51 protein-coding genes and 1 pseudogene (2 of these 52 only partly in view) are annotated in these 55,901 nt (G+C 72.7%); 30 read left to right on the top strand and 22 right to left on the bottom strand.

The annotated features are described in order from the left end of the window. Nucleotides 1-699: the 3' portion of an NAD-dependent epimerase/dehydratase family protein gene (locus tag ACZ4TO_RS24385; RefSeq protein ID WP_468025194.1), read on the top strand. The gene continues 294 nt to the left of window position 1, outside the view; the window shows 699 of its 993 coding nt (coding positions 295-993); its start codon lies beyond the left edge, outside the window; its stop codon occupies nt 697-699. Between the two features lie 103 nt (nt 700-802). Here ACZ4TO_RS24385 and ACZ4TO_RS24380 read toward each other — a convergent pair whose 3' ends face one another. Together ACZ4TO_RS24380 and ACZ4TO_RS24375 are read right to left on the bottom strand one after the other, a co-directional pair. Continuing rightward, a complete protein-coding gene (locus ACZ4TO_RS24380; protein ID WP_468025314.1) occupies nt 803-1,897 on the bottom strand; it encodes a sensor histidine kinase in 1,095 nt (364 codons plus the stop codon). Between the two features lie 14 nt (nt 1,898-1,911). Further along, nucleotides 1,912-2,763 carry a response regulator transcription factor gene (locus ACZ4TO_RS24375; protein WP_468025193.1) on the bottom strand — a complete coding sequence of 284 codons (852 nt, stop codon included), beginning with the start codon at nt 2,761-2,763 and terminating at the stop codon, nt 1,912-1,914. A 103-nt stretch (nt 2,764-2,866) separates the two neighbouring features. On the opposite strand from ACZ4TO_RS24375, the gene ACZ4TO_RS24370 reads away from it, so the two are divergent. From ACZ4TO_RS24370 to ACZ4TO_RS24360, 3 genes and pseudogenes are all read left to right on the top strand, one after another. Then, complete coding sequence (locus ACZ4TO_RS24370; RefSeq protein ID WP_385042699.1) at nt 2,867-3,649, top strand: glycosyltransferase family 2 protein; 783 nt, start codon at nt 2,867-2,869, stop codon at nt 3,647-3,649. Further along, nucleotides 3,646-4,245 (top strand): annotated as a pseudogene (locus tag ACZ4TO_RS24365) (TIGR04282 family arsenosugar biosynthesis glycosyltransferase); the annotation flags it as partial. The gene ACZ4TO_RS24370 and the pseudogene ACZ4TO_RS24365, both read left to right, overlap by 4 nt. Before the next feature lie 539 nt (nt 4,246-4,784). Further along, nucleotides 4,785-5,687 (top strand): methyltransferase domain-containing protein, encoded by a 903-nt coding sequence (locus tag ACZ4TO_RS24360; RefSeq protein WP_468025192.1) that lies wholly within the window; start codon nt 4,785-4,787, stop codon nt 5,685-5,687. A gap of 397 nt (nt 5,688-6,084) precedes the next feature. On the opposite strand, the gene ACZ4TO_RS24355 is transcribed toward ACZ4TO_RS24360, so the two are convergent. Further along, entirely contained in the window at nt 6,085-7,365 is a 1,281-nt protein-coding gene (locus ACZ4TO_RS24355) for a molybdopterin-dependent oxidoreductase (protein ID WP_468025191.1), read from the bottom strand. A 243-nt stretch (nt 7,366-7,608) separates the two neighbouring features. Here ACZ4TO_RS24355 and ACZ4TO_RS24350 point away from each other — a divergent pair, with 243 nt between their 5' ends. Continuing rightward, nucleotides 7,609-9,036 carry a hypothetical protein gene (locus ACZ4TO_RS24350; protein WP_468025313.1) on the top strand — a complete coding sequence of 476 codons (1,428 nt, stop codon included), beginning with the start codon at nt 7,609-7,611 and terminating at the stop codon, nt 9,034-9,036. Here ACZ4TO_RS24350 and ACZ4TO_RS24345 read toward each other — a convergent pair. Next, the gene (locus tag ACZ4TO_RS24345; RefSeq protein ID WP_468025190.1) at nt 9,008-10,261 is read right to left on the bottom strand and encodes a threonine/serine exporter family protein; all 1,254 of its coding nucleotides are present in this window, start codon (nt 10,259-10,261) and stop codon (nt 9,008-9,010) included. The genes ACZ4TO_RS24350 and ACZ4TO_RS24345 overlap by 29 nt on opposite strands. Before the next feature lie 273 nt (nt 10,262-10,534). Here ACZ4TO_RS24345 and ACZ4TO_RS24340 point away from each other — a divergent pair, with 273 nt between their 5' ends. The 5 genes from ACZ4TO_RS24340 to ACZ4TO_RS24320 all read left to right on the top strand — a co-directional run bounded on the left by ACZ4TO_RS24340 (nt 10,535) and on the right by ACZ4TO_RS24320 (nt 14,963). Continuing rightward, nucleotides 10,535-12,010 carry an APC family permease gene (locus tag ACZ4TO_RS24340; RefSeq protein ID WP_468025189.1) on the top strand — a complete coding sequence of 492 codons (1,476 nt, stop codon included), beginning with the start codon at nt 10,535-10,537 and terminating at the stop codon, nt 12,008-12,010. Further along, nucleotides 12,007-12,444, top strand: coding sequence for a hypothetical protein (locus ACZ4TO_RS24335; RefSeq protein WP_385042710.1), 438 nt, complete (start codon nt 12,007-12,009; stop codon nt 12,442-12,444). Before ACZ4TO_RS24340 ends, ACZ4TO_RS24335 begins: the two co-directional genes overlap by 4 nt. Continuing rightward, nucleotides 12,441-13,805: a M20/M25/M40 family metallo-hydrolase gene (locus ACZ4TO_RS24330; protein WP_468025188.1), complete on the top strand. Its 1,365-nt coding sequence runs from the start codon at nt 12,441-12,443 to the stop codon at nt 13,803-13,805. Before ACZ4TO_RS24335 ends, ACZ4TO_RS24330 begins: the two co-directional genes overlap by 4 nt. Nucleotides 13,806-13,868: 63 nt before the next feature. Then, nucleotides 13,869-14,459 carry a hypothetical protein gene (locus ACZ4TO_RS24325; RefSeq protein WP_385042712.1) on the top strand — a complete coding sequence of 197 codons (591 nt, stop codon included), beginning with the start codon at nt 13,869-13,871 and terminating at the stop codon, nt 14,457-14,459. Between the two features lie 108 nt (nt 14,460-14,567). After that, complete coding sequence (locus tag ACZ4TO_RS24320; RefSeq protein WP_382783599.1) at nt 14,568-14,963, top strand: TOBE domain-containing protein; 396 nt, start codon at nt 14,568-14,570, stop codon at nt 14,961-14,963. A 21-nt stretch (nt 14,964-14,984) separates the two neighbouring features. On the opposite strand, the gene ACZ4TO_RS24315 is transcribed toward ACZ4TO_RS24320, so the two are convergent. After that, nucleotides 14,985-15,482: a molybdopterin-dependent oxidoreductase gene (locus tag ACZ4TO_RS24315; protein WP_382783597.1), complete on the bottom strand. Its 498-nt coding sequence runs from the start codon at nt 15,480-15,482 to the stop codon at nt 14,985-14,987. Between the two features lie 220 nt (nt 15,483-15,702). On the opposite strand from ACZ4TO_RS24315, the gene modA reads away from it, so the two are divergent. Genes modA through ACZ4TO_RS24295 form a run of 4 tightly spaced genes read left to right on the top strand, consistent with a single transcriptional unit; the run spans nt 15,703 to nt 18,660 of the window. Beyond that, nucleotides 15,703-16,542 carry a molybdate ABC transporter substrate-binding protein gene (gene modA, locus ACZ4TO_RS24310; protein WP_468025187.1) on the top strand — a complete coding sequence of 280 codons (840 nt, stop codon included), beginning with the start codon at nt 15,703-15,705 and terminating at the stop codon, nt 16,540-16,542. Continuing rightward, nucleotides 16,539-17,423, top strand: a complete 885-nt coding sequence (gene modB / locus ACZ4TO_RS24305; protein ID WP_382783591.1) for a molybdate ABC transporter permease subunit — start codon at nt 16,539-16,541, stop codon at nt 17,421-17,423. Before modA ends, modB begins: the two co-directional genes overlap by 4 nt. After that, a complete protein-coding gene (locus ACZ4TO_RS24300; RefSeq protein ID WP_385042717.1) occupies nt 17,420-17,581 on the top strand; it encodes a hypothetical protein in 162 nt (53 codons plus the stop codon). The genes modB and ACZ4TO_RS24300 overlap by 4 nt, the downstream gene beginning before the upstream one ends. Further along, nucleotides 17,578-18,660: an ABC transporter ATP-binding protein gene (locus tag ACZ4TO_RS24295; RefSeq protein WP_468025186.1), complete on the top strand. Its 1,083-nt coding sequence runs from the start codon at nt 17,578-17,580 to the stop codon at nt 18,658-18,660. The genes ACZ4TO_RS24300 and ACZ4TO_RS24295 overlap by 4 nt, the downstream gene beginning before the upstream one ends. An 8-nt stretch (nt 18,661-18,668) precedes the next feature. Here the strand turns inward: ACZ4TO_RS24295 and ACZ4TO_RS24290 are convergent, their stop codons facing one another. Next, nucleotides 18,669-19,613: an FkbM family methyltransferase gene (locus tag ACZ4TO_RS24290; RefSeq protein ID WP_468025185.1), complete on the bottom strand. Its 945-nt coding sequence runs from the start codon at nt 19,611-19,613 to the stop codon at nt 18,669-18,671. Nucleotides 19,614-19,694: 81 nt separating this feature from the next. On the opposite strand from ACZ4TO_RS24290, the gene ACZ4TO_RS24285 reads away from it, so the two are divergent. Next, entirely contained in the window at nt 19,695-20,153 is a 459-nt protein-coding gene (locus tag ACZ4TO_RS24285; protein ID WP_382783583.1) for a cupin domain-containing protein, read from the top strand. A gap of 255 nt (nt 20,154-20,408) precedes the next feature. Further along, the gene (locus ACZ4TO_RS24280; protein ID WP_468025184.1) at nt 20,409-20,831 is read left to right on the top strand and encodes an ATP-binding protein; all 423 of its coding nucleotides are present in this window, start codon (nt 20,409-20,411) and stop codon (nt 20,829-20,831) included. Nucleotides 20,832-20,973: 142 nt separating this feature from the next. On the opposite strand, the gene ACZ4TO_RS24275 is transcribed toward ACZ4TO_RS24280, so the two are convergent. Both ACZ4TO_RS24275 and ACZ4TO_RS24270 read right to left on the bottom strand, forming a co-directional pair. Next, complete coding sequence (locus ACZ4TO_RS24275) at nt 20,974-21,177, bottom strand: cold-shock protein (RefSeq protein ID WP_020871138.1); 204 nt, start codon at nt 21,175-21,177, stop codon at nt 20,974-20,976. A 303-nt stretch (nt 21,178-21,480) separates the two neighbouring features. Further along, complete coding sequence (locus ACZ4TO_RS24270) at nt 21,481-21,795, bottom strand: MerR family transcriptional regulator (RefSeq protein WP_382783576.1); 315 nt, start codon at nt 21,793-21,795, stop codon at nt 21,481-21,483. 200 nt (nt 21,796-21,995) lie between these two features. Between ACZ4TO_RS24270 and ACZ4TO_RS24265 the strand changes: the two genes are divergently transcribed. Next, the gene (locus ACZ4TO_RS24265) at nt 21,996-22,844 is read left to right on the top strand and encodes a hypothetical protein (protein WP_468025183.1); all 849 of its coding nucleotides are present in this window, start codon (nt 21,996-21,998) and stop codon (nt 22,842-22,844) included. An 83-nt stretch (nt 22,845-22,927) separates the two neighbouring features. Here the strand turns inward: ACZ4TO_RS24265 and ACZ4TO_RS24260 are convergent, their stop codons facing one another. From ACZ4TO_RS24260 to ACZ4TO_RS24245, 4 genes are all read right to left on the bottom strand, one after another. Continuing rightward, the gene (locus tag ACZ4TO_RS24260; protein ID WP_037614735.1) at nt 22,928-23,149 is read right to left on the bottom strand and encodes a hypothetical protein; all 222 of its coding nucleotides are present in this window, start codon (nt 23,147-23,149) and stop codon (nt 22,928-22,930) included. A 308-nt stretch (nt 23,150-23,457) separates the two neighbouring features. Then, entirely contained in the window at nt 23,458-24,528 is a 1,071-nt protein-coding gene (locus tag ACZ4TO_RS24255; RefSeq protein WP_468025182.1) for a tyrosine-protein phosphatase, read from the bottom strand. Nucleotides 24,529-24,738: 210 nt separating this feature from the next. Then, the gene (locus tag ACZ4TO_RS24250) at nt 24,739-25,335 is read right to left on the bottom strand and encodes a hypothetical protein (protein WP_468025181.1); all 597 of its coding nucleotides are present in this window, start codon (nt 25,333-25,335) and stop codon (nt 24,739-24,741) included. Nucleotides 25,336-25,457: 122 nt separating this feature from the next. Continuing rightward, on the bottom strand, nt 25,458-26,408 hold the full coding sequence (locus ACZ4TO_RS24245; protein WP_382783564.1) for a L,D-transpeptidase: 951 nt from the start codon (nt 26,406-26,408) through the stop codon (nt 25,458-25,460). A gap of 111 nt (nt 26,409-26,519) precedes the next feature. Here ACZ4TO_RS24245 and ACZ4TO_RS24240 point away from each other — a divergent pair, with 111 nt between their 5' ends. Next, a complete protein-coding gene (locus tag ACZ4TO_RS24240) occupies nt 26,520-27,077 on the top strand; it encodes a SigE family RNA polymerase sigma factor (RefSeq protein WP_468025180.1) in 558 nt (185 codons plus the stop codon). Further along, the gene (locus tag ACZ4TO_RS24235) at nt 27,067-27,789 is read left to right on the top strand and encodes a L,D-transpeptidase (RefSeq protein WP_385042729.1); all 723 of its coding nucleotides are present in this window, start codon (nt 27,067-27,069) and stop codon (nt 27,787-27,789) included. The genes ACZ4TO_RS24240 and ACZ4TO_RS24235 overlap by 11 nt, the downstream gene beginning before the upstream one ends. A gap of 55 nt (nt 27,790-27,844) precedes the next feature. Here ACZ4TO_RS24235 and ACZ4TO_RS24230 read toward each other — a convergent pair whose 3' ends face one another. Continuing rightward, complete coding sequence (locus tag ACZ4TO_RS24230) at nt 27,845-29,188, bottom strand: helix-turn-helix domain-containing protein (protein ID WP_382783555.1); 1,344 nt, start codon at nt 29,186-29,188, stop codon at nt 27,845-27,847. Between the two features lie 150 nt (nt 29,189-29,338). Between ACZ4TO_RS24230 and ACZ4TO_RS24225 the strand changes: the two genes are divergently transcribed. Both ACZ4TO_RS24225 and ACZ4TO_RS24220 read left to right on the top strand, forming a co-directional pair. Further along, on the top strand, nt 29,339-29,512 hold the full coding sequence (locus ACZ4TO_RS24225) for a hypothetical protein (protein WP_385042731.1): 174 nt from the start codon (nt 29,339-29,341) through the stop codon (nt 29,510-29,512). 73 nt (nt 29,513-29,585) lie between these two features. After that, the gene (locus tag ACZ4TO_RS24220) at nt 29,586-30,827 is read left to right on the top strand and encodes an amidohydrolase (protein WP_382783550.1); all 1,242 of its coding nucleotides are present in this window, start codon (nt 29,586-29,588) and stop codon (nt 30,825-30,827) included. A 71-nt stretch (nt 30,828-30,898) separates the two neighbouring features. Here the strand turns inward: ACZ4TO_RS24220 and ACZ4TO_RS24215 are convergent, their stop codons facing one another. The 3 genes from ACZ4TO_RS24215 to ACZ4TO_RS24205 form a co-directional block, all read right to left on the bottom strand. Beyond that, nucleotides 30,899-32,185 carry a hypothetical protein gene (locus ACZ4TO_RS24215; RefSeq protein WP_385042733.1) on the bottom strand — a complete coding sequence of 429 codons (1,287 nt, stop codon included), beginning with the start codon at nt 32,183-32,185 and terminating at the stop codon, nt 30,899-30,901. Between the two features lie 71 nt (nt 32,186-32,256). Further along, nucleotides 32,257-33,408: a PP2C family protein-serine/threonine phosphatase gene (locus ACZ4TO_RS24210; RefSeq protein WP_468025312.1), complete on the bottom strand. Its 1,152-nt coding sequence runs from the start codon at nt 33,406-33,408 to the stop codon at nt 32,257-32,259. 70 nt (nt 33,409-33,478) lie between these two features. Beyond that, complete coding sequence (locus tag ACZ4TO_RS24205; RefSeq protein ID WP_382783541.1) at nt 33,479-34,117, bottom strand: NAD(P)-dependent oxidoreductase; 639 nt, start codon at nt 34,115-34,117, stop codon at nt 33,479-33,481. A gap of 123 nt (nt 34,118-34,240) precedes the next feature. Here ACZ4TO_RS24205 and ACZ4TO_RS24200 point away from each other — a divergent pair, with 123 nt between their 5' ends. Then, a complete protein-coding gene (locus ACZ4TO_RS24200; protein WP_382783538.1) occupies nt 34,241-34,675 on the top strand; it encodes a hypothetical protein in 435 nt (144 codons plus the stop codon). Nucleotides 34,676-34,812: 137 nt separating this feature from the next. Here the strand turns inward: ACZ4TO_RS24200 and ACZ4TO_RS24195 are convergent, their stop codons facing one another. Further along, nucleotides 34,813-35,364: an SH3 domain-containing protein gene (locus ACZ4TO_RS24195; RefSeq protein WP_382783535.1), complete on the bottom strand. Its 552-nt coding sequence runs from the start codon at nt 35,362-35,364 to the stop codon at nt 34,813-34,815. A 189-nt stretch (nt 35,365-35,553) separates the two neighbouring features. On the opposite strand from ACZ4TO_RS24195, the gene ACZ4TO_RS24190 reads away from it, so the two are divergent. The 6 genes from ACZ4TO_RS24190 (at nt 35,554) to ACZ4TO_RS24165 (ending at nt 46,215) form a co-directional block, all read left to right on the top strand. Beyond that, nucleotides 35,554-36,453, top strand: coding sequence for a hypothetical protein (locus ACZ4TO_RS24190; protein WP_468025179.1), 900 nt, complete (start codon nt 35,554-35,556; stop codon nt 36,451-36,453). 77 nt (nt 36,454-36,530) lie between these two features. Further along, the gene (locus ACZ4TO_RS24185; protein WP_468025178.1) at nt 36,531-38,465 is read left to right on the top strand and encodes an FUSC family protein; all 1,935 of its coding nucleotides are present in this window, start codon (nt 36,531-36,533) and stop codon (nt 38,463-38,465) included. A gap of 244 nt (nt 38,466-38,709) precedes the next feature. Further along, the gene (locus tag ACZ4TO_RS24180) at nt 38,710-40,287 is read left to right on the top strand and encodes a VWA domain-containing protein (RefSeq protein WP_468025177.1); all 1,578 of its coding nucleotides are present in this window, start codon (nt 38,710-38,712) and stop codon (nt 40,285-40,287) included. Between the two features lie 164 nt (nt 40,288-40,451). Further along, on the top strand, nt 40,452-42,176 hold the full coding sequence (gene metG, locus ACZ4TO_RS24175; RefSeq protein WP_382783524.1) for a methionine--tRNA ligase: 1,725 nt from the start codon (nt 40,452-40,454) through the stop codon (nt 42,174-42,176). Nucleotides 42,177-42,371: 195 nt separating this feature from the next. Beyond that, the gene (locus ACZ4TO_RS24170) at nt 42,372-45,551 is read left to right on the top strand and encodes an FG-GAP-like repeat-containing protein (RefSeq protein WP_468025176.1); all 3,180 of its coding nucleotides are present in this window, start codon (nt 42,372-42,374) and stop codon (nt 45,549-45,551) included. Nucleotides 45,552-45,738: 187 nt separating this feature from the next. Continuing rightward, entirely contained in the window at nt 45,739-46,215 is a 477-nt protein-coding gene (locus tag ACZ4TO_RS24165; protein WP_382783519.1) for a hypothetical protein, read from the top strand. Nucleotides 46,216-46,330: 115 nt separating this feature from the next. Here the strand turns inward: ACZ4TO_RS24165 and ACZ4TO_RS24160 are convergent, their stop codons facing one another. Both ACZ4TO_RS24160 and aspS read right to left on the bottom strand, forming a co-directional pair. After that, nucleotides 46,331-47,263 carry an intradiol ring-cleavage dioxygenase gene (locus ACZ4TO_RS24160; RefSeq protein WP_468025175.1) on the bottom strand — a complete coding sequence of 311 codons (933 nt, stop codon included), beginning with the start codon at nt 47,261-47,263 and terminating at the stop codon, nt 46,331-46,333. A gap of 139 nt (nt 47,264-47,402) precedes the next feature. Then, the gene (gene aspS / locus ACZ4TO_RS24155; protein ID WP_382783513.1) at nt 47,403-49,166 is read right to left on the bottom strand and encodes an aspartate--tRNA ligase; all 1,764 of its coding nucleotides are present in this window, start codon (nt 49,164-49,166) and stop codon (nt 47,403-47,405) included. Between the two features lie 154 nt (nt 49,167-49,320). Here aspS and ACZ4TO_RS24150 point away from each other — a divergent pair, with 154 nt between their 5' ends. Further along, nucleotides 49,321-51,768: a SpoIIE family protein phosphatase gene (locus ACZ4TO_RS24150; protein ID WP_468025174.1), complete on the top strand. Its 2,448-nt coding sequence runs from the start codon at nt 49,321-49,323 to the stop codon at nt 51,766-51,768. Here ACZ4TO_RS24150 and ACZ4TO_RS24145 read toward each other — a convergent pair. The 3 genes from ACZ4TO_RS24145 to ACZ4TO_RS24135 all read right to left on the bottom strand — a co-directional run bounded on the left by ACZ4TO_RS24145 (nt 51,666) and on the right by ACZ4TO_RS24135 (nt 54,695). Next, nucleotides 51,666-52,784, bottom strand: a complete 1,119-nt coding sequence (locus ACZ4TO_RS24145) for an AI-2E family transporter (RefSeq protein ID WP_385042749.1) — start codon at nt 52,782-52,784, stop codon at nt 51,666-51,668. The genes ACZ4TO_RS24150 and ACZ4TO_RS24145 overlap by 103 nt on opposite strands. A 286-nt stretch (nt 52,785-53,070) precedes the next feature. Then, the gene (locus ACZ4TO_RS24140; protein WP_468025173.1) at nt 53,071-54,048 is read right to left on the bottom strand and encodes a pirin family protein; all 978 of its coding nucleotides are present in this window, start codon (nt 54,046-54,048) and stop codon (nt 53,071-53,073) included. A 155-nt stretch (nt 54,049-54,203) separates the two neighbouring features. Beyond that, nucleotides 54,204-54,695, bottom strand: a complete 492-nt coding sequence (locus tag ACZ4TO_RS24135; RefSeq protein ID WP_326786670.1) for an SseB family protein — start codon at nt 54,693-54,695, stop codon at nt 54,204-54,206. 142 nt (nt 54,696-54,837) lie between these two features. On the opposite strand from ACZ4TO_RS24135, the gene ACZ4TO_RS24130 reads away from it, so the two are divergent. Further along, nucleotides 54,838-55,901, top strand: partial view of an acyl-CoA dehydrogenase gene (locus ACZ4TO_RS24130; RefSeq protein WP_382783501.1) — the 5' portion only. Its footprint extends 763 nt past the window's final position; only the first 1,064 of its 1,827 coding nucleotides appear in the window; the start codon lies at nt 54,838-54,840; the stop codon falls past the right edge of the window.

Raw genomic sequence — 55,901 nt, 5'->3', positions numbered from 1 at the left:
GCCGGTTCGATGGTCGTGTACGGGGAGGGGCGCTACGTCTGCGGACGGCACGGTGTGGTCCGGCCCGGGCCGCGGGCCGTCGCCGATCTGGACGCGGGCCGCTTCGAGCCCGTATGCCCGCTCTGCGGCGCGGAGTTGGCGCCCGGTCTGGTGGGTGAGGACGCTCCGCTCGATCCGCGCAACGTGTACGCGACGACCAAGCTCGCCCAGGAACACCTCGCGGCGGCGTGGGCCCGCTCCACCGCCGGCACCGCGGTGTCACTGCGCTATCACAACGTCTACGGCCCCGGGATGCCCCGCGACACCCCGTACGCGGGCGTCGCGTCCTTCTTCCGTTCCGCGCTCGCCCGCGGTGAGGCCCCGCGCGTCTTCGAGGACGGCGGACAGCGGCGCGACTTCGTCCACGTGACCGACGTGGCCGCCGCCAACGTGGCCGCTCTTGAGGCGGGTTCGCCGGACGGGGCGCTCGCCGTCTACAACACCGGCAGCGGCGATCCCCGTACGGTCGGCGAGATGGCCCGGGCGCTGGCGGACGCGTACGGGGGCCCCGAGCCGGTCGTGACCGGGGAGTACCGGCTGGGCGACGTACGGCACATCACCGCGGACTCGGCCCGGCTGCGGGCGGAGCTGGGGTGGAACGCGGAGACCGGATTCGCCGAGGGGATGAAGGAGTTCGCGACCGCGCCGCTGGGCGGGTGAGCGGGACGGAGCCGGGCGGGGAGCGCCACGGGGACCAGGGCCGGGAACGACACGGGGACCAGGGCGCGGGGCGGGGCGGGGAGTGGGGCCGCGGGGGCGGTGCTCACACCCCCGCCATCGGCAAGGTGACCTCGAAACGGCAGCCGCCGGGGACGTTGTGGACGGCGGCCATGCCCCGGTGCGCCTCCACGATGCCGCGGACGATCGCGAGCCCGAGACCCGCCCCGGCGGGCGGCGTACGGGCATGGGTGCCGCGCCAGCCGGTGTCGAAGACCCGCGGGATGTCCTCCTCCGGGATGCCCCCGCAGCCGTCGGTGACGGACAGGACCACGCCCGCGGCCGAGCGTTCGGCGGCCACCGCGACCGTTCCGTCGGCGGGCGTGCGGCGGATCGCGTTGACGAGAAGGTTGCCGAGGACCCGGCTCATCTCCTTGCCGTCCACCTCGACCGGCACCTGCTCGATCCGGCTGCCGACCAGCCGCACACCGTGCTCGCGGGCCAGCGGGTCCGCGCCCGCGAGGGCATCGCCCACGAGGTCGTACACCGAGACGCGGGAGGGGGAGAGGACGAGCGCGCCGGCGTGGATCCGGGAGAGTTCGAAGAGGTCTCCGACCATGTCGTTGAGGCGTTCCACCTCGGTGCGCATCTGGCGCAGATAGCGGTTCGGGTCCGCCGCCACCCCGTCCTCCAGGGCCTCCGACATCGCGCGCAGACCGGCGAGCGGGGTGCGCAGGTCGTGCGAGATCCAGGCGACGAGTTCGCGGCGCGAGGTCTCCAGGGCCCGCTCGCGGTCACGGGACTCGGCCAGCCTGCGGCTGGTGTCCGCCAGTTCGCGGCTGAGCGCGGAGAGTTCGGCGGTCGTCCGGCCGGTGGGAGCCGCGAAGGCGCCGCCGTCGCCGAAGGACCGGGCGGCGAGGGTCAGCGCCCTGCTGCGGGCCACGACCCAGCGGCCCAGCAGCAGCGCGGTGACCAGGGAGACGACGGCCGCCATGGCGACCACCGTGGTGACCACGCTCAGGTCGTGCGGCGACAGGAACATCGCCCACGCCACCGCCAGGGTTCCCGCGAGCATCGCGCACACCGCGACGGCGACTATGACGGCGAGGGACGCGGTGAGCGAACGGTGCCGGAGGATCCGGAGGGCGCCCGCGCCCAGGAGGCCCGCCGCGGCGGCGCCCAGGAAGGCGTACAGAGCCATGACCGCTATGTCGTTCACGAGCCGCTCTCCCTCACGGTCGCGGGATGTCCCCGTCCGGGCCCGGCGGACCCGCCCTCCGATCCCGTGACGTCCGATCCCGTGGTGTCCGATCCCGCCTCGTCGAAGCGGTAGCCCACGCCCCACACCGTCTGGATCAGGCGGGGCCGGGCGGGATCGTCCTCGACCTTGCCGCGCAGTCGGCGTACGTGGACGGTGACCGTCGAGAGGTCGCCGAAGTCCCAGCCCCACACCTCGCGCATCAGGTCCTCACGCGCGTACGCGCGGCCGGGGTGGCGCAGGAAGAAGGCGAGGAGGTCGAACTCGCGCAGGGTGAGCGCGAGTTCGGTGCCGTTCTTGGTGGCGCGGCGGGCCGACGGGTCGACGGCGAGCCCGGCCGCGTGCAGCGGGCGGGCGGCGGCCACCGGCCGGGTCCTGCGGAGCACGGACTCGACCCGCAGGACCAGTTCCCGGGGGCTGAAGGGCTTGGTGACGTAGTCGTCGGCGCCGACCTCCAGGCCGAGGATCCGGTCGTCCTCGTCGCCGCGCGCGGTGAGCATGATGACCGGCACGGGCCCCTGGGCACGCAGCCGGCGGCACACCTCCAGGCCGTCCATGCCCGGCAGCATCAGGTCGAGCACCACCAGGTCGGGCCGGTGCGCGGCCGCACGGGCGAGCGCGGCGATGCCGTCCGCCGCCCGGTCCACGCGGTACCCGGCGCGTTCGAGGTACCCGGAGACGACCTCGGCGACGGTCGGATCGTCGTCCACGACGAGCACACGGGTGGACGGGGCGTCCTCGGGCCGGTCCGGAACGGTGGCCGTGCTCGGCGTCGGTGCGGGACCTGGGGATTCGGGCGGTCGATCCATGGATCCAGCGTCCCACCCGGACCGGTCCGGTGCGGCTCCTCCACTCCGACGTCCGAGTTTCGTAAGGACATGAAGTCCGCTATATCCCTTTCGCGTTCGTAAGGTGAAGGCCGTGACAACCCTTCCCGTACCGGACCCGGACGTCGACCTGGTCCTTCCCTGTCTGAACGAGGCCGGCGCCCTGCCCTGGGTGCTCTCCCGGATCCCGCCCGGCTGGCGCGCGCTGGTCGTGGACAACGGCTCCACGGACGGCTCCGCGGAACTGGCCCGCGCGCTGGGCGCCACCGTCGTGCGCGAGGAGCGCCGCGGGTTCGGTGCCGCCTGCCACGCCGGGCTGACCGCCGCCACCGCCGCCATCGTGTGTTTCTGCGACTGCGACGGTTCCCTCGACCCGGCCCTGCTCCTGCCGTTCGTCGCCGAGGTGCGGGCCGGGGAGTCCGACCTCGTGCTCGGGCGGCGCCGGCCGACGGAGCGCGGAGCCTGGCCCGCGCACGCCCGCGCGGGCAACATCGCGCTGGCCCGGATGCTCCGGCGCCGCACCGGCCTGCGCCTGCACGACCTCGGCCCGCTCCGCGCGGCCCGCCGCGAGGCGCTGCTCGGCCTCGGGCTCACCGACCGGCGCAGCGGCTATCCGCTCCAGATGGTGGTGCGCGCCGCCGACGCCGGCTGGCGCGTGGCCGAGCACGACGTGCCGTATCTGGCGCGTACCGGCGTCTCCAAGGTCACCGGCACCTGGCGCGGTACCTGGCAGGCGGTACGGGACATGCGGCGCGTCCTCGCCGAACCGCCCACGCCCGCCCCGGTGCCCGCCCGGACCGGAGTCCAGGTCCCGGCTCCGTCACCGGCCGCCGACCCCGCACCGTCCCGAGGAGGAACCGCCCAGTGAGCGTCACTCTGCTCGTCATCGCCAAGGAACCGCGTCCCGGACGGGTCAAGACCAGGCTCACCCCGCCGTTCACCCCCGAGGAGGCCGCGGCACTGGCCCAAGCGGCACTCGTGGACACCCTGCGCGCGGTGGCGGCGACACCGGCGCGGCGCCGGGTCCTCGTGCTCGACGGAGCGCCCGGCCCCTGGCTTCCGGCCGGCTTCGACGTCGTACGACAGTGCGCGGGCGGTCTGGACGAGCGGCTGGCCGCGGCGTTCGCCGGCTGCGACGGACCCGCGCTGCTCATCGGCATGGACACGCCCCAGGTGACGCCCGCCCTCCTCACGGTGGACTTCGCGGACTGCGACGCGTACTTCGGGCCGGCCGAGGACGGCGGCTTCTGGGCGCTGGGGCTCGCCGAGCCCGACCCGGAGCTCCTGCGGGGCGTACCGATGTCGACGAGCACGACGGGTGCCGTGCAGCGGCGGCGGCTGGTCGGGGCCGGGCTGCGGGTGCGGGACCTTCCCCGGCTGCGGGACGTCGACACGGCCGCGGACGCGACGGCGGTCGCGGCGGCCGCGCCCGGAGGCGCCTTCGCGGCGGAGCTGGACCGGCTCGGGGTACTGGTCGCCCCAGGCGCGGGACACGTTCCCCCGCCCCCCGGGAGCGAGGCGACCGCCACGGCCTCGGGCTTCGTCGCCGGGCTCAGAGCCGGACGGCCCGCCGATGCCCCGGCCGACATCCGAACGGGCCGGGACCTCGGCACGGTGGCCAGGCAACGAGGTGCCGACCGATGAGCGGCCCACGGACCAGCACGAAGACGGGCCCGGAAGCGGGCCCGGGGACGGTACCGGGCCCCGGGACAGGACCGGGGACGGAACCAGGACCGAGGACGGAGACGGGAAGGGCCTCGGAAGCGGGCGAGGCGAGGACCGGAAGCCGGGCCGGAGGCGCGGGCGTTGGCGACGACACAAGCGATGGCGGCAGCAGGAGCAGAAGCGTCGGCGGGAGCGAAGGTACCGGCGGCCGGAGCGCCGTCGACAGCGGCGGCCGGAGCGGAGCCGGGAACTGGAGCGGCAGCGCCGACGGCGGCAGTGGAGGCGCGGGCGGCGGCAGGAGCCGAGCGGCCGGCGGCGGGAGCCGAGGTTCTGGTTCTGTGGGTGGTGGTCCGTCCGGGCGGGCCGCGCGGTCCTGGGCCGCCGATCCCTACGCGGAGGCGCTGGGCGCCGGCCGGGGTCCGCTGTTCCTGCGCCGGACGGACGGCTGGCTCCTCCCCCTGGAGGTGGAGCGCTGGTGCGCCCGCGCCGACGCGGTGGACCTCCAGGTGCTCGCCTACTGCGAGGGTCCCGTCCTCGACGTGGGATGCGGGCCCGGACGCCTGGTCGCGGAACTCGCGGCACGCGGCCGGCCCTCGCTCGGCATCGACGTCAGCGAGGCGGCCGTGGCCCGCACGCTGCGGCTCGGCGGACGCGCGCTGCACCGGTCGGTCTTCGAGCCGTTGCCCGGCGAGGGCCGCTGGGGCACCGCCCTCCTCGTCGACGGCAACATCGGCATCGGCGGCGACCCGGCCGCCCTCCTGCGCCGCACGGCCGAACTCCTCGCCCCGGGCGGCCTGCTGATCGCCGAGACCGTGCCGGGCGCGGACATCGACGAACGCGTGGACGTCCGTATCGTCCGCGCCGCGCATCCCGGCGACCCCGACCACGCCCACCCCGGCGACCACGCCCACCCCGGCGACCGCACCGACCCCGCGGCCGGTGCGGCCGGGGGCGGGGACGCGGGCGAGGCCCAGGACGCGTCCGGGGACCGGACCGCCTTCCCCTGGGCCCGGCTCGGCACCCCCGCCCTGCTCCGGCACGCGGAGCGCGCCGGCTGGCGCGCCGACGCTCAGTGGTCGGCGGGCGGACGCTCCTTCGTGGCCCTGCGCAACGGGCCGCGGCCCGGGGCCCGGAGGGACCGCAGGACCAGCAGCAGCGCGGACCCGGCGAACAGCGCCGCCGTGATCAGCAGCCAGCGGGCGAGGAACCCGTCGGCCGGGAGGGCGGTCGCCGAGCGGTAGCGGTCGGCGACCTGCCCGCTGATCAGCGGGAACCACACGAGCAGCAGGAGAGCGGAGAGAGCCGCCGGAACCCGGACGTACATCGTCCGGTCCCGGTGGCCGCTCGCGTCCAGCGTCGTCGCGACGGCCCGGTCCGCACCGGCGTACAGCGGTACGAGCACGAGGTCGTGCAGCACGGCGGCGCCCACGAACCAGAGCGCCACCCGGGACCAGTCGGCCGAGAGCAGCCGCAGCCCGGCGTAGGCGGCGAGGGCGAACGCGCAGGCGAGAAGCAGCAGTTGGAAGGGGCTGCCGATCAGATCACGGACCCGGCGCGAACCCGCGGCCGGTCGTCGTGGCGCGGATCCTCCCGGTCCGGATCCTCGCGGTCCAGGGCGTCGCGCTCCAGGGCTTCGCATCACAGGTCTCCGAACGTCATACGGGCCACCCACTTGGTGTTGAGCACACCGGGCGCGGCCGGGACGATGACCCGCGCCGGGTAGCCGTGATCGGGGGTCAGGTCCTCGCCGTTGACGAACAGCGCGAGCAGGGAACGCGGGTCGCGCACCTGGTTGTCCCGCAGCGCGGCCACCCGGAACGCGCCGTGCCGCTGCAACGACTCCACGAGCACGTCGGGGGCCGCCTCCGTCTCGTAGCCGACGAGCCCCGCCAGGTCACGCAGCCGCACCCCCCGCCACCACTGGTCGGACGTCGACCAGCCCTCCACGCAGGCGATGGGCAGCGCGGCGCTGTGCAGGGGGAGCCGGAGAAGGTCGGCACGGCTCAGCCGGACCGTCCGTCCGTTCCCCGTGACGACCAGGCGCCAGGCCTCGTCGCTCGTCTCGGTGGCGGTGATGCCCCGTGAGGCGGCCGTCTTGTTGATCTGGAAGCCGCCCGGCCCCGAGCCCGGTTCGGCGCCTCCGTGCGGGGTCAGCAGTGCCGTCTCGCGCAGCGGCCCGTCGAAGCTGTGGCCCGCCGAGGTGGCGGCCAGCAGCAGCGATCCGCCCCCGACGAACCCGAGGGCCCCGCGCCGCGAGACGGTGGGCGGCAGCGGGTCCGGGGACACCAACGTGTCCTCGGGCCGCGCCGGTTCACCTGGTCCGGCGGGTGGACCCGCCGCCTCCGGCTCGTCCGGGTGACGCATCCGGCGCAGGTTGCGGAACGCCGCCGGCACCCGCAGGACCGCGTGCGCGACGAACGCCGCGATGAACACCCAGGCCCCGTAGAAGTGCAGCGTGTAGAAGGAGCCGGGGAAGACGTAGTCGAGCTGGATGTTCAGCACGCCGGTGGTGAACTCGAAGAGCGCGCCCCCGACCAGAAGCAGCAGCGAGAGCCGTTCCAGGGCGTGGGCGAGCGAGCGGGCCGGGGGCAGCTCGAACAGTTTCGGCACGACCGACCACAGCTTGGCCAGCAGGACGGGGATCAGCGCGAGGCCGAGCGTGACGTGGACGCCCTGGGTGAGGCGGTACAGCCAGACCGGACCGGTCGGCCAGGAGAAGAGGTAGAAGCCGAGGATCCCCTTGTCGGGGGTCTTGTCGTTCACGGGCGAGAGGTTCGGGTTGTAGGCCGCGTACGACAGGAGCCCGGTCACGAACAGCACTGTGATGCCGGCGAGGAGCACCACGCCGAGCACCGAGGTGAACCAGGGGCCGCGCAGCGGGCTGCGCCAGAACGCGGGGGACGAGGGAGACCGTGGCATGCCCCGACCGTAGGCCGCGGGCACCCCCCGAACGGGTTCTCAAACCATGACGAAACTCTGACGTCCACCTCAGTGGCCGCTGTCGCGGGCACCTCCCGGCCTAACGTGCGAGGAGTGAACCGCGACCTCCCCCGCGATCTGCCGCGCGATCTGCCGCGCTCCCGCCCCGAAGACCTCCCCGGGGCTCCTCCCCCACCCTCCGACGTCCTGGCGCGGGCCCGGGACCGGGCCCGGTCCCCCTGGCTGTCCCGGACGCTGCTGGGCGACCGGCCCCGCGACACCCGGCGCGACCTGGCCGCCGCCCTGGCCGCCGGGCTGCTCGTGCTGACGGCGGCCGTCGTCGGTCACGTCATCGAGCACCGCTACGGCACCCTGTTCGTGAGCGCGGCTCCGCTGCTCGGGCGCTGGGGGCCGCACGCCGGACCCGGCACCGCGGCCGCGATCGCCGTGGCCGTCGCGGTCGTGGCGTACGGACCCGTCCTCGCCGCCCGGCTGCCCTGGCGGGGGCTGCTGCCGGCCGTGTGGGGCACGACGACGGCGTGGACGTTCTCGCTCGCGCTGATCGACGGCTGGCAGCGGGGCGTGGCCGGTCGTCTCACCACGCGGTACGAATACCTCCAGGTCATCTCCCCGGTCGACCGCTTCCACGACATCCCGGCCGCCTTGCGGGACTTCACCCACCACATCCTGCTGCACTCCCCCGACCACTGGCCCCCGCACGTCGCCGGGCATCCGCCGGCCGCCACCCTCACCTTCGTCCTCCTCGACCGGGCCGGTCTGGGCGGCGGGGCCTGGGCCGGCGTCTGGTGCGTCGTCGTCGGCGCGACGGCCGGGGTGGCGGTGCTCGTCGCCGTGCGGGCGCTGGCCGGTGAGGCACTCGCCCGCCGTGCCGCGCCCTTCCTCTCCCTCGCCCCGGCGGCCGTGTGGATGGGCACCTCCGCCGACGGCTACTTCGCGGCCGTCGCCGCCTGGGCCCTGGCCCTGCTGGCCCTCGCGGTCACCGGACACCGGCCGCGGACGGCCGGCCTCGCCTCCGGTCTCCTGTTCGGCCTCACCGCGTATCTCTCGTACGGCCTGACGCTGATCTCGGTGATCGCGGGCGCCGTCCTGCTGCTCGGGCGCCGTTCCCGGCTCCGTCCGCTCCCGTACGTGCTGGCCGGACTCACCGTCGTACCCCTGGTGTTCACCCTGCTCGGCTTCGACTGGTGGGAGGCCTACCGCCTGCTGGTCACCCGCTACTACGAGGGGGCGGGCGGCATCCGGCCGTACGGCTACTGGGTCTGGGCGAATCTCGCCTGCACGGTGCTGATCACGGGACCGGCGACCGCTGCGGGACTGCGCAGGGCCGGGGCGGCGGCCGGACGGATCGCGGTCGCGACGGTACGGACCCGGCCGGCCCCGGCGCCGGCCGGCCCGCCTCCCGCGCCCGCGCCGCCGGGCCCGGCCGCCGGGGAACCGGCGCGGCTCGCCGTCCTCGTCGTCGCGGCGCTGCTGGCCCTCCTCGTCGCCGATCTCTCCGGCATGAGCAAGGCGGAGACGGAGCGCATCTGGCTGCCGTTCGCGCTGTGGCTGCTCCCGGCGGGCGCGTTCCTCCCCCGGCCCCGTGCCTGGCTCGCCGCGCAGGCCGTACTGGCGCTGCTCCTCAACCACCTTCTGCTGACGGGCTGGTGACCCTCGGCTGCGCGAGCGCCGCTCCGAAGACCAGGCCGACGGCGATGGCCGTGACGATCGTGACGAGTTTCAGCAGGTCGCGGAAGCCCTCGACGGCGTAGCCGCCAGCCAGGGTGGTCAGCCCGCGCATGCCGAGGGAGCCGACGGTGAGGGTGAAGAAGCCGGGCAGGACCAGCACGAGCCGGGGCGGCTGGTGCGGGCGCAGGGTCAGCCGGGTGGCGACGGCGGACAGGACGGCGGCCGCGACGAACGTCCCGCCCGTCTCGCCGATCGCCTTGGTGGCCAGGGACTGCACGGCCACGGTGAGGTACACCAGCACGAGCAGGGGCCCCAGCAGCCGGAAGGGGACGGCGAAGGCGAGCACGGTGCCGACCGTGAAGACGATCCAGCTCAGGAAGAGGGCCCAGCGCGGCAGATCGGAGGCGGCGGCGAGGTCGAAGAGGGCGCGGGTGGAGGTGCCGGTGAGGAACAGGCCCAGCAGGACGCCGACATAGAGCTGGACGAGGAGGAACGCCGCGTAGACGAGCCGGATCGCGCCGGTGGTGATGTATCCGGCGGCGAGTTCGGCCGCGGCCGCGCTCAGGTAGTCGCCGGGGACGAAGAAGAAGAGCGCGGGCAGCATCAGCAGGACCGGCCCGCCGTGCGAGACGTCGCGGGCGAACACCTCGACGGTGATCACGGAGACGGTGGTCGAGACGACCAGCGGGAGCACCGTGGCGAACCGGGGGATCCGGTCCGCGGTGACGGCCAGCGCGGCGGCGACGGTGCCGAGGACCGCGGTGGCGCCGACCTCGTACCACGTGGACTGCATCAACGGGGCGAAGCCCAGCGTGAACAGGACGATGCCGAGCAGCTTGAGCCACCACGGGTAGGGCGGCTCGGACGACTCGATCGCGGCCAGCCTGCGGTCCGCCTCGGCCGCACCGATCCGTCCGGCGACGACGTCCTGGACGAGCGGCTTCAGCGCCACGACCTGATCGAGCCGGAAGACCTCGGGGAAGCCGCGCAGGGTCACCGTGCGGGAGTCGCCGCGGGTGCTGACGGTCAGTGCCGCGCCGTCCGGCACGAGAAGGACGGAGGCGTCGGCGCCCAGCGCGCGGGCGGTGTGCCGGACGGTGCGCTCGACGACGGCGGCGCCCTCGCCGCTGGATCGCAGCAGCAGCCCGGTCAGCCGGGCCAGGAACGCGGCGACGTCGTCCGGGGCGGCCTCCGTGTCCGGTCTCATCGGCCGCCTCCCCTCGACGTCCGGCCCGCCACGCGCCGGGATGCGCGCGCGGACCCGCGTCCAGCCTGCGGACCCTCCGTCCGCCCCGGCCAGCGAGGCGACCCGAACGAGTGAGAAGGCCGCCCGTCCGACGGCACGACCGCCACAGCGTGGTGAACCGCTCCCGTCCACCGGGGGCGTTGCTCACCCGGACGGGCCACTCGGCGCGCGGTGGCCGTCACTCGCGCGGAGGCTGGCGTCATCGCTTTCGACTCGGGAACAGGGAGGCGTCCGATGAGCTCGATGGACATGCCGGCGGACGCACCACGGCCGAGTGCGGGTGCGCGGACCGCCCGGGCCGCGGTCCCGGCGGCGCCGAGACTCACCTGGCTGACCCTGGCCCTCATGACGACCGCCTCGGTCGCGAGCCTGCGGGCCGCCCCCACGATGGCGGTGTACGGCCTGGCCTGCGTGTTCCTCTACCTGGTCCCGGCGATCGTGTTCCTGCTGCCGACCGCCCTGGTCTCGGCGGAGCTGGCCTCGGGCTGGAACGGCGGCGTCTACCGCTGGGTGAGCGAGGGCCTGTCCAAGCCGCTCGGATTCCTCGCCGTGTGGTGCCAGTTCGCGATGACGATCTTCTACTACCCGAGCCTGCTGGCCTTCGTGGCGAGCACCATCGCGTACATCATCGATCCCGCCCTGGCCTCCAGCGGTCTCTACACCGCGATCGTCATCGTGGTCCTGTACTGGACCGGCGTCTGGGTCTCCTCGCGCGGCACCAAGGCCCTCGCGGGACTGTCCAGTTGGGGTCTGGTCATCGGCACCCTGGTGCCCGGCACGATCCTCGTCGTGCTCGGCATGGTCTTCCTGGCCCAGGGCAACCCCTCGGCCGCGCCCATGACGGCCAGCCATCTGCTGCCGGCCTGGACGGGACTGGCCAGCCTCGTCCTGATCGTCAACAACTTCCTCTCGTACTCCGGCATGGAGATGAACGCCGTCCACGTGTCGTCGCTGAAGGACCCGGCGAAGGAATACCCGAAGTCGATGTTCCTGGCGATGGGCCTGGTGCTGCTGATCTTCATCCTGCCCGCACTGGCGATCAGCTGGGTGGTGCCCGCCGACCAGACCAGCCTCACCGCCGGTGTGATGCAGGCCTTCGACGCGTTCTTCTCGTACTTCGACATCGGCTGGATGACCCCGATCGCGGCGGTCATGCTGATCTCCGCGTCCCTGGCCGGCATGCTGACCTGGCTCGCCGGACCCTCCAAAGGCCTGCTGGAGATCTCCCGCAGCGAGGGCTATCTGCCGCCGTACCTCCAGCAGCTGAACCGCTTCGGCATCCAGCAGAACATCCTGGTGACCCAGGGCGTCGTGACGACGGTGATCGCGCTGGGCTACGCGTTCATCCCGAACGTCTCCAACGTGTACTGGATCTTCTCGACGATCACCACGCAGGTGTACCTCATCGTCTACCTGCTGATGTTCGTCGCGGCGATCCGGCTGCGGAAGAACCAGCCCGACCACCCACGCGGCTACCGCGTCCCGGCGCTGACCCTGGTGTGCGTCGTCGGCTTCCTGGCCTCCGCCGCCGCCATGGTCATCGGTTTCGTGCCGCCCTCGCAGTTCGGCAGCAACAGCGTCCTGGTGTACGTCGTCATCATCGGCTGCGGCCTGGGCGTCCTCGGTCTGCTGATCCCCTGGGCGTTCCTGAGGTTCCGCAAGCCGAGCTGGCAGACGGAGGCCGCGCGCGAGGAGGAGGCGGGGGCATGAGTCCCACCCGGTTCGCATCCGAGCACAAGTGGCTCTACTACGGCGCGATCGTCGTGCTGCTCGGTCTCGTCGTGGCCGGCCTCGTGCGCTACTCGGCGATCACGACGAACAACAAGGCCGTGAGCAAGGCCAACCAGCTCGCCGACGCCGCGGTGGAGGCCGGACTGCCGCGCCCCGACACCGAGTTGATCGCGAGCCTCCTGGGCACGGACGGCGGCCTGGTCTGCGACGATCCGGCCAGCGCCCTCAAGTCGGCGCTGTGGAAGATCAACGTGTCCAACGGCGCCGCGTTCGTCGGGCAGCGGCCCGTCATCGGTGACGGCAAGGCACTGCGGGCGGAGGCCACGATCATCGAGATCTACTGCCCGGAGAAGCTGGACAAGATCCAGGACAGGCTCGACGACCTGAAGACCGACGACACGGTGAGGCGGTGACCGTGTCCGAACTCGCCGAGACGATCGCCGGGTTGATGGGCCGGGCCAGGACCGACCTGGCCGAGCTGGTCGCCATCCCCTCCGTCGCCGACCCGCGCCAGTACCCGCCCGAGGAATGCCGCAGGGCCGCGCAGTGGGTGGCCGACGCCTTCACCGAGGCGGGGCTGCACGACGTGCATCTCGCCGAGACGCCCGACGGCAGCCACGCGGTCATCGGCCATCGCCCGCCACCGCCCGGCGCCCCCACCGTCCTGCTGTACTGCCACTACGACGTGCAGCCGCCGCTGGACGACGCCGCCTGGACCACCCCGCCCTTCGCCCTCACCGAACGCGACGGCCGCTGGTACGGGCGCGGCACCGCGGACTGCAAGGGCAACATCGTGATGCACCTGACCGCCCTGCGCGCGCTCGGCGACGACATCCCCGTCGGCCTGAAGTTCGTCGCCGAGGGGTCGGAGGAGCAGGGCACGGGCGGCCTGGAGAGCTACGTGGCCGAGCACCCGGAGCAGTTCCTCGCCGACGCGCTGCTCGTGTGCGACACCGGCAACGCGGAGGTCGGCACGGGCACCGCCACCGTCACCCTGCGCGGCCTCGCCAACGTCGTCGTCACCGTCGACACCCTGGCCGGAGAGATCCACTCGGGCATGTTCGGCGGCCCCGCCCCGGACGCGCTCGCCGCCCTCATCCAGATGCTCTCCACGCTGCGCGACCCGGCCACCGGCGCCACCCGCGTCGACGGACTCGACTGCGAGGGCGTCTGGGAGGGCGTCGGCTACGACGAGGAGCAGTTCCGCGCCGACGCCGGCGTGCTGGACGGCGTCCGCCTCACCGGGACCGGCACGGTCGCCGACCGGCTGTGGGCCCGCCCCGCCGTCACCGTCCTCGGCGTCGACTGCCCGCCCGTGGTCGGCTCGGCCGCCGCCGTGCCGCCGAGCGCGCGGGCCCGCGTGAGCCTGCGGATCCCGCCCGGCACGGACCCGGCGACGGCCCGCGCGGCCCTCACCCGGCATCTCACCGAGGCCGCGCCCTGGGGAGTCCGGGTGGGCGTCGAGGACGAGAGCACCGGCGCCCCCTTCCGGGCGGCCACCGACGGCCCCGCCTACGCGGCGCTCGGCCGCGCCATGAACGAGGTCTACGGCAGGCCCATGGCGTTCCTCGGCCAGGGCGGCTCCATCCCGCTGTGCAACGTCCTCGCCGAGACCTACCCCCGCGCCGAGATCATCCTCATGGGCGTGGAGGAACCCAAGTGCCTCATCCACGCGCCCGACGAGAGCGTCGACCCGTCCGAGATCGAGCACATGGCCCATGTCGAGGCCCTCTTCCTCCGCGCCTACGCGACCACCGGGGGCCGCGGCCGCTGAACGTATCCGCCCGCCCGCGCGTCCCCGTACCGACGCTACGGTGCAGGGGACGGGGAGGGCTCGATGAACAGGCGGAGCAGGATCAGGGAGACGGCCGGCGTCGTGGCCGTGAGTGCCGCGGCGCTCGTCGCGGTCCAGGGGTCGAGCGCCGGTGCGGGAGGCGACGAGAGCCGGACCGCGGAGCGCGTGACCGTGTGCGTCGGCACCCGGCCGACGGCCGGCCCGCCCGACCCGGAGACCTCGCTGGACCGGGTGCTGCGCTACGTCCAGAAGAGGGGCGAGACACGCTACGCGAGTGTCTTCACCGGTCTGTCCGCCGACGACGACCCGAGGACGGCGGACGTGTACCGCATCCCCTCCAAGGCGTTCGACGCGGACGTCTGCGCCCATGCGGAGAAGGGGACACGGCTGCGGTTGCACGACACCGACGTCACCGCGCGCCGGCTCGAAGCACTGGTCGACAGCACCGGCGACCGGATGGACCGCTGGGACGGCGAGTTCGACCTGCGGGAGGTGGGCCCGGACCCCAGTGGCTTCGTGTTCTTCGGCGTCGACGACCCGGCCAAGGCCGATCTCGTCCTCAAGAAGGATCTCGGTCCGTTCTGGGCGCGACACATCCGGGTGGAGTACGCGGAGTCGGCGTCGCCCCTCTGACACCGCGGCGGACCGGGCGAGAACCCCTCGCCGCGCCCCGGGGGCGACTCGCGCCGCGCCCGGGGTCCGGCTTGCAGGGGTGAGAAGCACCTGCCTATCGTCGCGGCCATGCAGTCCTACACCATCGGCCAGGCCGCCCGGCTCCTCGGAGTGAGCCCCGACACCGCCCGCCGCTGGGCGGACGCCGGGCGGGTGGCCACCCATCGGGACGAGAGCGGACGGCGCCTCATCGAGGGCCGCGACCTCGCCGCGTTCTCGGTGGAACTGGCCGGAACCGGTGGCGAGGAGGGCATCACGTCCCACACGTCCGTGCGCAACGCCTTCCCCGGCATCGTCACCGCCGTCAAGCTCGGCGACGTCGCCGCCCAGGTGGAGATCCAGGCGGGACCGCACCGGCTGGTCTCCCTGCTGACCCGGGAGGCCGTCGAGGAACTCGGCCTGGAGGTCGGCGTGGAGGCCACGGCCAGGGTCAAGTCGACCAACGTGCACATCGATCGCTCCTGACCGGCCGCCGGGCGCGAACGCTCAGCCGGGGACCCCGGCGGTCCAGGACGGATAACGGCCGTCCACCCGGATGCTGTTGATGCCGCTGATGTGCCGGGCCCCGCACCGGTCCTGCGGCAGGACCAGTTGCGGTCCCGCCCGGTCCAGCGGCGTGCCGTCGATGCCCACCGCGAGCAGCACCGGGGCGTCGGCGAAGTCGGGGTCGATCTCGGCCCAGGTGAGCAGGGCGTGATGGCCGTCCGCGCCCGCCACCGCGATGAGGAAGCGCAGCCGGTCCTTGCGACGGGACGGATCGAAGCGGGGACCGGCGTCCCGCAGCACGTCGTGCAGCAGCGGGCCCTCGAATCCGTGGTGGCGCACACCGCTCGTGGCGCACTCGAAGGCGACGCGCGCACGGTGCTGGGGCCAGGCGAGCAGGTCGGGCACGGTCAGCAGGGCGGGCCGGGCGAGGTCACCGCTCAGAGCGAGTTCCGCGAGCGGGGGAGCCGGCGGCGTCGGCTGTGCAAGGGACTGGCTCACTGGACAGCACCTCCCGGTGGACCGTACCCCGCACGCAACCCGAGGCAAACGCACATGCGTACATCCGAAGCCCGTGGGCACAGCTCATGCGATGCGACAGGAGACGTACAGCTTGCATATGCGGAAGTATGATCAGGCCATGGCAGAACGTGAGCTCAGGACTGAGGATCACGACGGAGGTCTCAGCGGGCCTCCGAGTCTTCGAGGGAGTAGATCCGTGATGACCCGATCCGCGCGCCGGACCCGCCGCACCACCCGGACCCTTCAGGCGGCCGGCATCGGTGCCGCCGCGCTGCTGGCCCTGAGCGCCTGCTCCTCCTCCGACTCGTCCGACTCGCCGGAGAAGGCGAAGGGGTCGACGTCGGCGTCCTCCTCGCCGAAGCTCTCCGGCACGGTGACCGTGTTCGCCGCCGCCTCCCTCAAGGAGAGCTTCACGGCCCTGGGCCAGCAGTTCGAGAAGGCCCACCCGGGCACCAAGGTCACCTTCAGCTTCGGCGGCAGCGACAGCCTCGCCGCGAGCATCACGGGCGGCGCGCCCGCGGACGTCTTCGCCGCGGCCAGCCCCAAGACGATGGCCATCGTGACCGACAAGGGCGACGCGGCCACCACCCCCGAGACCTTCGTGCGCAACCAGCTCGAGATCGCGACCCTGCCCGGCAACCCGGACAAGATCGCCTCCCTGAAGGACCTCACCAAGTCCGGCCTCAAGGTCGTCCTGTGCGACAAGACCGTGCCGTGCGGGGCCGCCGCCCAGAAGGCGCTGGACGCGAGCAAGCTGAAGCTCACCCCCGTCTCCTACGAGCAGGACGTCAAGAGCGCCCTGACCAAGGTGGAGCTGAAGGAGGCCGACGCGGCGGTCGTGTACAAGACCGACGTGAAGGCGGCGGGTGACAAGGTGGAGGGCGTGGAGTTCCCCGAGTCCGCCGACGCCATCAACGACTACCCGATCGCCCTGCTCAAGGACGCGCCCAACGGCGCCGCGGCCAAGGCGTTCATCGAGCTGGTGCGGTCCCCCGAGGGCCAGAAGGCACTGACGGAGGCCGGCTTCCTGAAGCCATGAGTGATCCCCTGACCCCGCCCGCCGCGTCCGGCGCCCCGGCCGCCGACACCCTCGCCGGTGGACCGCGGCGCGGGCGCGTCCGGACGCCGGGCCGGGTGCGGGGCAAGGTGCCGCTCCCCCTGCTGCTCCCGGCCCTCGTCGGGCTCGCGTTCCTGCTCCTCCCGCTGATCGCGCTGCTCGTACGGGCGCCCTGGCGCAGCCTGCCGGAGCAACTGGCCAAGCCCGAGGTGTGGCAGGCCCTCCAGCTCTCCCTGTTCTCGGCCACGGCGGCCACCGCGGTGAGCCTGGTGCTCGGGGTGCCCCTCGCCTGGCTGCTGGCCCGTACGGAGTTCCCGGGCCGCGGACTCGTCCGGGCCCTGGTCACCCTGCCCCTCGTCCTGCCTCCGGTGGTCGGCGGTGTCGCGCTGCTGCTGGCCCTCGGCCGCAACGGCGTCGTCGGCAGACTGCTCGACTCGTGGTTCGGGATCACGCTGCCCTTCACGACGGCCGGGGTCGTCGTCGCCGAGGCCTTCGTGGCGATGCCCTTCTTGGTGATCAGCGTGGAAGGCACCCTGCGGGCGGCCGACCCGCGCTACGAGGAGGCCGCCATGACCCTCGGCGCCTCCCGCTTCACCGCGTTCCGCCGGGTCACCCTGCCCCTCATCGCGCCGGGCATCGCCGCCGGTTCCGTCCTGGCCTGGGCCCGAGCCCTCGGCGAGTTCGGCGCGACGATCACCTTCGCGGGCAACTTCCCGGGCCGCACCCAGACCATGCCGCTGGCCGTCTATCTGGCCCTCCAGAGCGACCCCGACGCGGCGATCGCCCTGAGTCTCGTCCTGCTGCTGGTGTCGGTCGCGGTGCTCGCCGGACTCCGGGACCGCTGGATGACGGCGGCCTCATGACGGACACGAGGACGAGCCGGACGACGGACACGGGCACGCAGGACGACGCCTGGCACGGGTACGAGGACGACGCCTGGCACGGGTACGAGGACGACACCGGGGACGGGTACGAGGACCGTACCCGGCGTCCGCACGAGGGTGGGGTGATCGCGTCATGACCGAGGCGAACCCGGTGGCGAAGGACGCCCCGTCCGGCCCGGGCCTCGACGCCCGCCTCGTCGTCCGGCGCGGCTCGTTCCACCTCGACGTGGCGCTGTCCGCCGCCCCCGGGGACGTCGTCGCGCTGCTCGGCCCGAACGGCGCGGGCAAGACGACCGCGCTGCGCGCCCTGGCCGGGCTCACCCCGCTGTCCGAGGGCGGCCGGCTGCTGCTGGACGGCGCCCGTCTGGACCGTACGCCGCCGGAGTTGCGCCCCGTCGGCGTCGTCTTCCAGGACTACCTCCTCTTCCCGCATCTGTCCGCGCTCGACAACGTCGCCTTCGGACCGCGCTGCCAGGGCGTGCCCAAGGCGGAGGCCCGCGCCCAGGCCGCCGCGTGGCTGGAGCGCATGGGCCTCGCCGCGTTCGCCGGGACCAAGCCGCGCCGGCTCTCCGGCGGACAGGCACAACGGGTCGCCGTCGCCCGCGCCCTCGCCACCCGCCCCCGGCTGCTGCTGCTCGACGAACCGCTCGCCGCGCTCGACGCCCGTACGCGGCTGGACGTGCGGGCCCAGCTCCGGCACCATCTGGCCGACTTCGAGGCGGTCGCCGTCCTCGTGACGCACGATCCGCTCGACGCGATGGTGCTCGCCGACCGGCTCGTGGTCGTCGAGGACGGCCGGGTGGTCCAGGAAGGCGGCCCCTCGGACATCGCCCGCAGACCGCGCACCGACTACATCGCCCAGTTGGTCGGGCTCAACCTCTACCGGGGCGCGGCCGAGGGCCACACCGTACGGCTGGAGGCGGGCCCGGCGATCACCACGACCGAGCGGCTCGACGGACCCGTCTTCGTGGCGTTCCCGCCGGGCGCCGTGACCCTCCACCGCGACCGCCCCACCGGCTCCAGCGCCCGCAACCTGTGGCAGTGCCGTGTCGCGGGTCTGGAGACGCACGGCGACCAGATCCGCGTGGACCTCACCGGCGAGCTCCCGCTCGCCGCCGACCTGACGACGGTCGCCGCGGCGGAACTCGGCCTGCATCCCGGCGCGCCCGTCTGGGCCACGGTGAAGGCGGCCCAGACGCACGCCTATCCGGCGTAGACCCTCGTCTACGCCCCTGTCTGCGTCTCCGCCGGGACCGCCGTCGCGCGGACCATCACGCAGTCGAACTCCACCACCCGGCCGGTCGCCTCCTCCCGCGACACCGGGTACATGCCGGTGATCTCGAAGCCGCGCTCCTCGTACACGGCGATGGCCTCGCCCATGCGGGGGCTGCCCTCGTACAGCCGCAGCGTGGCGACCTCCGACTGCATGCCCACGAACTCCGCCGCGCGATCCCCGGCGCCCGCGAACACCTCCAGGTCGTAGCCCTGGGTGTCCATCTTCAGATAGGGGCGGGGGTCGTCGATCCCGGCGAGGGCCGCGTCCATCATCCCGTCGAGACGGCGGACCTCGATCTCCTCCGTACGGGTCTTGGCGAATCGCTTGTAGCGGTCCTTGCCGTAATCGCTGGGCGGGAGAAGGGAGTTCATGGTGTTCCAGCCCACGTGGATGGACTGGGTGGTGTCCTCCCGTCCGAGCCCGATCCGGTGCACCCGCCAGTCGGGGTCGCCCTCGGCGGCCTGCCGGAGCTTCTCGAAGGCCTCCGCTGTCGGCTCGAAGGAGACGATCCGGCCGGTGTAGCCGAGGCGGCGCAACTGGCGGCCGTACTGACCGGAGTTGGCGCCGACGTCGAAGACGCAGTTCACCTCGTACCGGTCCAGCAGGGCGGTGACGTGCTGCCCGCACAGATAGGACGCGGCCGAGAGCTGGAACTTGCGCTCGTCGGCCGCCGTCTCCTTCTCGTCGAGCAGGAGACGGGCGCCGGTGTCCCCGAGCGGGACCTGCTTCCAGGCCGCCGTCCGCCCCCGCAGCACCAGATCGGCGCCCTTGCCCAGGGCGACGCGTCTGCGCACACCGCGCCGGTAGACCACCGCGGCTCCCGATCCGAGGTCCAGCACCTGCACCCCGATCCGGGGAAGCAGACCTAGCAGCTTTCTGTGAAGGGTCGCCATGGACCACACCCTGTCAGACATCCCCGCGCGTCCACCGGCAGTTGGTTGAACCGCCCTTCGGCCGCGTGATAGAGGCAGGGGGTGACCTCACCTGAGACCGGCATCCCGCCACTGGCCGCCGCACTGGGCATGAGCCCCCACCCGGAAGGTGGCTGGTTCGTCGAGACCTGGACCGCGCCCCAGGCCTTCCTGCCCGACGGCTACCCGGGTCCCCGCGCCGCCGCCTCCGCCATCTACTTCCTCCTCACGCCGGGCGACACCTCCGCCTGGCACACCGTCCGCTCGGACGAACTCTGGCTGTGGCACCGCGGCGGACCCCTCGACCTCCTGCTCGGCGGCGACGGGACCAGCCCCCAGTCCACTCCGCAGGTCGTCCGCCTCGGCCCCCGCGTCGAGGCGGGGGAGCGCCCCCAGGTCCTCGTCCCGGGCGGTGTCTGGCAGTCGGCCCGGCCGGCCGGTGACGAGGAGGTTCTGGTCAGCTGCGTGGTGGCGCCCGGATTCGACTACGACGACTTCCATCTCCTGGACTCCGGTCGCTGAAGGGGCCGTTGACACGGAAGGGGCCGCCGAGGGACCGCCGGGCGTCCCTGGGACTGCCTCCGGGCGGCCTTCCGACCGCCTCGGTGCGTTCCTTGGCGGCTTTGTGACGCGGGTCCCCGGTTGCGGATCGCCCGGGTGGGGCATCACCCGAGGGCAGGACCGGCCGCGCACCGTTTCGCGCGGGGTCCCGGTCGACGGGGACGGAGCCGTCGGCCGGGTGCTTGTCGTCCTGGAGGGGGAAGAGAGGTGTCAGTCATGCGTGCGCACCAGCGCACCGTCCGGCCGACCGCCCGCGTGGAGTACACACTGCCGCGTACGGCCGTCTCGGCGGGCAGGGCCCGCAAGCTGACGACGGCGTTCCTGACCCGGCCGCGGTCACGGCTCGCCGCGCCGACCGCGGACCAGGTGGACGACGCCACACTGATCGCCTCCGAGCTCGTCGCCAACGCCGTGCGCCACGGGCGCAGCGGCTGCCGGCTGCGGCTGCAACTGGGGCACGGGCGGGTGACCGTCGAGGTCCACGACGACAGTCCGGGACGGCCGCGGATCGGCGTGCTGGACACGGAATCGGAAAGCGGCCGGGGCCTGGCCATGGTCCAGGAGCTCGCGCACAGCCTGGAGATCGTCAGTACCGGCTTCGGCGGCAAGACCGTACGCGCGGTGCTGGCGGTCCGGTAGCGGTTCGCCGAGATTTCGGGTTTGGCGCGGCCGAAAATGGGAACGCGAACCGAAAATTCATCGCAATTTCAATGACCGCGAAAAAGCAGACGGCCGGCGTCCGCACCATGTGGTGCGAGCGCCGGCCGTCCGGTGTCCCGGACTAGGCGGGGACGATGTTCTCCGCCTGCGGGCCCTTCTGGCCCTGCGTGACGTCGAAGGTCACCTTCTGGCCTTCCTGAAGCTCACGGAAGCCAGAGGTGGCGATGTTCGAGTAGTGGGCGAAGACGTCGGCGCCGCCGCCGTCCTGCTCGATGAAGCCGAAGCCCTTTTCCGCGTTGAACCACTTCACGGTGCCAGTAGCCATGTCAAATCTCCTTCGGGGCTAAGCTCGAAGGCCCACACCTCGTGGACCCGCGTCGCCGTAATGATTGCCCCAACCGGAATGCACCGGAAAAACTTTGGGAACCACAACTGCAACTGAAATCGACAGTAGCACGTCAGCCGCCTCGAAGGCGGCGCACTATCTCACCCCGCCACGGGGAATATCAAAATCTCGCGGACCCGTGCACCAAATTCTGTAACGGCCGGAGCAGATATTCGGGCGCCGCCGGGAAACACCGCCGCGGGGCCGCCCGGAAGCACCTGCCCGGAGCCGTCGGGAGCGCGTTCAGGCGTCCTGCGGTGTCGAACCGCGCAGCTCCTCGTTGATCCGCAGGGCTTCGTCGAGGCTGTCCTCCAGCGTGACGATTCTGCAGGCCGCCTCGACGGGCGTGCCCTGGTCGACGAGGTCCCGGGCGCGGGCGGCGATCCTGAGCTGGTTGCGGGAGTAGCGGCGGTGGCCGCCCTCGGAGCGGAGGGGGGTGATCAGCCCGGCCTCCCCGACGGCCCGCAGGAACGCGGGCGTGGCGCCGATCAGCTCGGCCGCACGGCCCATCGTGTAGGCGGGGTAGTCGTCGTCTTCGAACCGGTCGGTGGGGCTCATGGTGCTTCCCTGGGGCGCATGCATCACCTTCCACTCTGGCAGATCCGCGCCGGTACCGGACGGGGGCACCCGGTACCGGCCCGGCGGCATCCGCGCGCCGCACTCACCCGGACGGCCCGGTGCGCTGGTGGGGGGCGGTGGCCGGTGGTGGCGTGGAGGGACACAGCCCGTTCTCGGGACCGTCCTCGGGAGGCCCTCGCATGATCCGTCCGTCCTGTCTCCTCGCGTCCGCCCTGACCGCGGGGATGCTGCTCTCGACGGCCGCCTGCTCGGGCGGCGGAGGTGACGGCGGCGGCTCCGGCCGTACGGACGCACCCGCGTCCCCGGCGTCCACGGTCCCGGCCTCTCCCGTGGCCGAGGAGACCGGTGCCGCGAAGGCCTCGCCCTCCCCGTCCGTGCGTGCGCTCACCAAGGCGGAGGCGCAGTCGGCGCTGATCACCAACTCCGACCTGGGGTCGCAGTGGGACGAGTCGAAGGGCGTGGCGGCCTGGCACGACGCGGTGCTGAAGAGCAAGGTCGACGCCTCGGCGTTCGTCACCGACAAGGGGAACGCCCAGCAGTGCCAGAAGCTGCTGGACGGCCTGTACGCGGAGGACCTGCTCGGCAAGCCGCAGGGTGCAAGCGCGGTCACCGGCTTCGACGACAGCGACAACGACGCCCAGATGCGCTACGAGGTCGCCTCGTACGGGAAGAGCGCCCTGGACAGCAGGTTCGACTGGCTGAAGACGCTGCCGGACGTCTGCGACGAGTTCACGGCCGTCAACGGCAAGGGGGACAAGCAGACCGTCCAGGTCGTCTCGACCCATCTGCCCGATGTGGGGGACGCCCGCCAGGGCCTCCAGGTGACGATGAGCGGTGAGCTGGAGGGCGATCCCGAGACACTGACCCTCGACTTCGCGGCGGTGCGCGTCGGCGACAGCGCGCTGTCCCTCACCAACGGGGGCCTCTCGGGCACCGAGCACCAGTCGACGGAGCAGGCGGTTCAGGCGGGCACGAACCGGCTGAAGGACGTCCTGGCGGGGAAGTCGCCCGCGCCGACACAGGGCTGAGCGGGGGCCGGTGCCCGGATGCACCACGGCCCGGGCAACCTGTGGTGGGGCTGCCGCGGGCCGGAGGTGTCAGTGGGTGCGGTTCAGAGCCGGTCCATTCGGGTGTAGGGGCTCAGGACGCGGACCTGGCGAGCGCCGAAGTCGACGAGCATCGCGATGCCCTCTTCGACGCCGACGATCGTGCCCAGGCCGTACTGGTCGTGGGAGACGCGGTCTCCGAGGCTGAACTCCTTGGCCACGGGGACGACGGGTGCAGCGAAGGGGCTGGTGGGCAGGTGGCGCCGGGGCGCGGAGGATTTACTCATCGTGAATCCAGTATGGGCCCTATTCCGGCGGACGGTAGGGCCTGATGGTCTCGATCGCGCTCCGACTCGGCGTCCCCGGGGGCTACGGAACGGGGTGGGCGGGGTGCCCTGCGTACGGTCTCCGCCCGGCCGTCCGGGCGTTCTCTGAGGTCAGCCGACGGGGCCCCGGCTCCGTGATCTTTCCGGTGCGCGGGGCCGTCCTCCGGGCGAGCCTGTCGCGGACCGGACAAGCGACGGGGGCATCCGGGGGGCGGCAGCGTGGCGCGTCCGGGTCCGGCCGGCCGCGGGAGGCCGGCCGGACGCCCGGGTCAGCCCACCAGGAGTTCGCGCTTGAGGTCGCGCAGTTCCCGGGCGTCCATGTGCAGGCCGTCCTTCAGGTACGAGCGGAAGTCGCCGTACTGGGCGCGGACCTCGTCGAAGCCGGAGTTGAGGTACTCGGCGCGGACGTCGAGCAGGGGCTTGTAGACGGCGGCCTGGGCCGGCGGCATGGCCGCCAGCGTGGCCGCGTTCGCGGCGGCGCGGTAGGTGTTGCTGGCGAGGTAGTCGTTCATCACCGTGGAGCGCGGGACGCCGAGGGCGGTGAGCAGGGCCGCGCTGGACCAGCCGGTGCGGTCCTTGCCGGCGGTGCAGTGGTAGAGGACTCCGTCGCCGTCGGCGGCCCCGGCGTAGACGGTGGTGTAGGCGGCCCGCGCGCTGTTGCCGCTGACCATGAACTTCTCGCCGTCGACCATCATCCTGACGGCCTCGGCCTCGGTGGTCGGCATGGCCGTGAGCGTGGACGACCCGGCGAGGACGTCGGCGACGGTGTAGGAGGCACCGGAGGGCACCCGGTCCGGGGCCGAGGAGCGCTCCGACTCCATCCGCAGGTCGTACACCGCGTGGATGCCGAGCCGCCCGAGCTTCGCGAGGTCGGCGTCACTGAGCTTGTTCAGGGCGTCCGAGCGGTAGATCTCGCCCATCTTGACCCAGTGGCCGTCGCCGGTGCGGTAGCCGCCCGCGTCCCGGAAGTTGACCGCGCCGTCGAGCTTGACGAGCCGGTCGGCGAGGTGGAGGGAGCCGCCGTGCTGCGGGACGAGGTCGAACCACTGCCGGTCGGCGGCGGGCAGTCCGCGCACGGTGACGTCGCCCGTGGCGCCGCCCCTGGCGACGGTCCGTCCGGCGGCGCGCACGACCACCTGGCGCACTCCGGGGGCCTTCCACACGATGCGGTACGAACCGTCGTCACCGGCGGTGACGGTCGCGGACGTGAAGGGGATGTGCTTGGAGGAGGCGTGGGCCGGGGTGTGGCCGTGGCCGCCGGGCGTGGCGGAGGCCGCGGGGGCGGTCACGGAGACGGCGGTGAGCGCGAGGACGACACCGGCCAGGGATGCGATCTTCATGACCCGGATAGTTGGTGATTGAACCTAATTTCTGGTGTACACCGCCGGACATCCCGACAGCCCCCGCATGTCGGACCGGTGACCGGGGTCGGCCGGTGCCGGGGGGGAGGTCGGCCGGTACCGGGGGGGAAGGGGTGGCGGGACGTGGGAGCCGGCCGGGAAGGACCGGCCCCCGCGCCCGTTGAGCCTGAGCCCGCGGAGCCCGTGGGCTCAGTTCAGGTCCAGCCGGGAGTAGACCGCTCCCGTGGTGTCGCGGACGACGACGTGCCGGACGGCGTAGTCCTGGTCGGCGGCGGGCAGATCGGTGCTGACGTACCAGACGCCCCAGCCGGGGTTCCCCGCGAGCTCCAGCAGCTTGGCGTGCAGGGTTCCGGCCGTGGTCCGCACCGTGACCCGCGACGCGGTGCCGGTGCCGCCGTAGTACACGCCGGAGAGCGTGACGTGGCCCTGGGCGGTGCCCTCGACGAACGCGGAGACACCGGGCGTGTGCAGGTCGATGTTGCCGTTGACCACGTTCGTGAACTGGGGGTAGGGGTTGTCGGGCGTCGTCCAGTGCTTGCCCTCGGGCGTCAGCCAGAACTCGGCGCCGCCGGGCTCGGTGACGTGCTCGTCCGGCGCGACGATCCGGGCCGTGGGGGCGGTCTTGGCGACCTGGAGCACGGGGGCGTGTGCCGGGACCGCGGCGCCGTGCGCCGGCCGGGCGGCGGACGCCGATCCCGCCGGCGAGACCCCGTACGCGGCCGTGGGTGCCGTGATGAGCGCGGCGGCGGCCACGGCCACCGCCGCGTACCTCTTCTTACCTGCCATGGACGGACAACTCCTCGTGAGGGGGACGGTGTTCGGACGGTGCGGGGGCGCCGCTCCCCCGTGCGGACCTCGGGCGCCCGCCGGCCGGACGACGCCGGCCGGAGATCTCTCGCGCGGACCCGTCAGCCGAGCGCGCTCGTGGCTCGCCACTGGTCCCAGGCCAGGTTCCAGTCGCCGTAGCCGTTGCCGACGGCGACCGTGTCCCGGGAGCCGACGACCTTGACGACGTCGCCGGGGATCACCTCGTCGAAGAACCGCTTCGCGGGGCCGCCGGTGGCGAGTCCGACGCAGCCGTGCGTGACGTTCTGGCGGCCGCCGTAGACGTTCGCCTTCGGGTTCTGGTGGAGGTAGGTGCCCGAGGCGGTGAGGTGGACGGCGTAGTAGTAGTAATCCGCGTACTGGTCGCCGTAGCCGACCGACCGCGAGTCCATGAACACCTTGGACGCCTTGTCGGAGACGACCATCGTGCCGTTCCAGGTGTCCATGCCCGGCGCGCCCGCGGTGATCGGGACGCGGCGCGACGATCCGGCGGTTTCGAGCGTCATGAAGTGTGTACGGACATCGACAGTGGCGACGAAGGAGCGGCCGACCGTGAAATGCCTGGTGATTCCGGCCCCGGCCCGGACGGTGACCGCCGTGCCGGGCTTCCAGTACGCGCGGGGCCGGAAGTCGACGCGCTGCCCGTCGGCGAGGTTACGGTCCTTCACCCAGCCCCAGGAGCCCTCGGTGTCGGCGGTCACCTTCAACTGCCGCTCCACCGCGGCCCGTTCGGCCACCGGTATGGGACGGTCGAAGGTCACCGAGACCGGCATGCCGACCCCCACGGTCTGCCCTTCGGCGATGTTGACGTGCGCGCCCGGCAGGGGCCTGGGCGGTGTGGCCGAGGGCTTCGGCCGTGCCGTGCCCGTCGGTTCGGCGGTGGCGGCCGGCCTGCCCCCCGGCCCGGCCTCCCCGCCCCCGGCGTCGGCCGCCGCCCGTGCGGAGCAGCCGGCGAGCGCGAGCGCGCACAGCGCCGCCGCCGCGCTCCGGACGCGGACCGACCGGCCTCTGCGGCCCCGCGGTTTCCTGGTCATGGTGATCCCCCCGTGGTGTGTTTCGATGTGCGACGTACGGGACCTGTACGCGCGGCGGGGACGGCCTGGTTGCACACGGCCGGAGAATTCGCGGACATTCGGGCGGGGGGCATGACCGAGGAAGAGTTCGACGCGTTCTACGCGACCGCGTTCCCCCGGCTGACAGGCCAGCTCTACGCGTTCACGGGGGATCACGGCGAGGCGCAGGACGTCGTCCAGGAGGCGTTCGTCCGCGCGTGGGACCGGCGGCGCGAGTTCCTCGCCGACGGCGCTCCCGAGGCGTGGATACGGACCGTGGCGACACGGCTCGCGGTGAGCCGCTGGCGCCGGGCCCGCCGCTGGCTGGAACTGGTGCGCCGCACCCCGCCGGCCGACCACACCCCGGGCCCGGGGCCCGAACGCACCGCGCTCGTCACCGCGTTGCGCACGCTCCCCGAGGCGCAGCGGATGGCGATCGTTCTGCACCATCTGTGCGACTTGAGTGTCGAGCAGGTAGCCTCCGAGACCGGTGCCCCCGTCGGCACGGTCAAGGCCCGGCTCGCGCGGGGCCGGGCGGCGCTGGCACGGGTGCTCTCGGAGGATTCGGCGGATCCGGCCGGTTCAGCACGTCCGTCGGGCCTCGCGGGCGCGCCGGGCGAGGGGGAGAGGGAGGACGACCGTGTCCGATGAACTCACCACCGCCCTGCGCGAGTTGGCGACCGAGGCGGAGAGGCCTCCCGGGCTGACCGGTGCGGAGATCCGCGGCCGGGCCACGGGCCGCCGGCGCCGCCGTCGTACGGCCGTGGCCGCGGCCGGCGTCTCCGTCGCGGGCGCGCTCGCCCTGGTCGTGACGCTGGGCCCGGACGACGGGGCGCGGCACGAGCCTCCGCCGGCCGCGAGTCCTGGTCCCACGGTCGCCCCGAGCCTGCCGGTGTCCTCTCCGGACGCCACGATCGATCTGGGCAGGCGGGTGATCTCGGTGGCCGGCCAACGGCTGACGCTCCACGGCGACAACCTGACCACGGTCGGGCAGGCGGTCCGGACGACGGTCACCGGGAAGGAGGCCACCATGCGGGTCTCCGGCAGGACGGTCGGCTTCGGCGGGGGCTACTCCTTCAACGCCTCCTGGGTGGTCAGGCTCACCGATCCCGACGGCGGGACGGACTACGTGGGCTCCATGAGCTACGGCGACCAGGGCATCACCGACCCCGACAACGGCTGGATCAACCTGGACAAGTCCGACGCCAAGCTGCTGTACGACCGGCTCGCGCCGGGCGCGGTGGTCGAGATCCGGCCCTCGGGGGCGGACCGGGGCACGGCGACGGCGGGCTCGGACACGGCCACCGGCACCGGCTCGACGGCCGGCTCGGAGGGCTCGGGCTCGGGGAGCTCGGGCGGCTAGAGCGACCCCAGGCGGTCGGAGGGGACCTCGGGCGGTCGGAGCGGCCCGCGCGCCCTCAGAGGGGCGGCTGCGCCGGGGCGGGGCCGAGGGTCGTCGTGCCCGGGGCTGTGCGGTGGCCCAGACCCGTGCGGTAGGCGTCCAGGGCCGCCTCCACCCGGCCGGTGCGCCGCAGCAGGTCGCCGAGCAGCCGGCACAGGTCCGCCAGGTCGCCCGCCGCGCCCGCCCGCTCCAGCAGGCTCATCGCCCGCACGTAGTGCTCCTCGGCCGCCTCGGTGTCCCGGGTGTCCTCCGCGATGATCCCGAGCAGGCGGTGCGCGGCGGCCGCGTGGATGGCGCCCCGCTCGGAGTTCAGGTCGCCGAGCACCTGCCGCAGCATCTCGCCCGCCTCGTCGGACCTGCCGCGCCGGTGCAGCACGTCGGCCAGTTCCACCGCGACCTGGCTGGTGTAGAGCGCGGCCCGCTTCGCGGAGAGCATGGCCTGCGCCTCGCGCAACTCGCTCTCCGCACGCTCCAGTTCACCGTTCTGCGCGTACAGATAGCCGCGCATCCAGTGGCAGTTGGCGAGTTCGGTGCGGATCTGGAGCTGGCGGTAGAGCTCGGCGGCCTTGGCGAGGGAGACGTCGGCCTCGGCGATCCGCCCCTCGGCGATCATCGTCCGGGCCACCGAGCGGTGCATCCGCGCCACCAGCGCCGGGTCCTGGACCTGCGGCGCGAGGGCGAGCGCGAACTCGGCGGCCTGGGCGGCCCGCGCATGCGCGCCCATGTCCATGTAGGGGGCGATGACTCCCGTGTAGAGGAGGAGCAGCGCCTCGGGATCGTGCAGGCCCGTCCGGTTGAGCTCGTCCAGGGTGGACTCGAACAGGTAGCAGGCGTAACGGAGTTCACCGGCGAGGTAGTGGGAGACCGCCCGGCCCCGCACGGCGGGCACCCGCTGCGTCAGCGGCGCGTCCCCCAGTCGCTGCTCCGACTCCTCGAAGCGCCGCTGCGCCGTCTCCAGATCCCCTGTGTCCAGGGCGCATTCGCCCAGTCCCAGAAGCGCGGCCGCCTGTTCGGCGACCAGCCCGTGGGCGTCCGCCTCCGCGAGCAGGACGGCGTAGACCTCGGCGGCCACCTCGGCCTCTCCGGTGGACAGCGTGCGCTGCGCGTCCGTCAGCCGCAGCCGCAGGTCGGTGGCGAGATGGGCGGGGCGTCCGGTCGCCAGTTCCTCGTAGGCGACGCCCAGTCGGCCGGCTATGTGCCGCAGCGCGGGTTCGGAGGCCCGGACCCGGCCGGCCTCCAGGGTGGAGATGTACGCGGGCGTGTACACGGGTTCCGCGAGCTGTTTCTGCGTCAAACCGCGTTCCGTACGCAGCTTTTGCACCCTGCGCCCGATGATCTCAGGGTCGTCCCGCTCCGCCATGGGTCAAGCATGCCATCAAGCCGAGCCGGGACGGTCCGGCTTTTGACTACTGTCCAACTCCGGGACCCTCTTGCGATGTGCGCCCGGGAGCCTCTACGTTAAGCGCCGGATTAAGCCTGCTTAATACGCCGCTGTTGTTGCGAGGTCACCGTGCTCCGACGTATTTCCGCGCGCTACTCCAGAGGGCTTCTCGCCGCCGTCATCGCGGTCGCCGCGCTGGTCACGGCGGCGAACGTCGGCCCCGCGAGAGCGGCCGACCAGGCCCCCGCGACCCGCACCGCCACGCACACGGCCGGTCACCCGGGACTCGCCGCGAACCGGTGACGCCCTTCCCGCGCGGTCGCGCGAAAGCGGCGAATCCCCCGTACGACGAAATCCTGGCGCCTACGCTGACCCGGTGACCTCTACCGCCGCTCGTACCGCGCTGGACCTCACCGCCGACCTCCCGGTCCCCGCCCTGGAGGACTTCTACCGGGATCTGCACCGGCATCCCGAGCTGTCGCTGCGCGAACACCGTACGGCCGCCCTCCTCGCGGAGCGGCTGCGCAAGGCCGGGTACGACACGACCGAGGGCGTGGGCGGCACAGGCGTCGTCGGCGTCCTGCGCAACGGGGACGGGCCCACCGTCCTGCTGCGCGCCGACATGGACGCGCTGCCCGTCCCCGAGGAGACCGGGCTGCCGTACGCCTCGGCGACCGCCGGGGTCATGCACGCCTGCGGTCACGATCTGCACGTCACCTGGCTCACCGGCGCGGCCGAGGCGCTCGCCGCCGGACGGGACACCTGGTCCGGCACGCTCGTGCTGGTCGGGCAGCCCGCCGAGGAGACCGGCGAGGGCGCGGCCCGCATGGTCGCGGACGGTCTCCACGAACGCTTCCCGGTGGCCGACGTCCTGCTCGCCCAGCACGTGGCGCCCGGACCCGCCGGGCTGTACGCGCACTCCCCGGGCCTGATCATGTCCGCCTCGACCGACATCGACATCGTCGTGCACGGCCGGGGCGGGCACGGTTCACGGCCCGAGGCGACCGTCGACCCGGTGGTGACCGCCGCGTACATCGTGACGCGGCTCCAGACGGTCGTCAGCCGGGAGATCGCGGCCCGGGAGTCCGCCGTGCTGACGGTGGGACGGATCGAGGCGGGCACCCGGCACAACATCATCCCGTCCGAGGCCCGGATCTCCCTGAACCTGCGGACGCAGTCGCTGGACGTGCGGGAGCGGATGATCGCCGCCGTGCGGCGCGTGGCGGCGGGCGAGTGCGCGGCGGCCGGCTGCCCGGCCGAGCCCACGGTCACCGTCGGCAACGACTTCCCGATGACCGTCAACGACGCCGAGACCGACCGCCGTGTCGCCGCCGTGCACGGGGAGGTCTTCGGTGCCGGGACGATCCTCGACCCCGGTCCGGCCATGGGCAGCGAGGACTTCCCCCGGCTCGCGGACGGCCGCATCCCCTACTCCTACTGGTTCGTGACCAGCACCCCCGCCGACGTCTGGAACGCGGCCCCGGGCGCCGACGACCTCATGATCCGGCTCGCGGCCGTGCCCAGCAACCACAGTCCGCACTTCGCCCCCGACCTGTCCACGGTCGCCCCGGGCGTACGGACCCTGGTCTCGGGAGCGCTCGCCTGGCTGTCGGCCTAGGGCGGGTCCGAGGGCGGGTCCGACGATCACCGGCCCCGGGGCCGAACTCCCCCGGGCCTGGCGGGCATCGCTCAGGCCTGTGTCTGCAACTGGCTGAGCTGCCGCCGGACATGGTCCAGCGCGCCCTGCCGTCGCCCGGGCACACGCTGTCTCAACCGGGCCAGTTCCGCCCCGAGTTCACGGGCCCGCACCGGATCGGCGACACGGCCCCACTGGTGGTGGGCCCGGTCCACGGCCGACTCCACCTCCGGGGCGCCCGGCGCCTGTCCCGCGTCCAGCCGGGTCCCGGCGAGGGCCAGCCAGCCGCGGCAGCTCCGTTCCGCGTCCCCCGCGAGCATCGCCAGGTCGGCCCGTACCTCCATCCAGTGCAGGACCTGCTCGGAGCCGGGCCCGTGCGTGCGCAGCGCCTCCCGCTCCCGGTGCGCCGCCAGCGCGAGGGCGTCCTCGTGACGGCCGTCGCGCACCGCGGCGGTGATCTCCCCGTGCGGATCGGCGGACGGGGCGGACGGCGGGGCCGACGAGGGCGCGGGCAAAGTGGCCGGCGGAGCCGACCGGGGCGCGGGCGGGACGGTCGGCAGGGGCGTCGGCGGGAGGGCCGGTGGAGCGGGCAAGTGAGCGGTCTCGGCGGCCGGTTGAGCCGCCGCGTGCGCGGACCCGGCGGCCGGTGGAGCCGTGACCGTCGTGAACTCCGGTGCCGGGGGCCACGGCCGGCCGGCCCAGGTCTGCCCGGGCGCGAGGACGAGGTCCGCCTGCCGGGTGCTCTCCTCGCCGGACGTCCTCGTCAGGGCCTGCTGGTGGAGCTGGGCGGGATGCGGCCGGTGGCCGCTGCGGAGCAGGGTGGCCACGGCTCGCATGTACGCGGGCTGCGCGACCGTACGACGGGACGGCGGCGGGGCGACACGGCCGTACAGCTCGGTCGCCGGGCCCGCCGTGAGGGGGCGCCCGGCGAGGAACTCCCAGGTGTCCGCGTCCGCGTGCAGGTCGACGAAGACGGTCGTCGAACCCGGCGGGCGCAGCCGCAGTTCGTCGGCGATCCAGCGCCAGGGGAAGGCCGTGTAGCGGACCGTCGCCGGGGTGGTGCGGGCCAGCGCGAGGTGCGGAAGCCGCTGCCGGCGGTCGAGTTGGAGCTGGCCGGTCACGAACATGGTCAGCGGTCCGGGCGCCGTCGCCGCCGCGCGCAGCCGGGTCAGCACGGCCTGCGGCTCCAGCGGGTCGGCCAGTTCGACGACGTTCGCCGTGTCGGTTCCCGACAGCACCGGCGGGGCGACGGCCGCGAGCACGGGGAGCACGGAAGCCGCGTCCACCAGACACCCCTTGCCCACGGGTGAGGCGGCGAGGAGCAGCACGGTTCCGGGCACGGATTCTCTCCCCCATCGTTCGGACACCTCAGCACCGTAACGGCTGCGCGTGCAAAGATCCGCCGCCCCGGCTACTTCCGCCCGCCGTCGGCCGCCCTGCGACGGACGGCGAAGATCGTGGTGTCGTCGGCGAGCCGCCCGCCGCAGTGGTCCAGCGTGCCGTCGCGCACCCACCGGACGAGCCGGTGCGGATCGGCGGTGCGCGGGTCCCGTGCCAGTGCCTTGGCGAGGGTGTCGCGGAGCGGGAAGAAGTCACCCGCCGCGTCGCGGGCCTCGGTCACCCCGTCGGTGACCAGGAGCAGCGTCTCCCCGGGGGCGAGGGGGACGCGGAGGACCGGTGGCGGCGTGGAGGCCAGATCGCCCATGCCGAGCGGGAGTCCGTCACCGGGAGGCAGGCTCCGCACCCCGTCGGGGGTGACCACGAGCGGCGGCTCGTGACCGAAGTTGACGACCTCGACCGTGGCCGGGGTGTCCTCGGGGAAGGCGACCAGGACTCCGGTCGCGAAACGGTCGTTGTCGTCGCGGCCGAGCGCCACGCGGTAGCCGTTGTGCCGCAGCATCCGGATCTCCAGCCGGGCGGCGACCGTGGTGAGCGCCGGCTCGTGGTACCCGGCCTCGCGGAAGGTGCTGAGCAGCGCGGCAGCCGCCTCGACCGCCGCGAGACCCTTGCCCTGGACGTCCCCGAGCAGCAGGCGGGTGCCGTGCCGGCCGGGCTGGATGTCGTAGAAGTCGCCGCCGACCCGGGCCTCGCTGTCGGCGGCGAGGTAGACGGCCGCGTGGTCGAGGCCGCCCCAGCCCGGGGGCATCGGGCGCAGCACGGTGCGCCGGGTCGTCTCGGCGACGTCCCGCATGTGCAGCATCTGGCGCTCGGCGCGCAGCCGCACGGAGCAGGCGAGGGCCGCGAGGGCGCCGCCGACCACGACGAGGATGAAATCGGGCAGGCCGTTCTGGTACCGGTGCGGCCACGACGCGTCGATGGCGACGTAGGCGAGCAGCGACAGCACGCCGAGGGCCAGCGTGCCGGGGACTCCGCAGATCGCCGCGGCGATGACCGGTACGAGCACGAGCCAGGAGATGATCCGGAACCTGCCGGAGGTACTGGCGTCGAGCAGCGCGATACCCATGAGCAGCAGCAGCGGGGGCAGCCAGGCCACACTGCGCCCGCCCACCTTCAGCGGCTGCGCCCGGGGGAAGGAGTACGCCGGCCCGGGGCGGGGCCGCAGGGCGTGCCGGAGCCGGTCGCGTACGGATCTCCGGCCGGCCACCTCCCCGTACCGCCTCCGTCTCTTCTTCTCAGTAGGCGACGGACATGCGGCCGTGCGGGTGGACGGGCATCTCGAGCTGGTCGACGAAGGCCATCGCGTAGTCCTCGGCGCTGATGCGGCTCTGGCCGGCGGCGTCGGTGAGCATGCGGTCACCGCCGATCCTGAACTCGCCCGTGCGTTCGCCGGGGGCGATGTCGGCGGCGGGCGAGATGTAGGTCCAGTCGAGGTCGTCGACGTCGCTGCGCAGGTAGGTGAGGGCGTCGCGGTGGGCGAGCGCCTCCGGCAGGTAGGCCTCGGGGAAGTCCGGCTGGTCGCAGGCGGCCTCGCCGGGCGCGACCTCCAGGGTGCCCGCCCCGCCGACGATCACGAGCCGGTGCACCCCGGCCGAGCGGACGCCCTCCACCAGGGAGTGGTTGAGGGCCAGGAAGGGTTCGCGGGGATCGGAGCCGTCGCGGGGCGGGACGCACGCCGACCCCACCGCGTCCGCGCCGGCCACCAGCTCGGCGACCTTCGCCGCGTCCGAGGCGTCCGCCGCCGTCGCGGCGACCCCGGGAACCGGGGACTGCCCGGAGCGGCTGACCGCGACGACCTGGTGTCCGCGCGCCGACGCCTCCGTGGCGATACGGCTGCCGACCATGCCGGTGGCACCGAAGAGTACGAGCTTCATGCACCTCAGCGAAGCACGCGACCATGATCACCGCATCCCGGCGAAGCGGTGGCGACCCGAGTTGCCGGGGGCTGCGGCGAGGTGTGACCTGGAAAGCGGGGGCGAGCAGAGAGGAGTCCTTCCATGGCTCAAGCCGCACCCGTGTCAGGGACACCAGGTACATCCGGATCGACCGATGTCTTCGGGGCACAGACCCACACGATCGCGAAATGGGCCGTGCCCGTCGCCGGCGGACTCGTCTACGGCTACTGGGCCGCCGCCATCAACCGGGACGCCGGTGCCATCACGGGCTGGAACGTGCTGTTCGGCTTCGTGTGCGCCATCGCGTTCGCGGCGGCCTACGTGGCCGCCCGGACGGTGGCTCCGCTGATGCGGCGCGAGACGCACGCGCTGGTGTGGGCCGTGTTCGCGGGCTGCGCGTTCGGTTTCCTGTACAGCCAGACCGACGCGACCGTCCTGCGGTCCGTGTTCATGTCGCTGCCGGTGGCGGTGGGCGTGTACGCGGTGGCCTTCTACCGCTACTACACGCACGAGGACGCGGAGGGAAAGGCGGGCTGACACCGTGACCGTGCCGTTCCGGCGTACGGGTACGCCGGAACGGCACGAACACGGGAACGCGAACACGCGAACTCGCGGAACGCACACGGGGCCCCGGCGCGATGCCGGGGCCCCGTGCGTCTCCCTCACTCACCTACTCACCCACCACCTGGGACCCAGTCCCAGGAGTTCGAGGAGGAGCCGGAGACGGTCCAGCTCCACGCGCTGGAGACGGTGAAGGTCCAGGAGCCGGAGGCGCTCACGCTCCAGCCGGGGTCGTTGCCGGGGTTCCGGTCGTTGTCCCAGTGCGCGTTGTGCCAGGTCCCGTCCTTCTGGTCGGGACACGGGTCCGAGCAACTCGGCACCCACTGGCCGTGGGTGGAGACGAACGCCGAGCTGGCCCAGGCGTGGGCGCCGACGAGCCAGTACCAGACGGTGGTGCCGGACACGCTCTGCCCGTTCACCGCGCACTGCACGCGGTCCTGGCTGCCCGAGGGAAGCGAACCGACGACGGGCGAGCTGGTGCTGGGCTGGAGCCGCAGGTTCATCTCCCCGCTGGAGATGACGGTGCCCCAGACGGTGCTTCCGGAGCCGTCGCCGGTGTGCGCCGACTCGGTCGCCGCCATGCTGGGACCGGCGGCCAGGACGGTCAGTACACCGCCGCTGAGCAGGGCCGCGGCAAGAATCCGCGGAGCTGGGGTGGTGCGCATATCGGCCTCCTTCTCCCCAGATCCAGGAAACACCCGTTCGGGTGAGGGCTCCACCCGAGCGCCCAAAACCCTTGGGGCCCAAGGGATGCGTGAGGTCTCCGTACGGGCACTCCCCGTACGGCTTGTCCTGTGCGCCCATTTGCAGGCGGCCCGGTCGCGCACGGGGTCCGGGAGGCCTTGCCTGAAGACGTGTCCCCTCGTGTCCGGAGCGCCCTGTCGGCCGTGCTGATCGCGCTCGCCTGCCTCCTCGCGCCGCTCGGCGCGCTGTCGGCGTGGGCGACGTACGGCCTCGGCGACTCCGAGCGGTACGAGGCCACCATGGCGCCGCTCGCCGCCGACGAGGACGTCCGGGACGCCATCGCGGCCGGCGTCACCGACGACATCCTGCGCGAGGTCCACGTACGGCCCCGGCTCCAGGGGCCGGTGAACCACTTCGTGCGGGACGCCGTGCGCTCGTTCACCGAGACCGAGGCGTACCGCACGGCGTGGGAGACGGCCAACCTGGCCGCGCACGACGCCGTGATGCGGGCGCTGCGCGAGGACCACGAGGGTGCGGTGACCGTCGATCTCGCGCCCGTCACCGAGCAGGTCAAACGCCGGCTCGCCGACGACCACATGCCGCTCGCCGCCCGGATCCCGGTCGAGCACACCGAGATCACCGTGCTCGAGGCCAAGGACCTGGCCCGGCTCCGGAAGGGGTTCCACGTGCTCGAAGTCGCCGGATTCTGGCTCCCGTCGGCGTCGGTCGTCTTCGCGGCGACCGGCATCGTCATCGCCGTGCGCCGCCGCCGGGCGGTCCTCGCGACGGGCCTCGGCACCGCGCTGGGCGCGGCCCTGCTCGGTGCCGCGATCGTCGTGGGCCGCCGGCTCACCCTCGACGACCTGCCGCCCGACGTGTCCCGCACCGCGGCGGGCGCGGTGTACGACGCCCTCACCGAGACCCTCCGGTTCGTGAGCTGGCTGCTGCTGGCCCTGGGTCTGACGGTGGCTCTGACCGCCGCGCTCGCCCGCGCGTACGCCCGCCGACGAGCGCCGGCCGAAGCCCCCGCGCAGACTCCGTCGGAGCGGTCGACGCACGTGGGGGCCTGACCGCGGGCCCAGTGCGTCCCCCTCCACCGGCGGGACCGCCCCCGGGGCCGCTCCGGGGAAACCGCCATACTTGGGGCATGTCCCGCGAGTTCCCCGTCGGTCTCACCCCTCCCGACTGGCTGGTCAGGAACCTCCGGCCGCAACAGGCCCCCGTCAACCGGGCCGCCGCCGTCCGCGCCGCCGTCGCGCTGGCGCTCCCCCTCGCCGTCGGCCTCGCCTGCGGACAGCCCGCGTACGGCGCCCTCGCCTCCATGGGCGCGCTGTCCGGAGTCATCGGCGACACCGCCGACGCGTACCGCATGCGGATCTTCAACATCGCCGTCCCCCAGCTCTTCGGCGCGATCGGCGTCACGATCGGCGCGGCGGTCTACGGGCAGGGCTGGACCGCGGTCGTCACGGTGACCCTGGTCGCGCTGGTCTCCGGGATGATCTCGTCGATCGGCGCCGTCGCCTCCGTCACCGGACTGCTGCTTCTCCTCAACTGCGTCATCGGCGCCGGACTTCCGCTGCCCGGCGCCTGGTGGCTCGCCCCGCTGCTGATGGCCGGCGGCGGACTCCTCGTGCTGGCGCTGACCCTGCTCGCCTGGCCGCTGCGCTCGGGGGTGCCGGAGCGGTCCGCCGTCGCGGACACCTACCGCACCGTCGCCGCCCTGCTCGCCGCGAGCGGCACCGACGACTACGGCCGTCTCCGCCTCGCCGTCACCCAGTCCCTGAACGAGTCGTACGACCTCGTCCTGGCCCGGCGCGCCTTCCACCACGGCCGCAGCCCCGACCTCGTCCGGCTGCTCGCCCAGCTCAACGCCGTCACCCCGGTCGTCGAGGCCGCGCCCGCCGCCCACCAGCGGGGCGAGCCGCTGCCCGCCTCGATCCCCGCCGCCGTGAGCCTGCTCGCCGACACCGTCGAGACCGGCGGCACCGACCCCCTCGAACTGCGGCTGCCCGCCCCCGCCGACGAGACCGCGCGCGCCGTCGACCACGCCCTGCGGCACGCCGCCCGGGTCGTGACCGACCGCTCCCCGGACCCGCACACCCTCGACGACCGCCTCGGCCGGCCCGCCGCGCTGCGTGTCCGTGCCGCCCGCGCCACCCGCAACGTCCTGCTGTCGGGGGCCTCCTGGCGCTACGGCACCCGCCTCGCCCTGTGCATCGGCGTGGCCCAGGTGCTCGTCTCGACCGTCGAAGTCCCGCGCTCCTACTGGGTCGCGCTCACCATCACCTTCGTCATGAAGCCCGACTACGGCTCCGTCTTCTCCCGGGCCCTGCTGCGCGCCCTCGGCACGGTCGCGGGCCTGGTGGTCGCGGCGACCGTGCTGACGCTGGTGCCGCGCGGCTGGTGGGACGTACCCGTGCTGATGGCGCTCGGCGCGCTCATCCCGGCCCTGACCCCGCGCGGCTACGGCTACCAGACCGCCGCCATCACCCCGGTGATCCTGCTGCTGTCCGACACCCTCAACCACCAGGGGACCGGGCTCGTCGTCCCCCGCCTGGTCGACTCCCTGATCGGCTGCGGCATCGCCCTGGTGGCCGGATACCTGCTCTGGCCGGAGAGCTGGCACGCCCGGGTCGGCGACCGGCTCGCGGACGCGGTCGCCGACACCGCCGGGTATGTCGAGCTGGCCTTCGGGGACGCCGCCGAGCCGGCGGCCCGCGCCCGCAGCAGGCGCCGGCTGTACCGCGACCTGTCCTCCATCCGTACGGAGTTCCAGCGCGCGCTGACCGAACCGCCGCCGAACGGGCGCCGGGCCGCGGCCTGGATGCCGCTCGTCGTCGCCGTCGAGCGGATCGTGGACGCCACGACCGCCGCCCGGGTCCGGGTCCGGCAGGGCGCGGCCGAGCCGTCCGCCGCCGAGATCTCCACCATCGCGCGCCAGCTCAGGGAGCTGTCCGAGGGGCTGCGCGAGACGGACGTGCTCTTCGCCGTCCGCACCGATCTCACCGGACCCGCGGGCAGCGTCCTCGAACCGGTGCGGCAGGAGGTCGCGGCGGCCAGGGCGATCGCCTCGCCTCATTGACACGGGAGGCGTCGGCACCGACTATTCGGCCATCGTCCCGACGTTCACGCGCGGGACGGACGGAACTCGGAATTCCGACAAATCACCATGGTAGGAAAGTGAACCCGTGGGCGCTGTAGGGGGGTTGACGCGACGGTTGTCCGGAGCGCCGCCCCTGCCGAAGATCACCATCTATGGCCGCTAACCTTACGTGTCCGTCCTGGCCAGGGATTGACGGGATCAACTCACGCGAAGGGTTGCGCACATGGGCATTCTCACTCTCCTGCGGAATGCGTTCGGCCGCTCACGCAAGGGTCGTGACGCTGACGCGGAGACCTCGCGAGAGGCCACGTCGACCGCGACGGTCCCGGCTCCCGCCGGGGAGCCGACACATTCCCCCGAGGCCGAGCCGGCCTCCAGCTCAGCACCGGAGGCCGAGCCGAGAATCCCGGCTCCCGCCTCCGAGCCCGAACCCTCGGTGGTCGACGAACTCGTGTCGGCCGCCTTCGACAACGTGACGGTCCCCAAGCAAACCGCTCCGGCGGACCCCACCGACGAAACCCCGGCCCCCGAGCCGAAGCCCGAGCCCGCCCCGGAAACGGAGGCCGAGCCGGTCGCCGAGGTCGCGCCCGAGGCGGAAAACCCTGCGGAGCAGGAAGCGGAGGCCGAGCCGGTCGCTGCGACCGAGCCCGAGCCCGAGGCTGCCCCGGAAGCGAAGGCCGACCCGGTCGCTGAGGTCGCGCCCGAGCCGGAAGCCGCCGAAGAGCCCGAGGCGGAGCCGGTCGCCGAGACCGAGGCTGCCCCCGAGGCGGAAGCCCCTGCAGAGCAGGAAGCGGAGCCGGTCGCCGAGACCGAGGCTGCCGTCGAAGCGGAAGCCCCTGCGGAGCAGGAGGCCGAGCCGGTCGCCGAGGCCGTTCAGGCGGACGAGCCCGCGGTCGCCGACGGCGGCGAGGCCCCACAGGAGGCACCCGCAGCCGACGACGAGAGCAGCACGGGTGGTGCGGGTGGGAACACCCCCGCCGAAGGCGAAGCCGAGGCGGAAGCCGCAGCCGAGCCCGAGGCGGAGCCGGTCACCGAGCCCGAGGTCCAGGCCGAGGCGGAGCCGGTGACCGAGCCGGTGGCCGCGCCCGAGCCGGCGGCGGAGCCGGTCACCGAGCCCGAGGTGGACCTGGTGACCGCGGCGGAGCCGGACGTGCTCGGCCGGGTCAAGGCCGAGGCCCCGGCCCTGGTCACGGCATACCAGGAGGCAGCCACGGCCCTCCAGAAGCACGACCTCACCGGCAAGCACGCCAAGGTCTACCTGGTCCTCGACCGCTCGTCGTCCATGCGCGCCTACTACAAGGACGGCTCCGCCCAGGCCCTCGGCGAGCAGGCCCTGGCCCTCGCCGCCCACCTGGACCCGGAGGCGACCGTCCACGTCGTCTTCTTCTCCACGGAGCTGGACGGCACCGGCACCCTCACCCTCGCCGAGCACGAGAACAAGATCGACGACCTGCACGCCGGCCTCGGCCGCATGGGCCGTACGAGCTACCACGCCGCCGTGGAGGAGGTCGTCACCCACCACCAGCGCTCCGGCTCCGCCGCCCCCGCCCTGGTGATCTTCCAGACGGACGGCGCCCCGGACGCGAAGACCCCCGCCACCCAGTCCCTCACGGACGCGGCGAAGAACCACCCGGGCGTCTTCTTCTCGTTCGTCGCCTTCGGCGAGCACGACAACAAGGCCTTCGACTACCTGCGCAAGCTGAAGACCGGGAACACGGCCTTCTTCCACGCGGGCCCGGCCCCGCGCGAGCTGACCGACGTCGAGGTCTACGACGGCGTGCTGGAGAACTGGCGCCCGTAACCCCCATCCGCGCACCACCCCGGCCGCCCCCTTCCCACGCCTTAAAACGGGAAGCGGGCGGCCCACCCATGTCGGCTACGATTTCAAGGTTCACCGACGACGACCCGCCCCCCGGAATCCGGACGCGATCGTCGCCCCACGCAGCGACCTGGGAGCAGCCCGCGATGGCTCGACACCTCATCACCAGCGCCCTTCCGTACATCAACGGGATCAAGCACCTGGGCAACATGGTGGGGTCCATGCTCCCGGCGGACGTGTACTCCCGGTACCTCCGCCAGCGCGGCCACGACGTCCTGTACATCTGCGCGACGGACGAGCACGGCACCCCCGCCGAGCTGGCGGCCAAGGAGCGCGGCCTGCCGGTCGACGAGTTCTGCGCGCAGGCGCACGACGCGCAGAAGGCCGTGTACGACGGCTTCGAGCTGGCCTTCGACTACTTCGGCCGCAGCTCCAGCCCGGAGAACCGCGAGATCACCCAGCACTTCGCGCGCCGCCTGAACGAGAACGGCTTCATCGAGGAGCGCGCGATCCGGCAGGTGTACTCGCCCGCCGACGGCCGCTTCCTGCCGGACCGCTACGTCGAGGGCACCTGCCCGCACTGCGGTTACGACAAGGCCCGCGGCGACCAGTGCGAGAACTGCACGCGCGTCCTCGACCCCACGGACCTGATCGACCCGCGTTCGGCGATCTCCGGGTCGACGGACCTGGAGGTCCGCGAGACGAAGCACCTGTTCCTCCTCCAGTCCAAGCTCCAGCACGAGGTCGAGGAGTGGGTGGCCCGGCACGAGTCGGAGTGGCCGCAGCTCGCCTCCTCCATCGCCCGCAAGTGGCTGACCGAGGGCCTGCACGACCGCGCGATCACCCGTGACCTGGACTGGGGTGTCCCGGTCCCGGCCGACACGTGGCCCGAGCTGGCGGCCGAGGGCAAGGTCTTCTACGTCTGGTTCGACGCCCCGATCGAGTACATCGGCGCGACGAAGGAGTGGTCCGACCAGGACACGGAGAACCGCGACTGGAAGTCGTGGTGGTACGACGCGGACTCCGGCGAGAACCCGGTCCGCTACACGCAGTTCATGGCCAAGGACAACGTGCCCTTCCACACCGTGATGTTCCCGGCCACCGAGCTGGGTGTGCGCGAGCCGTGGAAGAAGGTCGACTACGTCAAGGCCTTCAACTGGCTGACGTACTACGGCGGGAAGTTCTCCACGTCCCAGAAGCGCGGTGTCTTCACGGACCAGGCGCTGGACATCCTGCCCGCCGACTACTGGCGGTACTTCCTCATCGCCAACGCCCCCGAGTCGGACGACTCCTCGTTCACCTGGGAGCACTTCACCGCCACGGTGAACAAGGACCTGGCCGACACCCTCGGCAACTTCGTCAACCGCGTCCTGTCCTTCTCCAAGAAGCGCTTCGGCGAGGAGGTCCCGGCGGGTGCGGAGGCCGGCGAGGCCGAGGCGAAGCTGGGCACCGAGATCGCGGGCCTGCTCGCCGAGTACGAGTCCCAGATGGAGGCCCTCCAGTTCCGCAAGGCGGCCGCCGCGCTGCGCGCCCTGTGGTCCGCGGGCAACTCCTACCTGGAGGAGAAGGCCCCCTGGCTGGAGATCAAGACCAGCCCGGAGGGCGCCGCGCTGACGCTGCGTACGGCGATGAACCTGATCCACCTGTACTCGGTGGTCTCGGAGCCCTTCATCCCGGCGTCCGCCCGCGCGATGCGCTCGGCCTTCGCCCTCGCGGACGACACGGCGACCTGGGTGAGCGCCGACGAGGCCCGCGCCCTGTCCTTCCTCCCCGCCGGCACCCCCTTCACCGTCCCCCCGGTCCTCTTCGCCAAGATCACGGACGAGGACCTGGAGTCGTACAAGGAGCGCTTCGGCGGCGCACCGGAGTAACGGCCACCGCGCGACAGGGCCCGGGAACCACGGTTCCCGGGCCCTTCGCATGCCACGACCCGCCCGAGCCGCCGGGAAGCGAGCCGGTCCACCAGCAGCTTTACCAGACCCTGACCATCAGACCGGTCGTCACCTCCTGCTAGCATCCGCGCACTTGTGCGAGGGCGGGGGCCCTCGCGGGGAGGGACACTTCACGTGGGCAGAAACGCCCCGAGACGGGGCGGCACGTCCGCCCTCGTCTCCACGCTCGCGGTCGCCCTGGCGGCCGGCACCATCACCCTGTTCGCCAGCACCCCGGACGGCGCCGGCAGCGCGCAGGCCGCCCCTGCGGCCGGTACGGGGACGTCGGAGATCCTGCTCGACGATCCGAGCAGCGACACCCCGCGTTCCGACCGGCTGCTCACCGCCGGCACGACCGGGTTCCTGCACCGGCAGGCCGGAGTCGCGGGCCTGCTGTGGACGGACTACGCGAACGACACCACCGTCACCGTCCAGGGACCCACCGGCGTCTACAAGCCGACCACCACCACCTGCTACGACATCCAGGCCCGCTGCGCCTCGGGCATGTACGGGCAGGCCGCCGACACCGTGGCCCTGCCGCACGCCTCCTACGGCGACCCGGTGTCGCTGTGGAAGCCGGACGGCAGCGCCCTGCGGACCGTCGACCTCGACCCGTCCGACTACGTGGGCACCTACGGCGAGACGGTCGTCGCGGTCGAGCACAACAGCTTCATCACCACCGACCACCCCGAGCACTACCGCCTGCACCTGGTCGACCTCGTCGACGGCGAGCAGCGTGACCGCGTGGTCGACGGCTACCCCGCCGACAGTTGGTGGTCCAAGACCGTCACGCAGACGGGCGACGAGAACGGCTTCCTGCTGACCTACAGCGCCGCGGACGCGGCCGGGACCACCTCGTACACCGTCGCCTACCTCGACTTCGCGACCGCACGGCTCACCCCGGTCTTCACCGGCCTGGACGCCTCCCCGGACCTGGTGCTCAGCGACGACCGCGTCGGCTGGTACACCGAGACCGCCGGACTGCACCTCAAGCCGCGTGCCGACCTCACCGCCGCGGAGACGGTCCCGGTGGCGGGCGAGGACATCGCCGGCTCACCCGTCCCCGTCCTCGTCGGCGACTGGCTGGTCCTCGCCACCTCCGGCGGGGCCGTCACGGCCGATCCGCTGGCCGGCGGCAGCAGGAAGACCCTGCTCACCTGGTCCTACGGCACCCCGCTCGCCACCCCCGACGGAGACGCGCTCGTCACCGGCGGCACCGGCGCGGGCGACTGGTGGATCCAGCGCGTCTCCCTCGCCTCCGACGGCACCCCGCGGCTGGAGAAGGTGCACAAGGTCGTTCCCTACGAGAACGCCAAGACCGGCCTCGCGCTCAGCCGCGGCTACCTCCGTGTGGCGGAAGACAAGCCCTCCAGTGCCTCCGACACCACCTCGTGGCGCTCCGTCGGCACGGTCGGCGGCAAACTGACCGCGACCGCCGCCACGGAGAGCGGCTCCGTCAGCCCCGAGTGCCCCTACGCCGGCGTCACCTGCTCGGTCCTGTGGGGCAACTACGGCGACGGGCCCCGAGACGTCTACCTCGACACGTACTACGACGGCGACGAGGGCGGCAGCGGCCTGGAGAACGCGGACCAACTGGTCTCGATCGGCTACAACCCGCTGGAGTTCCACACCGCGGGCGGCGCGATCGTCGACGTGTCCGACGACTACGCCGTCTACAACTCGGGCGGCTCGGCCGCGATGCAGTACGTCGGCGAGTTCGGCCAGGGCCAGAGGCTGAAGCGGTCCGTCCGCGCCGCCGCCCTCAGCGGCTCGACCCTGTGGAGCGCCTCCACCGCGGGCAAGCTCACCTCGTACAGCCTGACCGAGGACAAGACCCTCGCGACGGTGACCGTTCCGGGCATGTCCTGCGTGCCGAGCGAGCTCCAGGCGGCGGGGCGCTGGGTCTACTGGACCTGCGGTACGGGCTCGGCCGGCGTGTACGACACCAAGGCCGCCACCTCCCGCGCGGTGAGCGGCGGCGACGTGCTCCTCGGCGACGGCTTCACCGTCCGCCACGACCACGCCGCCGGCCGACTGGACCTGACCGAGGCGGCCACCGGCGCTACCCGTGTCATCGCCTCCGGCCTCCCTGAGAAGGGCACGGCCACCGACCGGCGCTACCGCTGGACCGTGGACGAGTACACGGGCATGGTCGCCTGGTTCGACCTGTTCGAGCAGACGCACGTCGCCACGACCGGCGTCGCCCCGTCCGCCGTGACGGCCTTCAGCTCCGAGGCCACGAGCTACGTCAGCTCCGGCACGCCCTTCCAGGGCTTCTGGCTGCTGTCCCGCCCGGTCTCCTCCTGGTCGGTGACCTTCACCTCCGTCCAGAGCGGCGCCAAGGGCAAGGCCACCCGCACGGTCACCGGAGGCGCGTCGACCGCCTGGGTGGGCACGGACTGGTCCGGCACGACGATCGACAATGCCCGCTTCCCGAACGGACAGTTCACCTGGACCCTGAAGGCCACCGGCACCGGCACCACCTCGGCGGTCACCGTGGCGACCGGTGAGGGCTTCCTCCAGGGAGGCGCTCCGGTGCGGCACGACTTCGGCAGCGTGGACGGCGTGGACGGCCGCGGCGACCTCCTCACCCTGAATTCGTCCGGCGGCCTGACCTTCCAGTCGGGCACGGGCACCGGAAAGTTCGGGGAGAAGATCAGCGGCTCCGGCTGGGCCACCAGCATCAAGGCCGTGCCCTTCGGCGACCTCAGCGGCGACCGCTGCAACGACCTCCTCGTCCGGTACAGCAGCGGAGCCCTGCGCCTGTACAAGCCGCGCTGCGGCGCGGCGGTCACCCCGAAGACCTCGTACACCACGCTCGCGAGCAGCGGCTGGACGCAGTACGACGTCCTGACCTCGCCCGGCGACGTGAGCGGCGACGGCCGGCCCGACCTGATCGCGCGCGTCGCGTCCACCGGGACCGTCTACCTCTACAAGGGGACGAGCACGGGCACCCTGTCGGCCCGCGTGAAGCTCTACGACGCCTGGAAGGGCTACAAGAAGATCGTCGGGGCCGGTGACCTCAACGGCGACGGCATCGGCGACCTGCTCGCCCAGGACTCGTCCAACACCCTCTACCGCTACAACGGCAAGGGGGACGGAACCTTCGCCGCCCGGGTCAAGGTGTTCGGCGACTGGGGCGCCTCCTACAACGTCGTCGTCGGCGTCGGTGACATCACCGACGACGGCAGGGCCGACCTGGTCTCCCGGGACACCGGCGGCAACCTGTACCGCAACGACGGGGACGGCAAGGGGTCGTTCGGCTCCCGCACGAAAATAGCCACCGGCTGGAGCGGATACCGGTCGATCTCCTGAGGCTTCCCGCCTTGGAGAAGGGGGCACTGGACGACCCGTCCTGTGCCCCCTTTTCGTCGCCGAAGACCAGGTGAGAGCCCGGTGAAGACCCGGCAAAGAGCCGGGAAAGCCACCCTCCGTCCACTGCCGCCGATCCGTAATGGACCCCGGCTCCACACGGTGCCCCGCCACCCGTATGGTTTCCGCCATGGCAGTCCCCGAGGTCATTCCGATCGCCTACGAACCGAAGCACCGCACCGAGACCATCGGCCGGTACGCGGACGGTCAGTTCCTGGCGTCGATCACGTACGCCTTCCCCGAAGGGTTCCGTCCCGACGACGGCTGGGAAGAGCACAAACGTCTCTACACCGTGCTCCACACCTTCGACGCCGAGGGTCATTACCGCGACTCGGAGATCTGGTGCGCCGGCACCTGGGCCGAACAGCACGGGGCGCCGTACGGCGAGTTCTCGGTGCTCTCCCGCGCCCGCGTCCACCTGGCGAAGCTGCTCCGCAGTCTGCCCCGGCGCTCGTACACGGACATCGCGATACGCCCGTTCCAGCTCACCGTCGACGGCGTCCGGTTCGGCCTGGTGACGGGCGTGGACGAGGGCGAGGGCTGGGCCGAGCTGTACCCGGACGGCCTCGGCTTCGCCGAGCCGTGGGACGGCACGTACGACACCTGAGCACACCCCCTGCACGGACTGCCCTGCCGCACACCCGTGTTCCGGGCCCTACGCCTGTCAGGGGGCGAAGGGCCCGGAACACGTCGTACCCCGGTGCTTCTCGGGTGCCGAGGCGTCAGGAGGACGTGGCCGAGGGGCTCGGCGCGGTGTCCGTGGTGTCGTGGGTCTCGGCCGGGGCGACGCCCATCGTCAGGCGGCCGTGGACGCCGCGGGCGAAGTGCCTCTTGTCGTAGGCGAGGTACAGCAGACCGCCCTCGTGACCGTTGCCCGGGTAGATCGTGTCCTCGTCCAGCGTCGTGCGCGTGATCGTGCTCGTGGAGTACGGGGCGACCTCGGCCGACGCCAGGACCGACTTCTCCGAGAAGAAGAGCTGGCCCGTGTGGCAGGTGTGGCCGCCCTCGTAGCCCGCGTCGGTCCAGGTGCCGTCCACATGGACCTTCACATGGATGTGGACGCAACGGCCCTGGTACCAGCCGGGGAAGACGGTCCTGAAGGTGACGCGGCCGTGCCGGTCGGTCTTCCAGGTGCCGCGCAGATACCGCTCGTCGTCGGTCGGCTCGGCATGCCCGCCGCCGCCTCCGGGCGGGGGACCGGACGGGGGTTCGCCGGTCGGAGTGCCGGTCGGGGTGCCGGTCGGCCCGCCGCCACCTCCTCCACCGCCGCCCCCGCTGCCCATCGCCTCGTATCCGGAGTACACACCGAGCGCCGAGCAGTGCCAGATGTCCACCGCCGCGTTCCTGACCGGCTCGCAGGTCTCGGCGTCGATCACCTTCAGCACGAGGGTCAGGGGGACGCCCGCCTGGTCCTCGGTGATGTCCTGGCGGATCTTGTCCGCGTCGATGTAGTAGGGGCCCTCGACCGACTCCGAGGTCAGCGTGTAGCAGGTCTCCGCACGGGACCCGGCCGTCGCCGTGTCCGGTGTCGCCGCCAACGCGTTCACGGCGGCCGCGCCGCCCACGCCCACGGCCGCCACGGCCATTCCGCCCGCGACGACGACCCTGCGCCGGGTCATGTTCCCTTCGTGCGTTGGTTCCTGGGTCTCAGTCATGCGCGGGACGGTAGGGAGCCGACCTGTCAGCAGCATGAGTGCGGGCTGTGTTTTCACCCGTCACACGAGAATGGCCCGGAACCATCGCTGGTTCCGGGCCACTTCCGTGCGCGTCACCCTCGGGGGACGCGGAGCCTGCCTACTTCGGCTGCGGCTTGCGGACCGAGATGTGCAGCTCGCGCAGCCGCGTCTCGTCCAGCTCCGTGGGCGCGCCCATCATCAGGTCCTGCGCGTTGCCGTTGAGCGGGAACGCGATCGTCTCGCGGATGTTCGGCTCGTCCGCGAGCAGCATGACGATGCGGTCGACGCCGGGGGCGATCCCGCCGTGCGGCGGGGCGCCGAAGCGGAACGCGCGCAGCATGCCGGCGAACTGCTCCTCGACGGTCTCGCGGTCGTAGCCCGCGATCTCGAAGGCCTTGAGCATGATCTCGGGCTCGTGGTTGCGGATCGCGCCGGAGGACAGCTCGACGCCGTTGCAGACGATGTCGTACTGCCAGCCCAGGATGTCCAGCGGGTCCTGGGTCTCCAGGGCCTCCAGACCGCCCTGGGGCATCGAGAACGGGTTGTGCGAGAAGTCGATCTTGCCGGTGTCCTCGTCCTTCTCGTACATCGGGAAGTCGACGATCCAGCAGAAGCGGAAGACGTTCTCCTCGAAGTTGCCCGAGCGCTTCGCGGCCTCGACCCGCACCGCGCCCATGATCTTCGAGACCTCGTCGAACTCGCCCGCGCCGAAGAACACCGCGTGACCGGCGGCCAGCGAGAGGCGCTTGGTCAGCTCGGCGACGTTCTCCTCGGTGAGGAACTTGGCGATCGGGCCGGTCAGCGAGCCGTCCTCGCCCACGCGCACCCAGGCCAGGCCCTTCGCGCCCTGCTCGACCGCGTAGTCGCCGAGGCCGTCGAAGAACTTCCGCGTCTGGCCGGCCACGTCCGGCACCGGCAGCGCGCGCACGTGCTTGCCCGCGAAGGCCTTGAACTCGGAGCCCTCGAAGATGTCGGTGATGTCGACGAGCTCGAGCTGGGCGCGCAGGTCCGGCTTGTCGGAGCCGTACTTCAGCATCGACTCGCGGAACGGGATGCGCGGGAAGGGCGACGTGACGTGACGGCCACCGCCGAACTCCTCGAACAGCTCCGTCATGAGCTTCTCGATCGGCTGGAAGACGTCCTCCTGCTCGACGAAGGACATCTCGACGTCGAGCTGGTAGAACTCGCCCGGCGAACGGTCCGCGCGGGCGTCCTCGTCGCGGAAGCAGGGCGCGATCTGGAAGTACCGGTCGAAGCCGGAGATCATCAGGAGCTGCTTGAACTGCTGCGGCGCCTGCGGAAGCGCGTAGAACTTGCCGGGGTTCAGCCGGGAGGGGACCACGAAGTCGCGCGCGCCCTCGGGAGAGGTGGCGCTGAGGATCGGGGTGGCCATCTCGTTGAAGCCCAGCGCCGTCATCTTGTGACGGATCGCGGAGATCACGGCCGTACGCAGCAGGATGTTGCGGTGCATGCGCTCGCGGCGCAGGTCGAGGAAGCGGTACTCCAGGCGGCGCTCCTCGTTGACACCGTCCTCGGCGTTGATCGTGAAGGGAAGCGGCTGGGCGGCGCCGAGCAGCTCGACCTCGCCCACCTCGACCTCGACCTCACCGGTGGGCAGGTCCGGGTTCACGTTCTCGGTGCCGCGCGAGACGACCTTGCCGTCGACACGGACGGTCGATTCCTTGGAGACCTTGTCGAGGGCCTCGTAGGCGGGGGTGCCGGGGCGGGCGACGAGCTGCGTGATGCCGTAGTGGTCGCGCAGATCGATGAAGAGGATGCCGCCCAGGTCTCGGCGATTGTGCAGCCAGCCGCTCAGCCGGACGTCACTGCCGACGTCAGAGGCGCGGAGCTCGCCGCAGGTGTGGGACCTGTACCGATGCATCGAGGTTCATCCAGTCTTCGCGGATTGGGGGGCTGTTTCACGTGAAACACCCCCAGGGTACCGGGCAGCCCACCTCGGCTCCCCCTCATTAGGCGCTCGGCGCCGCGCCGGGCATCGGTGGCAGGCACCGATCACCTGTTCCTACAGTGGGCGCATGCGCACTGGTGAGCCCCTGCCCGCGGTGGGGGACGTCCTGGCCACTCTCGCCACCGGCGTGTGGCGCTGGGACAACGCCTCGGGACTCGTCACCTTCGACGCGGAGGCCGCACGGCTGATCGGCCTGCCGGCGGAACTGACGACCCTGACCGAGGCGGGCGCGCGCTCCCATGTCCACCCCGTCGACTGGAACGAGATGGACGGGGTGGTGCAGCTCGCGGTGGCCGAGGGCACGCTCGCCGAGGCCCGGATGCGGATCATGGACGGGCACGGCCGGGTGCTCCGCACCGTCCGCAGCCGCTCCAGGCCGCTCATCGACCCCGAGACGGGCCAGTTCGAGCTGATCGGCACCCTCCAGGAGGTCAGCGAGCAGCCTCCGGGCGCCGCCGCGCGCACCCCGGTCACCGGGGACTGGCGCCGCTCCCGCGAGGCGTTCCTGCTGGACGCGGGACGGGCCCTGGCCGAGGCCCGGTCCACCGCGGAGGTGCTGCGGGTGGCGGCGGGCCTCTCCATGCCCGGATTCTCACCGGACGGTCTCGCCGTCTTCGGCGCGGAGGGCGACCGGCTGACGATCATCGGCCACCACGGGCACCAGCCGGGCGACGAGGGACCCTTCTCCCACATGTCGCTGGACACCGACTACCCGGCCGCCGAGGTCGTCCGCACGGGCCGCGCCGTCTACCTCTCCACCCCCGACGACTACAAGGCCCGCTACCCGGCCTCCTGGCCCCTCGTCCAGCGCTTCGGACGGCAGTCGTGGGCGTTCCTGCCGCTCACGGTCGCCGGGAGCACCATGGGCGCGTGGATGGCGGCCTTCACCTACCCCGTCACCTTCACGCCCGACGAACGCTCGGTCCTGACGACCGTCGCCCGCATGCTCGCGCAGGCGCTCTCCCGCGCCGAGGCCGCCGAGACCGCGCGGGAGCTGACCGACGGCCTCCAGCGCTCGATGATGCCGACGCTCGGCCCGCGGATGCCGGGCATGAGCGTCGCCGCACGCTATGTCCCGACCGGCGGGGGCCTCCAGGTCGGCGGCGACTGGTACGACGTGATCCCGCTGCCGGCCGGCCGCTATGCCCTGGTCATCGGCGACGTGCAGGGCCACGACGTCCGCGCGGCGGGCCTGATGGGCCAGCTCCGGATAGCCCTGCGCGCCTACGCCTCCGAGGGGCACCGCCCCGACGCCGTGCTGTCACGGGCCGCGCGTTTCCTCTACGGGGTCACCGACTCGGTGACCTACGGGTCGAGCGGCGGCGCCGACGCGGGCGAGGAACCGGCGGACCCCGCCGACGTGCGCTTCGCGACCTGTCTGTACGTCGAGGTCGACCCGGCGACCGGGACGCTGGACATCGCGCGGGCCGGGCATCCCGACCCCGCGATACGGATGGCGGACGGAACCGTGCTGATGCGGCCCACGGCGGGCGGGCTGCCGCTCGGCATCGACCCGGACGCCGACTACCCGACCACCCGGCTCGTCCTGGAGCCGGGCGAGACCATGCTGATCTGCACCGACGGGCTCATCGAGACCGGCGGCCACGACCTCGACACCGGCTGGCGCCGAATCCGCCGGACCCTCGAATCCCACGACGGCGACATGGAGACCCTCGCCGACGCGCTCGTCCAGGCCGTGCACGGGCCCTCCTCCCACCACACCACCGGCCCGCTGGCCGACCGGCGCGAGGACGACATCGCGGTGCTGCTGCTGTCCCGGCTGCCGCTCGCGGGGGCCGACGACGATACGGCGCCCGTACGGCCCCTGCTGCGCCGCACGATGCTGACCGTGGCGCAGGCCGAACCCGAGCGGATCGCGGACGCCCGGCAGCAGCTCCGGGAGCTGCTGCACGACTGGGCCTCCGCCGACCAGCTCGACTCCGCGGTCCTGCTCGTCTCCGAGATGGTCACCAACGTCCTCGTGCACACCGACGCGGACGCGCTGCTCGTCGCCGAGGTGGCGGGCGAACCCGGCAAGCGGCGTATGCGCATCGAGGTCACCGACGGCAGCGACGACCTGCCGCACCGGCGTCATCCCGGGGAGCTGGCGTCGTCCGGACGCGGACTGGTGCTCGTCGAGATGCTCGCGGACGCGTGGGGGGTGGACCCGCGGGGCCAGGGCAAGAGCATCTGGTTCGAGTTCGCCGAGGAGCCGGACGCGGGCTCCGGCGAGACGGGCGGGACAGGGGCCCCGGACGACTCCGCGGTGCTCGACGCGTGGGACGCGTTCGCCGACGCGGCGGAGGTCACCGGCCCCACGGACGCGAGCCCGGCGGAAACCGGCGGCTCCTCCGGGGGCGACGGGCCCGCCGGCGGCCGGACGTCCGCCGGGATCCACGAGCCCGTCGGCGGCTACGAATCCGCCGACGGTCCCGGTGCTCCCGGCACTCCGGGGAATCCGGGTGTGCCCGGTCCCTCCGGCCCGGGCGGCCCGTCCGGTTCCTCCGGCGCGTAGCGCACGCGGAGTTCATGCACGACGCCGAAGGCCGCCGCCGTCAGGGGGACGGCGAGCAGCATTCCGAGGACGCCCGCCACGGACGCGCCCGCCGTGATCGCCAGCAGCACCACCGCCGGGTGCATCTGCACCTGCCGGCTCTGGATCATCGGCTGGAGGCCGTACCCCTCCAGCATCTGGATGGCGAGCACGACCCCGAGCGTCCACAGGGCGATGACGAACCCCCGGTCGGCGAGCGCGACCAGGACGGCCACCGTGCCGGAGATGAACGCCCCGAGATACGGGATGTACGCCCCCACGAAGACCAGCGCGCCGAGCCCGACCGCGCCCGGGACCCGCAGCACCAGGAGTCCGACGGTGATGCAGAGGGCGTCGATGAGCGCGATGATCGTGGTTCCGCGCATGAAGCCCTCGACGGCCCCGTAGGCCCGCCGTGCCATGGCCTCGACGACGTCGGCGGTGCCCCGGGGCGCGAGCGATCTGAGCGAGCCGGCCACCCGGTGCGAGTCGCGCAGAAAGAAGAACACGAGCAGCAGGGCGAGGAAGGCCATGGCTAGGGTCTCGGCCACGACGCTGACGCCGCTGACGACGTTGGACGCGGCCGTACCGCCGAACTTGGAGAGCAGGTCCTTGGAGTTGGCGGCGATGTCGTCGAGCGAGGTGCCCGCCGCCCCGAAGTGCTCGGCGACCGAGCGGGACGCCTGCCGGAGCGAGGACACGATCTGGGCGCCGGTGTGGATGAGGGCGGCGACGACGACGTAGACGGCACCGCCGACCACGACGGCCACCGCGGCGCAGGTCAGGGCGGCGGCGAGGGAACGGTTGAGCCGTGCCCTGACCATCCGCCGGTACAGGGGCCCGAGCAGGGCGGTCCCGAGCAGTGCGAGCAGCACCGGCACCACCGCCGTGCGGAACTCCCCGCACAGCAGGATCCCCACCCAGCCCACCCCGGCGGCCAGCAGGATCACGACACACCAGGCCGCCAACCGCCGGGCGCCCTCGGGGAGTAGCTGCACCCTGCCAGCTGACCATGCGTCAGCCGGACCGGCGCCCGGTGAAGTCCGAACGGGGGAGGAGCCCCGAAACGAAGCCCCGCCCTGCCGCCCGCCCCGGGCACCCGCCCCGGCGTCCCGTGCGACGTCCGGCGCACGACGTCCGGCGCCCGGCGTCCTGTGCCCGGCGTCCTGTGCCCGGCCCACGACGTCCGGCGCCCTGCGCACGGAAAGGCCCTGCCCGCAGCGGTGCATGGAAAAGCCCCGTCCGCAGCGGCGGACGGGGCTTCCTTCGGCGTGCCTGCGGGTCCTAGGACCGCGGCCCGCCCTCCGACATCCCGTGCACCGCCGGGATCGTCCCCAGGCGGCCCTTCTGGAAGTCCTCGAAGGCCTGCTGGAGCTCGTCGCGGGTGTTCATCACGAACGGGCCGTAGTGGGCCATCGGCTCACGGATCGGCCGGCCACCGAGCAGCACGACCTCCAGGTCGGGCGTGTTGGAGTCCTGCTTCTCGTCCGCCCGGACGGTCAGCGAGGAGCCCGCGCCGAAGACGGCGGTCTGGCCGGTGTGGACCAGCCGGCGGTCGGCGCCCACGCTGCCGCGTCCGGCCAGCACGTAGGCGAGGCCATTGAAGTCCTCGCGCCAGGGCAGGGTGATCTCGGCACCCGGCCGCAGCGTGGCGTGGACCATGGTGATCGGGGTGTGCGTGATGCCCGGACCCTGGTGGCCGTCGAGCTCGCCGGCGATGACCCGCAGGAGCGCGCCGCCGTCCGGCGTGCTCAGGAGCTGCACGGTGCCGCCCCGGATGTCCTGGTACCTCGGGGCCATCATCTTGTCCTTGGCCGGCAGGTTCACCCAGAGCTGGAGCCCGTGGAAGAGGCCGCCCGACATCACCAGGTGCTCCGGCGGCGCCTCGATGTGGAGCAGGCCGGACCCGGCCGTCATCCACTGGGTGTCACCGTTGGTGATCGTGCCGCCGCCACCGTTGGAGTCCTGGTGGTCGAAGATGCCGTCGATGATGTAGGTCACGGTCTCGAAGCCGCGGTGCGGGTGCCAGGGGGTGCCCTTGGGCTCGCCCGGCGCGTACTCCACCTCACCCATCTGGTCCATCATGATGAACGGGTCCAGGTGCCGGTAGTTGATCCCGGCGAACGCACGGCGGACCGGGAAACCCTCACCCTCGAAGCCCTGGGGCGCGGTCGTCACCGTGAGCACGGGACGGTCCACGGCGTCGGCCGGCGCGGCCACACGGGGCAGGGCCAGCGGGTTCTCGACAGTCACTGCGGGCATGTCGGTACCTCCTTGTGCTTCGAGTTTAGTTGAGAGTTGAACTTTCTGCCACCCATAACGAAGCGCGCCCGGAGGGCATTCCCTCCGGGCGTCACAGGTTCGAGAGGCATCCGGCCGAGCGGACACCGGGGGCCGGCGGCACCCGAAGGGGCCCGTCAGCCGTACATACGGCGCATGGCGAAGTCCACCATCTGCTCCACGGCCTTCGCGTCGAAGACCATCCGGTGCTTGCCCTCCATGTCGATCACGAAGCCGTAGCCCGTGGGCAGCAGGTCGATCACCTCGGCACCGGTGATCACGAAGTACTTGGACTCCTTGCCCGCGTACCGGCGCAGCTCCTTGAGCGAGCTGAACATCGGGATGACGGGCTGCTGGGTGTTGTGCAGCGCGAGGAATCCGGGGTTGTCGCCGCGCGGGCAGTAGACCTTCGAGGTGGCGAAGACCTGCTGGAAGTCCTCGGCGGCCATGGCGCCCGTGGTGAAGGCGCGGACCGCGTCCGGCAGGGACGGCGGGGACGGCTCGGGGTACAGGGGCGGCTGCTGGCCGTATCCGCCCGCCATCTGCCCGTCCGGCATCTGGCCGGGCATCTGCTGCTGCGGCGGGACGTACCCCTGCTGGGCGCCTGCGTTCTGCTCGTAGCCGTACATGCGTCAAAGAGTAGTGGGCCACATATGGCCCACTCGGGGTTGCTTCTTATTACTGGCGGGTAGCATCATCGTAGCTACTTGCTGGTACGTGACACAGTTGCGAGGAGTCAGTGCCTCGCCGATCTCTTACGGAGCCGTCGCCATGGGGCACTACAAGTCGAATCTCCGCGACATCGAGTTCAACCTCTTCGAGGTGCTCGGGCGCGACAAGCTGTACGGCACCGGCCCGTTCGCGGAGATGGACACGGACACCGCCAAGAGCATCCTCGCGGAGCTGACCCGCCTCTCGGAGAACGAGCTGGCCGAGTCCTTCGCGGACGCCGACCGCAACCCCCCGGTTTTCGACCCGGAGACCAACACCGCGCCGGTCCCGGCTTCCTTCAAGAAGTCGTACAAGGCGTTCATGGACTCCGAGTACTGGCGTCTCGGCGTGCCCGAGGAGATCGGCGGCTCCACCGCGCCCCGCTCCCTGATCTGGGCCTACGCGGAGCTGATCCTCGGCGCGAACCCGGCCGTGTGGATGTACTCCAGCGGCCCCGCGTTCGCGGGCATCCTCTTCGAGGAGGGCAACGACGTCCAGAAGCACATCGCGACGATGGCCGTCGAGAAGCGCTGGGGCTCCACCATGGTCCTCACCGAGCCCGACGCCGGCTCCGACGTGGGCGCGGGCCGCACCAAGGCGACCCAGCAGGCGGACGGCTCCTGGCACATCGAGGGCGTGAAGCGCTTCATCACCTCCGGTGAGCACGACATGGAGGAGAACATCCTCCACTACGTCCTCGCCCGCCCCGAGGGCCACGGCCCCGGCACCAAGGGCCTGTCCCTCTTCCTCGTCCCGAAGTACGAGTTCGACTTCGAGACCGGCGAGCTGGGCGAGCGCAACGGCGTGTACGCGACGAACGTCGAGCACAAGATGGGCCTCAAGGCCTCCAACACCTGCGAGATGACCTTCGGCGACCGCCACCCCGCCAAGGGCTGGCTGATCGGCGACAAGCACGACGGCATCCGCCAGATGTTCCGCATCATCGAGTTCGCCCGCATGATGGTCGGCACGAAGGCCATCTCCACGCTGTCGACCGGCTACCTGAACGCGCTGGAGTACGCCAAGGAGCGCGTCCAGGGCACCGACCTGGCCAACTTCATGGACAAGGCCGCGCCCAAGGTCACCATCACGCACCACCCGGACGTGCGCCGCTCGCTCATGAC

The sequence above is a fragment of the Streptomyces sp. NPDC028298 genome (genome assembly GCF_055565895.1).
Note: the sequence above shows the minus strand (reverse complement) of the source record. Positions and strands in the feature narration are given on the sequence as shown.

Excerpts from the sequence above, each read along its gene's own strand:
- ACZ4TO_RS24250 (WP_468025181.1), bottom strand. The coding sequence starts at position 25,335 with ATGGCAGGTAAGAAGAGGTACGCGGCGGTGGCCGTGGCCGCCGCCGCG.
- ACZ4TO_RS24380 (WP_468025314.1), bottom strand. The coding sequence starts at position 1,897 with ATGGCTCTGTACGCCTTCCTGGGCGCCGCCGCGGCGGGCCTCCTGGGC.
- ACZ4TO_RS24275 (WP_020871138.1), bottom strand. The coding sequence starts at position 21,177 with ATGGCTACTGGCACCGTGAAGTGGTTCAACGCGGAAAAGGGCTTCGGC.
- ACZ4TO_RS24300 (WP_385042717.1), top strand. The coding sequence starts at position 17,420 with ATGACGGACACGAGGACGAGCCGGACGACGGACACGGGCACGCAGGAC.
- ACZ4TO_RS24245 (WP_382783564.1), bottom strand. The coding sequence starts at position 26,408 with ATGACCAGGAAACCGCGGGGCCGCAGAGGCCGGTCGGTCCGCGTCCGG.
- ACZ4TO_RS24230 (WP_382783555.1), bottom strand. The coding sequence starts at position 29,188 with ATGGCGGAGCGGGACGACCCTGAGATCATCGGGCGCAGGGTGCAAAAG.
- ACZ4TO_RS24180 (WP_468025177.1), top strand. The coding sequence starts at position 38,710 with ATGGGCATTCTCACTCTCCTGCGGAATGCGTTCGGCCGCTCACGCAAG.
- modA (WP_468025187.1), top strand. The coding sequence starts at position 15,703 with ATGACCCGATCCGCGCGCCGGACCCGCCGCACCACCCGGACCCTTCAG.
- ACZ4TO_RS24160 (WP_468025175.1), bottom strand. The coding sequence starts at position 47,263 with ATGACTGAGACCCAGGAACCAACGCACGAAGGGAACATGACCCGGCGC.
- ACZ4TO_RS24195 (WP_382783535.1), bottom strand. The coding sequence starts at position 35,364 with ATGCGCACCACCCCAGCTCCGCGGATTCTTGCCGCGGCCCTGCTCAGC.
- ACZ4TO_RS24240 (WP_468025180.1), top strand. The coding sequence starts at position 26,520 with ATGACCGAGGAAGAGTTCGACGCGTTCTACGCGACCGCGTTCCCCCGG.
- ACZ4TO_RS24295 (WP_468025186.1), top strand. The coding sequence starts at position 17,578 with ATGACCGAGGCGAACCCGGTGGCGAAGGACGCCCCGTCCGGCCCGGGC.
- aspS (WP_382783513.1), bottom strand. The coding sequence starts at position 49,166 with ATGCATCGGTACAGGTCCCACACCTGCGGCGAGCTCCGCGCCTCTGAC.
- ACZ4TO_RS24345 (WP_468025190.1), bottom strand. The coding sequence starts at position 10,261 with ATGAGACCGGACACGGAGGCCGCCCCGGACGACGTCGCCGCGTTCCTG.
- ACZ4TO_RS24280 (WP_468025184.1), top strand. The coding sequence starts at position 20,409 with ATGCGTGCGCACCAGCGCACCGTCCGGCCGACCGCCCGCGTGGAGTAC.
- ACZ4TO_RS24205 (WP_382783541.1), bottom strand. The coding sequence starts at position 34,117 with ATGAAGCTCGTACTCTTCGGTGCCACCGGCATGGTCGGCAGCCGTATC.
- ACZ4TO_RS24255 (WP_468025182.1), bottom strand. The coding sequence starts at position 24,528 with ATGAAGATCGCATCCCTGGCCGGTGTCGTCCTCGCGCTCACCGCCGTC.
- ACZ4TO_RS24355 (WP_468025191.1), bottom strand. The coding sequence starts at position 7,365 with ATGCCACGGTCTCCCTCGTCCCCCGCGTTCTGGCGCAGCCCGCTGCGC.
- ACZ4TO_RS24375 (WP_468025193.1), bottom strand. The coding sequence starts at position 2,763 with ATGGATCGACCGCCCGAATCCCCAGGTCCCGCACCGACGCCGAGCACG.
- ACZ4TO_RS24290 (WP_468025185.1), bottom strand. The coding sequence starts at position 19,613 with ATGGCGACCCTTCACAGAAAGCTGCTAGGTCTGCTTCCCCGGATCGGG.
- metG (WP_382783524.1), top strand. The coding sequence starts at position 40,452 with ATGGCTCGACACCTCATCACCAGCGCCCTTCCGTACATCAACGGGATC.
- ACZ4TO_RS24200 (WP_382783538.1), top strand. The coding sequence starts at position 34,241 with ATGGCTCAAGCCGCACCCGTGTCAGGGACACCAGGTACATCCGGATCG.
- ACZ4TO_RS24335 (WP_385042710.1), top strand. The coding sequence starts at position 12,007 with ATGAGTCCCACCCGGTTCGCATCCGAGCACAAGTGGCTCTACTACGGC.
- ACZ4TO_RS24185 (WP_468025178.1), top strand. The coding sequence starts at position 36,531 with ATGTCCCGCGAGTTCCCCGTCGGTCTCACCCCTCCCGACTGGCTGGTC.
- ACZ4TO_RS24340 (WP_468025189.1), top strand. The coding sequence starts at position 10,535 with ATGAGCTCGATGGACATGCCGGCGGACGCACCACGGCCGAGTGCGGGT.
- modB (WP_382783591.1), top strand. The coding sequence starts at position 16,539 with ATGAGTGATCCCCTGACCCCGCCCGCCGCGTCCGGCGCCCCGGCCGCC.
- ACZ4TO_RS24135 (WP_326786670.1), bottom strand. The coding sequence starts at position 54,695 with ATGTACGGCTACGAGCAGAACGCAGGCGCCCAGCAGGGGTACGTCCCG.
- ACZ4TO_RS24270 (WP_382783576.1), bottom strand. The coding sequence starts at position 21,795 with ATGAGCCCCACCGACCGGTTCGAAGACGACGACTACCCCGCCTACACG.
- ACZ4TO_RS24165 (WP_382783519.1), top strand. The coding sequence starts at position 45,739 with ATGGCAGTCCCCGAGGTCATTCCGATCGCCTACGAACCGAAGCACCGC.
- ACZ4TO_RS24325 (WP_385042712.1), top strand. The coding sequence starts at position 13,869 with ATGAACAGGCGGAGCAGGATCAGGGAGACGGCCGGCGTCGTGGCCGTG.
- ACZ4TO_RS24260 (WP_037614735.1), bottom strand. The coding sequence starts at position 23,149 with ATGAGTAAATCCTCCGCGCCCCGGCGCCACCTGCCCACCAGCCCCTTC.
- ACZ4TO_RS24150 (WP_468025174.1), top strand. The coding sequence starts at position 49,321 with ATGCGCACTGGTGAGCCCCTGCCCGCGGTGGGGGACGTCCTGGCCACT.
- ACZ4TO_RS24140 (WP_468025173.1), bottom strand. The coding sequence starts at position 54,048 with ATGCCCGCAGTGACTGTCGAGAACCCGCTGGCCCTGCCCCGTGTGGCC.
- ACZ4TO_RS24320 (WP_382783599.1), top strand. The coding sequence starts at position 14,568 with ATGCAGTCCTACACCATCGGCCAGGCCGCCCGGCTCCTCGGAGTGAGC.
- ACZ4TO_RS24265 (WP_468025183.1), top strand. The coding sequence starts at position 21,996 with ATGATCCGTCCGTCCTGTCTCCTCGCGTCCGCCCTGACCGCGGGGATG.